Below are 55,863 nucleotides of genomic sequence, written 5' to 3' on the forward strand. Positions count from 1 at the left end.
CACGTTTCCGCGCAGCGTGGAATCCATCTTCTTAATCAGCCACGCTGCATCCACCGTTTCCGCGCCAAGCTGCGCGATCTTTTCCGCCGCCTCTGAGGCCCGTAGCGCCCGGGATTCAGTATTGATCGCCAGCGCCGCGGCGGGTGCGGTAAACGGGGTATGAAACGCCACGCACACTTTTTTTCCGCCAAGCGCCAGGCTGACCCCGGCATCGTTCGCCCCCGTAAAGTCATCCGCAACGACGACCACCTCTCTGTACAGGTTGTTCTCTTTCATCCCCACTCCGGGTTCATTCGTCCTGCTAATGATTATATTCAATCATGATTGATTATATGTGAGCAAGATCAAGTTAATCAGTTTGTGAATAAATTATAAATTTAGCCACACAATGACCATTCACCCTCTGATTTGAGCGAAATCAATCAAGCGTGGCAGGACAGGAGAACCATGTGGTAACGATCAACAGCACCATCATCAGCGGCGCAGGCGCCATTCCCGCCCTCAGGCCGCTGCTTGGCGATAAGCAACGCCTTTTACTGGTCACAGACCATAATATTGCGCGCCTGGAGGCGGCAAAGCAGATTGAAGCGATGCTTGAGGAGAACCACCGCAGCGTGACGATCGTCGACGGCGTACCGCCGGAGCCTTCGCATCATGACGTTAGCCAGCTGCTGAGCGGGTTAACCGGGGGATCGTTCGACCTCGTCATCGGCCTCGGCGGCGGCAGCGTACTGGACGTTGCCAAGCTGCTTTCTGTGCTTTGTCATCCGCACTCTCCGGGGCTGGAGGCGCTGCTGGCGGGCACTAAACCTGCGGTGCGCATCCCCTCCTTGCTGATTCCGGCCACGGCTGGAACCGGATCGGAGGCGACGCCGAACGCAATCCTCGCCATACCGGAGCAAAACACGAAGGTCGGAATTATCTCCCCGGTGCTGCTGCCCGATTACGTCGCCCTGTTCCCGGAGCTGACCACCAGCATGCCGGCGCATATCGCCTCGTCGACGGGCATAGACGCGCTGTGTCATCTGATTGAGTGCTTCACCTCTACGGTGGCGAACCCGGTGAGCGACAACGCCGCGCTGATCGGCCTGCACAAGCTGCTGAACCATATCGAAACCGCCTGCGCGGCGCCGGGAAATCTGCTGGCAAAGCTGGAGATGCTGTGGGCCTCGTATTACGGCGGGGTGGCCATTGCCCATGCCGGCACGCACCTGGTGCATGCGCTTTCCTATCCTCTCGGCGGGAAATATCACCTGCCGCACGGCGTGGCTAACGCCATTCTGCTGGCACCCTGCATGCGCGTGGTTCGCCCCCATTCGGTGGCGAAGTTTGCCCGGGTCTGGGATCTCGTTCCCGGTGCGGATACCGGACTGTCGGATGAGGACAAATCCCACGCGCTGGTGGATTACTTCGCCGCGCTGGTACGCAGGCTCGACCTGCCGGATAACCTGGAGACGCTCGGGGTACCGCGGGAGGATATCGCCTCCCTCAGCGACGCTGCCATCAACGTGAAGCGCTTAATGAATAACGCCCCTTGTCAGGTAGATCGCGACGAGGTGCAGGCCATTTACCGGACCCTGTTTCCCCAACATTGACTTCGAAGGAGTGAAAAATGCGTAACAAGATAAAGGGCGTGCTGACGGCCATCGTCACCCCCTTTGACGCTGACGGCGATCTTAATCTGCCGGGATTAAAACGGCAGATCGCGCGCCAGCTGGATGCCGGTAACGGTATCTTTTGCGGCGGTACCAACGGCGAGTTTTTCGTGCTGAATGAAGAAGAGAAAGTCGCCGTGACCCGCACCTGCGTCGACGCCGTTGCGGGACGCGCGCCGGTTGTGGCCCATATTGGCGAAATCTCTACCCGCGAGACCATTCGGCTCGGGAAACGGATTGCCTCCCTCGGCGTCGATGCCGTGTCGGTTATCACCCCTTACTTCGTGCCGCTGAAGCAGGACGAGCTGGTGGACCATTACACGGCTATCGCCGACGCGCTGAGCGTACCGATCTTTCTCTACAACATCCCGGCGCGCACCGGAAACACCATTGAACCTGAAACCGCCCGGACGCTTGCCGCACACCCCAACGTCATCGGCATCAAAGACAGTGCCGGAAGCCACGAAAGCCTGAGCGGATTTCTGAATGCCGTGAAAGACGTCGACGGATTCGACGTGCTGAACGGGCCTGACTCGCTGATCCATCAGGGGTTTGTAGAGGGCTGCTCCGCCTGTATTTCCGGGCTGGCGAACGTGGCCCCTGAGGCCATTAACGCCATCTGGTCGCGCTTCAGCGCGGGTGATATCGAGGGATCCCGCCTGGCACAGGAGCAAGTGACCCGCCTTCGCACCGGTTTGTACAGCGTCGCCTTCTCGCCCGCGGCGGTTAAGAAAGCGCTTCAGGTTATGGGAGAGGATGTCGGTGAGAGCCGCTACGCCGTGGCGTTTAACGAACAACAGCTTAATCAGATACGCCGGCTGGTGACAACGTCACTTAACTAACCGGCTAACGTTTCGTCAATAAGAATACCGGGTGCCGCAGGTGCCCAGGATTCACTCGCCCTGAAGAGAGGCAAAGATGAATAATTTTACCGCTGAAGATACCCTCATTATCGTCGGGATTGTGATTGCCTACATCCTGTTCACCACCTGGCTCACCTTCCGGATCCGCAGTAAAAACTCCGGAGACTTTATGGAAGGCTCCCGCGCGATGCCGGCGTTTATCGTCGGGATCCTGCTGATGTCCGAATATATCGGCGCAAAATCCACTATCGGTACGGCACAGGCGGCGTTCGAAGACGGGTTTGCCGCCTCCTGGTCGGTAATTGGGGCGGCTATAGGCTTTCCGCTATTTGGCCTGCTGCTCGTTAAGCGCATCTATAACACCGGGAAAATCACCATCTCGGGTGCCATTGCCGAAAAGTACGGTAACAGCACCAAAAACATTATCTCCATCATCATGATTTACGCCCTGCTGCTGGTTAACGTGGGGAACTACGTTAGCGGCGCAGCGGCTATCTCCACCGTGCTGAAGGTTAACCTGCCCGTGGCGGCGTTTATTACCGCTATCGTCAGTACCTTCTATTTTGCCTTTGGGGGCATGAAGGGAGTGGCCTGGGTGACCGTGCTGCACAGCGCTCTGAAGTACTTTGGCATTCTGGCTATCATGGGCTTTGCCCTGTCGAAAACCGGCGGCTTCACGCCCATGATCGAAAACATGCCGGACTTCTACTGGACGTGGGATGGCAATATTGGCGCGTCGACCATCTTCGCCTGGCTTATCGGCACCATCGGTTCAATCTTCTGCACGCAGTTTGTGATCCAGGCTATCTCATCCACCAAAGATGTTAATACGGCCAGGCGCTCCACCTGGGTCGCCTTCTTCTTCTGCCTGCCAATCGCGCTGGCGATTGCGGTTATCGGCGTGGCGGCAAAATACCTGCACCCCGAGATCGACAGCCTGTATGCGATGCCAGTCTTCCTTCAGGACATGAATCCGTGGCTCGCCGGTCTGGTAACTACCTCCCTTGTGGCCTCTATCTTCGTCAGCGTCAGTACCGTTGCGCTGGCCATTGCCTCTCTGGTGGTGAAAGACTTCTACGTGCCGATGCGCCACCCCACGCCCGAACAGGAGTTTAAGGCCACGCGCTGGATCTCCCTGCTGATTGGCTTCCTGCCGCTGATCTTCGTTCTGCTGGTGCCGGAAGTGCTTAAGCTCTCATTCTTCACCCGAGCGATACGTCTGTCGATTTCCGTTGTGGCCGTTATCGCCTTTTACGGCCCGTTCTTCCGCAGCGCCCGCGGCGCTAACGCCGGCCTGATTGGCGCCTGCGTGGTGACGTCGGTCTGGTATCTGCTGGGCGATCCGTTTGGCATTAACAATATGTATATCGCCCTGCTGACCCCGGCGGTCATTATGGTGATTGAACGTCTTATTCCGGGAAAAGCGAACGATAAAGCGCCCGCCCCCGTGCAAAATAATGGAGTCTGATATGTCTGTAACCGTAACCCGCGACGGCATCGTCCGATCGCTGCCACAGGATGTTCGTATGGAGACGGCCATGCTGCCTTCCTCGTGCCCACAAAACCATGCGGCAAACCTGCTGCCGCTGCCGGATGGGTCGCTGATGTGCGTCTGGTTCGGCGGCACCCAGGAGGGCATCGCAGATATCTCCGTGTGGGGAGCGCGGCTGGCGCCGCGCAGCGAGCGGTGGAGCGATGCGGTAAAACTCTCGGACGACCCGACTCGCTCCGAGCAAAACCCCGTCCTGTTCCTCGCGCCGGATAACGTGCTGTGGCTGCTGTGGACCGCTCAGATTTCCGGCAATCAGGACACGGCTATCGTGCGCTATCGCCGGTCAACGGATCTGGGCCAAACCTGGGGCGACATCGCTACCCTGCTCGACAAGCCGGGCACCTTTATCCGCCAGCCGATCGTGGTACTGGACAACGGGAACTGGCTGTTACCGGTGTTTTACTGCCGCACGCGGCCGGGAGAAAAATGGGTCGGGAATGATGACGTCAGCGCGGTGAAAATCTCTGAGGACCGGGGGAAAACCTGGCGCGACGTTGAGGTACCGGGAAGCCTGGGCTGCGTGCACATGAACATCACCCCGCTGCGCAACGGTACGCTGGTCGCCCTGTTCCGCAGCCGGTGGGCGGACAATATCTATTACAGCCAGTCGACCGACAGCGGCGAAAGCTGGTCGGTACCGGAGCCAACGACGCTGCCGAATAACAATTCATCGATTCAGGTGACGACCCTTGCCAGCGGTGAACTGGCGCTGGTGTTTAATCACATGAGCGCCGCCGGGGCGCTGGAGCGTCGGGCATCGTTGTACGATGAAATCGACGACGGTGATGGACGCAAAGAGCCCGAGGCGACGGGCGGGCGCACGGCGTTCTGGGGCGCGCCGCGCGCGCCGATGACGGTAGCCCTCTCCCCGGACGGCGGCAGAAGCTGGCCGTGGCAGCGTAATCTGGACGAGGGCGACGGCTACTGTATGACCAATAACTCGCTGGAAAAACTGAACCGTGAATATTCCTATCCGAGCATCAAACAGGGCCCGGATGGAGCGTTGCATATTGCCTACACCTTTTTCCGTCAGGCCATTAAGTACGTCCGGGTTACCCCGGAGTGGGTTAAGGAGACAGCATGATTATCGGCCATCTTAGCGCCCTGCCGCTGGCAGGGCTTCCGCCCGTGCTGCATGCCCTGCTGTCCCGTCCGGACTGCTCGCTACAGGCGCTGACGGCGCGGGATGACGGACGCTGGCAGCCGCAGGACGCCGCGTGGTTTTGCCATATCGGGCCCGCGCAAACGCAGCCGCGGGCCGGGAGGCACACGGAGTACCATCGTCAGTGGGCTGATATTCAGATTGTGCTGGCAGGCGAAGAGCGTATATACGCCGGGACTCTCCCCGTCGGGCAGCCGGGTGATGAAGAGCGAAAGCCGGATCTTTTCATCGCTGGGTCGGCTGAGCACGGCGCGGCGATCCGCCTCGGCGCGGGCGACTTTGCGGTTTTTTATCCCGGGGAGCCGCACCAGGCGCTGTGCGCCGTGACGGTGCCAGAGACCGTTCGTAAAGCGGTATTCAAAGTTCCGCGCGCGATGCTGGAGGGGTGATATGCGTCATGCCGTAGTTACCGGAGCCAGCTCCGGCATTGGGGAAGCCATCGTGAAACGGCTGCTGGCGGAAGGATGGCGGGTGACCGGATTAAGCCGGCGATCCGTCGCGCTGGACGCGCCTCATTTCACCAGCCTGAGCGTTGATATCAGCAAGCCCGATCGGCTTATTGCGGCATTACAGCCTCTCGCCCCGCCTCAGGCGGTGATCCACGCCGCGGGGATGATGGCGGCTGCGCCGCTTGGGCAGCTGGACAGCGACACCGGCTGCGCGCTCTGGCGGCTGAACGTACAGGCCTGTGAAGTGCTGTTTAACCATTTTGCCCCCGGCATGTCGTCCGGCGGTCGGTTTGTGGCGATCGGCAGCAGAACCTCGCGCGGTGCGGCGGGACGTTCCCAGTACGTTGCCACCAAAGCGGCGCTGGTGGGGACGATCAGAAGCTGGGCGGCGGAGCTGGCCCCGCGCGGCATCACCGCCAACGTGGTCGCCCCGGGAGCCACCGAAACGCCGATGCTCACGGCGCCCGGGCGGGAAACATCACCGGCAAAATGCCCCCCGATTGGCAGGCTTATCGCGCCCGGAGAAGTTGCCGGGCTGGTGAACTTTCTGCTGAGCGACGAGGCCGCCGCCATCACCGGACAGGAGATAGCGATCTGCGGCGGCGCTTCGCTGAGCTAGCGCAGGAAGATCCGCCCCTTCATATACAGCGTGGCCTGGCCGCCAATCAGCACGCGGTCGCCCTTCAGCTCGCAGCGCAGATCCCCGCCACGGGAGGAGACCTGGCGGGCCAACATCTGCGTTTTGCCAAGCTTTTCGCTCCAGTACGGGATCAGCATGCTGTGGGTTGATCCCGTTACCGGATCTTCCGGCACCCCTTCGCCCGGGCAGAAGAAGCGGCTAACGAAATCATAGTCGTCCCCCTTGGCCGTCACGCAGACCATTTTGCCCAGCGGAAGCATCGCCGGGATATCCGGCGTAAGGGACTCAACCTGCTGCTGGCTTTCAAGCACCACCATGTAATCGCGCCCTGCACGCACCTCTTTTGCCCCGCTAATGCCCAGCGCGCTGAACAGCGCCGCCGGTGGACGATCAACAACGTCGGCTGACCACGCCGGGAAATTCAGCGTCAGCCAGTCGCCGCTGCGTTTTACCGTCAGCTCACCGACAAAGCGCGTGGTAAACACGATCTCCGTGTGCGGATAATCCAGGTATTCGAATATCACATGGGAGGCCGCCAGGGTGGCATGTCCGCAGAGGTTTATCTCATCCTGCGTGGTAAACCAGCGCAGCTCAAAGCCCTCGTCCGTGCGCACGAAGAACGCCGTTTCCGACTGATTGTGCTGCTTTGCCATCTTCAGCAGCGTCTCATCCGGAAGCCACGCTTCCAGCGGGCAGACAGCCGCCGCATTGCCGCCGAACGCCCTGTCGCTAAAGGCGTCTACCAGATAAAAGTCAATTTCCTGCATCGTCTTACCTCTCTTATTCGTTTTCAGCGCAGAAATACGGTGCCTTTCAGATACAGCGTCGCCTGTCCGCCCATCAGCACCCGGTCGCCCCTGAGCGTGCAGCGTACGTCTCCCCCACGGGCGGAAACCTGACGCGCAAACAGCTCCGTTTTACCGAGCCTCTCGCTCCAGTAGGGTATAAGCATGGTGTGCGCGGAGCCGGTAACGGGATCTTCCGGTACGGCAACGCCCGGCGAGAAGAAGCGGCTGACAAAGTCATATTCCCCCTCGCACCGCGCGGTGACGGCCACCTTATGTTCGCCCGGGATCATGGCCGAGAAATCCGGCGTAACGGCTTCAACCTGCTCGCGGTTTTCCAGAACCAGCACCCAGGCCCGCCCTTTCCGGGCATCGACGCAGCGGCTGATGCCGAGCGCGGAGAGCATCTCCGGCGGCGGCGTCTGCGCCCGCGTCGGGCAGGCCGGGAAATCCAGCGTCATCCAGTCGCCCTCACGGCTGACGGTGAGGCACCCGGAGGCGGTATCAAAATGAATGCGTGAGTCCGGGTAATCCAGCTCGTTAAACAGTACGTACGCCGCGGCAAGCGTCGCGTGCCCGCAGAGATTGACCTCGGCGAGCGTGGTAAACCAGCGCAGCTCAATTCCCCCTTTCGTGCATACGAAAAACGCGGTTTCCGACTGGTTATGCTGCTGCGCCATTTGCAGCAGGGTCTCGTCCGGCAGCCACGCGTCAAGCGGACAGACCGCCGCCGGGTTGCCGCCAAAGGAGGACTCGCTGAAGGCATCCACCAGATAAAAATCAATCTCCTGCATTGTCCTGCCGCCTGTTTTTGCTGTGTATCCTTTATCTTCAGGTAAAACAGCCGCCTTCGCTACCGCTGCATGAAGGTAAATTTTGTGATTTGCATCACATAACGGTTGAGTTTTCGCCGTTTAAGGCCTTAAGATCGTCTCCTCATCTTTCAGGCAACGAATCCCAGATATCCCTATGACAACACACACGGTTTCCCGCAGGGTCGCGTGGCTGCGCGTGGTCACGCTCGCCATCGCGGCGTTCATTTTCAACACCACGGAATTTGTTCCGGTTGGGCTGCTGTCCGACATTGCAGCCAGCTTCAACATGGAAACGGCGCAGGTGGGCATTATGTTAACCATCTACGCCTGGGTAGTGGCGCTGATGTCTCTGCCGTTTATGCTGCTGACCAGCCAGATGGAACGGCGCAGGCTGCTGATTGGGCTGTTTGTGGTGTTTATTGCCAGCCACGTGCTGTCGTTTATGGCCTGGAACTTTACGGTGCTGGTTATTAGCCGCGTGGGCATTGCGTTTGCCCATGCCATTTTCTGGTCAATCACCGCGTCGCTCGCCATTCGTCTGGCCCCGGCGGGGAAACGCGCCCAGGCGCTGAGCCTGATCGCCACCGGCACGGCGCTGGCGATGGTGCTGGGCCTGCCGATAGGACGCATCGTGGGGCAATATTTCGGCTGGCGCACCACCTTCTTTGCCATCGGCATGGGGGCGCTGGTTACGCTGGTGTGCCTCATTAAGCTGCTGCCCGCGCTGCCGAGCGAACACTCCGGCTCGCTGAAAAGCCTGCCGCTGCTGGTTCGTCGCCCGGCCCTGATGAGCATCTATCTGCTGACCGTCATCGTGGTGACCGCCCATTACACGGCTTACAGCTATATCGAACCGTTCGTACAGGTTGTGGCGGGCTTTAGCGCGAATTTCGCCACCGTTCTCCTGCTGCTGCTGGGCGGCGCGGGCATTATCGGCAGCATCCTGTTTGGCAAGCTCGGCAACCAGCACGCTTCTGCCCTGGTGAGCAGCGCGATTGGCCTGCTGCTGGCGTGTCTGCTGCTGCTGATGCCTGCGGCAGGCAGCGAAAGTCATCTGGCGATCCTCTGCCTGTTCTGGGGCGTGGCGATCATGATTATCGGGCTGGGGATGCAGGTGAAGGTGCTGGCGCTGGCGCCGGACGCAACGGACGTGGCGATGTCGCTGTTCTCGGGAATTTTTAATCTGGGAATTGGTGCCGGTGCGCTGGTGGGGAATCAGATCAGCCTGCACGTGTCGATGTCGGCCATTGGCTACCTTGGCGCCATCCCGGCGCTGGTTGCGCTCGTCTGGTCGGTGCTTATCTTCCGTAAATGGCCGGTCGCGATGGAAGAACAGACCGGCCACGGTTAAGTTTGACGTGCCGGGTGGCGGCTTCGCCTTACCCGGCAACAGCATCAGTGATAGGTCTTAATAATCTCCAGCACGCCGTTAATAATAAACTGCACGCCCATACACACCAGCAGGAAGCCCATCAGGCGGGAGATGGCCTCAATACCGCCCTTGCCTACCCAGCGCATAATGGCCCCGGAGCTGCGCAGCGATCCCCAGACGATAACCGCGATCAGCGCGAAAATGATCGGCGGCGCAACGGTGATAACCCAGTCCGGGAAGGTGGAGCCGTCGCGCACCGTTGAGGCGGAGCTGATGATCATCGCAATCGTCCCCGGGCCAGCCGTGCTCGGCATGGCTAACGGCACAAAGGCGATGTTGGCGCTCGGCTCGCTTTCAAGCTCCTCGGATTTACTCTTAGCTTCCGGCGATTCATGCGCTTTTTGCGCCGGGAACAGCATCCGGAAACCTATAAAGGCCACAATCAGCCCACCCGCTATCCGCAACCCGGGGATGGAAATACCAAAGGTATTCATGACCAGCTGCCCGGCGTAATAGGCCACCATCATGATGGCAAAAACGTACACGGCCGCCATCCTCGACTGCCGGTTGCGCTCCGCGCTGTTCATGTTCCCCGCCAGGCCCAGAAAGAGCGCCACCGTGGTTAACGGGTTTGCCAGCGGCAGCAATACCACCAGCCCAAGACCAATTGCTTTAATCAAATCCAACATAATGCATCGCTGCCCTTATCCTTAATCAACTCCGCAATTATAGGGGGAAAACCTCGTCCTGAGCTATTCGCACGACGTAACCATTGTTTTCCCGCGCAACCAATAACCAGAGGCTATATGTATGATTTAAAAGCGCACAGAAAAAGTTCCTGAAGCGTTTTAGCAATTCGTGGCATCGGGCAATCCATTCAGTTGACTTATACTTGCCTGAGCAATAATATCTGCCGTGACTAAACTACTTGCCAGGGCAACCATTGTGAAAAGCACCAGTGATCTCTTTAACGACATAATCCCACTGGGTCGTCTTATTCATATGGTCAATCAGAAAAAAGATCGCCTGCTCAATGACTACCTGTCACCGCTGGATATCACCGCAACACAGTTCAAAGTGCTGTGTTCCATTCGCTGCGAAGTGTGTATCACGCCGGTTGAGCTGAAAAAGGTGCTCTCTGTGGATCTGGGTGCGTTAACCCGCATGCTGGATCGGCTCGTCTGCAAAGGATGGGTCGAACGAAGCCCTAACCCGAATGACAAACGCGGCGTGCTGGTGAAACTGACCAGCGACGGCGCGGCCATGTGTGAGCAATGTCATCAGCTAGTAGGACAAACACTGCACCAGGAACTGACAAAAAACTTAACGGCAGATGAAGTGGCAACGCTTGAGCTTTTACTCAAGAAAATACTGCCGTAAACAAAAAAAAGAGGTATGACGATGTCCAGACGCAATACTGACGCTATCACCATTCATAGCATTTTGGACTGGATCGAAGATAACCTGGAATCCCCGCTCTCCCTTGAAAAGGTGTCCGAGCGTTCAGGTTACTCAAAATGGCACCTGCAACGGATGTTCAAAAAAGAGACCGGTCATTCATTAGGTCAATATATTCGCAGCCGCAAGCTGACGGAAATTGCCCAGAAACTGAAAGAGAGCAATGAGCCGATCCTTTATCTGGCGGAACGTTATGGCTTTGAATCGCAGCAAACCCTGACGCGTACGTTCAAGAACTACTTCGACGTGCCGCCTCATAAGTACCGTATTACCAGCATGCCGGGTGAATCCCGTTATCTGTATCCGCTAAAACATTGCAGTTAATTTTCGCCTGTAAAGACGTAACCGAGGAAATCATGAAATTCATCGCCTCCGCCGCCCTCACCCTGCTGGTGCTGGTCTCCGGCCAGAGCTTCGCGGAGCAAACCCCCAGCGCGGCGCAGCAAAATAATCGTGACACGCTGATTATGCCGTCCGCACAAGGCCAGTCACCCTATGACTTTAACCACATGGGCGCTGGCAGCGACAAATCCGACGAACTGGGCGTGCCGTATTACAACCACGACCTGTGATTCGTTTTTGCCCCGCCGATGCGGGGCTTTTTTTTGCCTTAGCCCCGCACCCGCGAAGCCCGACGCACCCGCAGACCAAAAACGTTGATATACAGCCCGGCCATAATCAGCCCCGCACCCGCCAGCTGCAGCCCGCTGAGCGCTTCATCCAGCAAAAGCGCGGCGCTGGCAAGCCCGACTACCGGTACCAGCAGCGATAACGGCGCCACGCGCCAGGTTTCATAGCGGCCAAGCAGCGCCCCCCAGATGCCGTAGCCGATGATGGAGGCGACAAACGCCAGATAGACCAGCGATAAAATGGTCGTCAGGTCTATTTCCAGCAGGCTTTTCAGCATCGTCTCTGGCCCGTCCAGGATAAACGACGCGGCCATAAACGGCACAATCGGGATGAGCGCGCTCCAGACCACCAGCGACATCACCCCCGGGCGCGCCTCGTGCTGCATGATCAGCTTGTTGAAGATATTGCCGCACGCCCAGCTCAGCCCCGCCGCCAGGGTCAGCATAAAGCCCAGCAGGGCCACGTGCTGGCCGTTAAGGCTGGCCTCAATCAGCACCAGCACGCCAAACACCGCCAGGCTTATGCCTGCCAGCTGCTTACCCTGCAGCCGTTCGCCAAAGACAAACGCGCCGAGGATGATGGTAAAAAACGCCTGCGCCTGGAGCACCAGCGAGGCCAGGCCCGCAGGCATGCCGAATTTAATGGCGCAGAAAAGGAACGCAAACTGACCAAAGCTGATGGTGAGGCCGTAACCCAGCAGAAGCCTGAGCGGGATTTTCGGGCGGGCAACGAACAGCAGCGCCGGAAACGCCACCAGCAGAAAGCGCAGGCCGGCAAGCATCAGCGGCGGCATATTGTGCAACCCCATTTTGATGACCACAAAATTGAGTCCCCACACCACCACAACCAGCAACGCCAACAGCCCGTCTTTGCGCGTCATCTTCCGCCCCTGAATTATTAAATTTTTGTAAACACTTCAAGGTAACAGAAAAAATAGCGCAGCGAAAAGACGTTAATTCTGGTACCGGCAAGAAGCACTCGCGGATAAATTGGGTGCTATACAAGCTCCCGATCCCGTGATAATCCTGTCAGAACACAACAATAAAAGCATAAGCATTTGTCGGGCAGGAAAATGAAACCATCAATCAGGCGCTCAACCGCAGCGCTGCTGGCATCGTCATTGTTATTAACAATTGGCCGCGGGGCAACGCTGCCCTTTATGACCATTTACCTCACGCGCGTGTACGGCATGAGCGTGGAGAATATTGGCTATGCCCTCACCGTGGCGTTGACCATTGGCGTGGTGTTCAGCCTGGGATTTGGCATCCTGGCGGACAGGTTCGACAAAAAGCGCTACATGCTGATCGCCATCATGGCCTTTATCGCCGGGTTTGTGGCTATTCCGCTGGTGAATAACGTCACGCTGGTGGTGCTGTTCTTTGCCCTGATTAACTGCGCCTATTCCGTGTTCTCTACGGTGCTGAAGGCGTGGTTTGCAGACGTGCTGACGTCGGGCGAAAAGGCGCGCGTATTCTCGCTCAACTACAGCTTCCTGAATATCGGCTGGACCATCGGGCCGCCGGTTGGCACCCTGCTGGTGATGTACAGCCTACAGCTGCCGTTCTGGCTGGCGGCGTTTTGCGCTGCGCTGCCGCTCGGGTTTATCCATTTCTTCGTGCAGAAAAGCGTGGCGTCAGACAGCGTTGAGGAAAAGGCGCCGTGGCAGCCGTCGGTGCTGCTGAAAGACCGGGCGCTGCTCTGGTATACCCTCTCCGGCCTGCTGGCCTCCTACGTCGGCGGTTCCTTCGCCAGCTGTATTTCGCAGTATGTTCTGGCCGCGCACGCGGACGGCGATTTTGCCGAAAAGGTGGTGGCGGTGGTGCTGCCCGTCAACGCAGCGGTGGTGGTGACCCTGCAATACGCGCTTGGGCGCAGGATCACCGCCAGCAACATTCGTCCGTTAATGACTGTCGCAACGCTCTTTTTTATCCTCGGGCTGGGCGGGTTTATGCTCTCCGGGGAGAATCTGATCTACTGGGGGATCGCCGCGGCTATCTTTACGCTGGGTGAAGTTATCTACGCGCCGGGCGAATACATGCTGATCGACAATATCGCCCCGCCGGGCATGAAGGCGAGCTACTTCTCCGCGCAGGCGCTGGGCTGGCTGGGCGCGGCGGCGAACCCGATGATCACCGGGATTATCCTCACCCGTCTGCCGCACTGGTCGCTGTTTGTCATAATGATGGCCGCCATTATCGCGGCGTGGCTGATGATTTTGCGCGGGATGCGCGTCAGGGCGTGGTGCGAAGCGCCCAGGGTCGCGTAGCCACGGCAGGCCGGGTAAGGCGTAGCCGCTACCCGGCACTCGCGGTTAGTGGTGTAACATCTCCTCCACCACCTGCTCTTTGTACATCTCGTTCGGGTAGTAGGTCGGCCAGTTATCCATCTCTTTCAGCAGCGCCTCGTGAGAGGTATTGCCCATAAAGATATGGAAGTGTGAAGAGGGTTTCGGCCCGATGGTATGGTCGCTGAACTGCACGAACTTCGGGGCCTGGCTCGCGTTATCCTTGCACTCAAACAGGTAGCGCACGCCTTTTTTGCCGGAGGCGTAGGTCAGTATTTTGTAGCCGCTGTAGTCGTAGCGGCAGCTGCTCACCGTGCTGCCCCTATGAAACTCCATCACGTTGTTTTCAATGCCGATGGAGTCCACGTCCGTGGCGTAGCCCGTGCGGTAGTAGGCTTTTATCTCATCAGCGGACTTCTCGCCCTTCCGGGCTTTCTTTTTGAAAACCGGATCCAGCGAGCCGTCGAGCAGGAACGGATAAACCGACTGCCAGGTCCCGTCCCAGTCAGACAGCTTTCTGTCCCTGACGTCTTTATCCTCAAAGACGCCGTTTGCCGCCTTCTGTTCCGCCTCGGTCATCTGATGACCGTGCGAGTGGGCAAAAAGCGAGCCGCTGACCAGCAGCGTTCCCAGAGCCAGCGCAATTTTTCCAGCATGTGCAGCCAAAGCAAAACCCTCATTCCGTGTTATTAGAATGAGAATGTTATAGTATAACATTTCAGATCGCAACCAGTCCGCGCACGCCCTCCTGCGCCATATTTTCCCCGCGCCCGTGCTGGACGATACTGCCGCGCGACATCACCAGATAGCTGTCGGCCAGCTCCGCGGCAAAATCGTAAAACTGCTCGACCAGCAGGATCGCCATATCTCCCCGGCTGGCGAGGCTGCGGATCACCTGCCCAATCTCCTTAATCACCGATGGCTGAATGCCTTCGGTGGGTTCATCCAGAATCAGCAGCCGCGGGCGGCTTGCCAGCGCGCGCCCAATCGCCAGCTGCTGCTGCTGGCCGCCGGAAAGATCGCCGCCGCGACGGTGCTTCATCTCCTTCAGCACCGGGAAAAGCTGCCAGATCTCCTCCGGTACGCCTTTCGCGTTACGCGCGGAAAAGCGCGACAGCCCCATCAGCAGGTTTTCCTCAACGGTCAGACGCGGGAAAATCTCGCGCCCCTGCGGAACATACGCCACGCCGGACTGCACCCGCTGGTGCGGCTTACTGTGGGTGATGGTTTGCCCCTGCCAGACCACCTCCCCGGTTTTCACCGGGATCAGCCCCATCAGACACTTCAGCAGCGTGGTTTTACCCACCCCGTTGCGCCCCAGCAGACAGGTGATTTCCCCGGTCACGGCCTCAAAGCTTACCCCGCGCAGAATATGGCTTCCGCCGTAGTACTGATTCAGTTCGTTAACCTGCAACATGACCTCTCCTTAGCGTCCCAGATAGACGTCAATCACCTGCTCGTTGGCCTGCACCTCGCGAAGCGAACCTTCCGCCAGCACGCGTCCCTGATGCAGCACCGTGACGCGATCGGCGATGGTTTCGACAAACCCCATATCGTGCTCAACCACCATCAGGGAATGCCTGCCTGCCAGGGTACGGAACAGCTCGGCGGTGTATTCCGTTTCCGCATCGGTCATCCCCGCGGCGGGCTCGTCCAGCAGCAGCAGATGCGGATCCTGCACCAGCAGCATGCCGATCTCCAGAAACTGCTTCTGCCCGTGGGAAAGCAGCCCGGCGCGACGGTCGCGCTCGCTGCCAAGCCGCAGCAATACCAGCATCTCGTCAATGCGGTCGCGCTGCTCGCCGCTGAGGGTGGCCCGCAGGCTCGCCCAGACGGACCTGTCGGCCTTCATGGCGATTTCAAGATTTTCCCATACCGTCAGCGCCTCAAAGACGGTCGGTTTTTGAAACTTACGGCCAATTCCCCGGCGGGCAATGGCCGCTGGCTCAAGCGCGGTCAGGTCAACAGACTGATCGTAAATGGCTTTTCCGCTTTTTGGCCGCGTTTTGCCGGTAATCACGTCCATCAGCGTGGTTTTGCCCGCGCCGTTAGGCCCAATCACGCAGCGTAGCTCGCCCACGCCGATGTTCAGCGAGAGGTCGGTCAGCGCCTGAAAGCCGTCGAAGCTGACGCTGATGGCCTCGAGCTGCAATACCGGATCGGTCTGCTCGCGGTAACGATCCCCGGGTAGCTGACGGGTAAAAAGCCCTTCTGAAGGCTGCATTATTTCTCCCCCTTACGAAACAGGCCGTATACGCCGCGCGGCAAGAACAGCGTGACGGCGATGAAAATCAGCCCCAGAAACAGCTGCCAGTACTCCGGCATCGCCACGGTGAAAACGCTCTTCGCGCCGTTAACCAGCGCCGCGCCAATCACCGGGCCCACCAGCGTGCCGCGCCCGCCCAGCGCCACCCAGATGGCCGCTTCAATCGAGTTCGTTGGCGACATCTCTCCCGGGTTGATAATGCCCACCTGCGGAACGTACAGCGCCCCCGCCAGGCCGCACAGCACGGCAGAGAGCGTCCATACCAGCAGCCTGAACCCGCGCGGATCGTAGCCGCAAAAGGTCAGACGGTTTTCCGCATCGCGCACCGCGGTCAAAATCCGGCCAAATTTGCTCTTCGCCAGCGCATAGCCTGTGCCCAGCGCCAGCATCAGCAGCAATACCGTCGCGAGGAACAGCGCGATCCGCGTGGTGGTCGCCGTAACGGAAAACCCGAGCAGCGTGGTAAAGCCGGTAAAGCCGTTGTTGCCGCCAAAGCCGGTTTCGTTGCGAAAGAACAGCAGCATGCCCGCATAGGTCAGCGCCTGGGTCATGATGGAGAAATAGACCCCTTTGATCTTCGAGCGGAAGGCAAACCAGCCGAAGACCAGCGCCAGCAGGCCGGGGACCGTCACGATCAGGACCAGCGCCCAGGCAAAATGCTGCGTTCCCCACCAGAACCAGGGCAGCTCGCTCCAGGAGAGAAACGACATAAACGCGGGCAGGCCGTCCCCTGCCGCCTGGCGCATCAGGTACATCCCCATCGCATAGCCGCCCAGCGCGAAAAATAAGCCGTGCCCCAGCGAGAGCATCCCGGCATAGCCCCACACCAGGTCGAGAGCCACGGCAACCACCGCGTAGCAGAGGATCTTGCCGATGAGGGTCAGCATCCACGTGGAGATCGCTAGCGGATGCGCGGCGGGCAGCAGCGCGAGAAACGGCAGCACCAGCAGCGCCGCTGCCAGCAGGCTGCCGACAATTTGGGTGGTACGCGGCGCGCGGCGCGCCAGCGTTAAGGTCAGCGGCTGGCTCATCAGTCTGTCACCCTCCCTTTAAGCGCGAATAACCCCTGCGGACGTTTCTGGATAAACAGAATAATCGCCACCAGAATCACGATTTTGCCCAGCACCGCGCCCATCTGCGGCTCAAGAATTTTATTGAAGATCCCAAGGCCAAAGGCCGCCGCCACGCTACCGGCCAGCTGGCCGACGCCGCCCAGCACCACCACCAGGAACGAATCGATGATGTACCCCTGGCCCAGCTCCGGCCCCACGTTCCCCAGCTGGGATAACGCCACGCCGCCCAGCCCGGCAATGCCGGAGCCAAGGCCAAAGGCCAGCATATCCACATGCCCGGTCGGCACGCCGCAGCATGCCGCCATGCTGCGGTTTTGCGTCACGGCCCGCACGTTGAGGCCAAGACGCGTTTTGTTCAGAATCAGCCAGGTGAAGAACAGCACCAGCAGCACAAAGCCGAGCACCACGATGCGGTTCCACGGCAGCGTCAGGTTGGCAAAAACCTGCACGCCGCCGGAAAGCCAGGCCGGGTTTGCCACCTCGAGGTTTTGTGCGCCAAAGGTCATGCGCACCAGCTGGATGAGCATCAGGCTGATCCCCCAGGTGGCGAGCAGGGTTTCCAGCGGGCGGCCATACAGGTGGCGGATCACCGTGCGCTCCAGCACCATCCCGATACCGGCCGTCAGGCAAAACGCCACCGGCAGCGCCACCAGCGGATACATCGCCAGATAATGAGGCATCCACTGCGCCATCAGCTGCTGCACCATCCAGGTGGCATACGCCCCGAGCATCAGCATCTCGCCGTGCGCCATGTTGATCACGCCCAGCAGGCCATAGGTGATGGCAAGCCCGAGCGCCGCCAGCAGCAGCACCGACCCCAACGACAGGCCCATAAACGCCTGCCCCAGCAGCTCGCCCCACATCAGGCGGTGCTGAATACGCTCCAGGCTCCCTGCAGCCGCGGCGCGCACCCGCGCATCCGGCTCGGCTTGCGCCTGGGTAAACGGCGCCAGCGCGGCCTGCACGTCCGGATCGTCGGACTCGCCCAGCAGCTCAACCGCCCTCAGCCGCGTTTCAGCCTGCGGACTCGCCAGCTGGAGATTCGCCAGCGCCAGCCTTAGCGACTGCCGGGTAATTTCGTCCGTTTCGCTGCTGGCCCGCCGTTGCAGAAAATCGAGCATGTCCGGCTGCGCGCCGCGCTGGAGCTGCCTCGCGGCGGCGCGCCTTTCCGTGACGCTGTCACTCACAAGCTGATGCGTCGCCAGCGCCGTAGCGGCTAACGATCGCAGCCGGTTGGTCAGGCGCACGGCTTTGGTGGTCCCTTCGGCGGTTTGTGATGCCCCAAGCCCTGTCAGCTCGCCGTCGATGCGCGCAAAGGCATGCTTTCGGCTGTCGGTGAACAGGTTCTCTTTTTGCAGCGCCGCAAGCAGCGGCAAACGGGCAGGTTCCGGCGCGGTTGCCCACCGGGCGAGCATAGCGGCCTGCTGGCTGCGGTTTGCGGCAACGAAATCATCGGCATCCGTTGCCGCAGCCATCCCTGGCAGCAGTCCGGCAAGCCACACTATCGCTATCATCATGCGCATCGCGTTCATGGCATTTCTCCCTGGCGCACCGGCTTAGTTGCTGGCGGTTTTCATCGGCTGGTCTGGCTTTTTATCATTCCCGGCGATGAAGGGGCTCCAGGGCTGAGCGCGTACCGGCTGTTCGGTCTGCCAGACGACGTTAAACTGGCCGTTGCCTTCGATTTCGCCAATCATCACCGGCTTGTGCAGGTGGTGGTTGGTGGCATCCATGGTCAGCGTGAAGCCGGACGGCGCGCTGAACGTCTGGCCCGCCATGGCAGCACGCACCTTGTCCACGTCGGTTGTTCCAGCTTTTTCAACCGCCTGCGCCCACATGTGAAGCCCTACGTAGGTCGCTTCCATCGGATCGTTAGTGACGACGGTATCGGCATTCGGCAGCTTATGGGCTTTCGCGTAGGCCCTGAAGGCCGCCACGAAGGTCTGGTTGGTCGGGTTGTCCACGGACTCAAAGTAGTTCCACGCCGCCAGGTTACCCACCAGCGGTTTGGTATCAATGCCGCGCAGCTCCTCCTCGCCCACCGAGAAGGCCACCACCGGCACGTCCGTCGCCTTCAGCCCCTGGTTGGCCAGCTCCTTATAGAACGGCACGTTGGAATCGCCGTTGATGGTGGAAACCACCGCCGTTTTCCCGCCCGCGGAGAATTTCTTGATGCTGGCCACGATGGTCTGGTAGTCGCTGTGGCCGAACGGGGTGTAGACCTCTTCAATGTCCTTATCCTCCACGCCCTTCGAGTGCAGGAAGGCGCGCAGGATCTTATTGGTGGTGCGCGGATAAACGTAGTCCGTCCCCAGCAGGTAGAAGCGTTTCGCGCCGCCGCCGTCTTCGCTCATCAGGTACTCCACCGCCGGGATCGCCTGCTGGTTAGGCGCCGCGCCGGTGTAGAAGACGTTAGGTGACATCTCTTCACCTTCGTACTGCACCGGATAAAACAGCAGCCCGTTCAGCTCCTCAAACACCGGCAGAACCGACTTACGCGACACGGACGTCCAGCAGCCAAGCACCACGGCGACCTTATCCTGGCTCAAAAGCTGGCGGGCTTTCTCGGCAAACAGCGGCCAGTTAGACGCCGGGTCAACCACCACCGGCTCCAGCTTTTTCCCGAGCAGGCCGCCCTTAGCGTTGATTTCGTCGATGGTCATCAGGGCGACATCCTTCAGGGGCGTTTCTGAAATGGCCATCGTGCCGGACAGGGAGTGCATAATCCCGACTTTAATGGTCTCTGCGGCCCGTACGCCAAAACTCATTCCCATGGCGACGACGGACGCGGACAAGGCGAAAGCTTTTATAAAGGTACGACGGTGCATATTTTCACTCCTGAAAAGAAAGCTGTGCGAAGACGTCCGTTACCGCATGGACGCAGAAAAAAGTAACGTCAGCTTCAGGAGAGCAAAAAGAGTGCCAGGTTGCAGAGGCCGGATTTTACGGAGAGCGCAGAGAAGAGATGTGGGGAACGACTCAGAATGGAACAGCGCTGCACCGGAATAATGCAGCGCCGTGAACGGCGTTACCAGACGTCGCTGGCGATTTGCGTAACCAGGCGAACTTTATCCCACTGCTGGGCTTCGCTCAGGCTGTTACCTTCCTCCGTGGAGGCAAAACCGCACTGCGGGCTGAGGCAAATCTGCTCTTTCGCCACGTACCGCGCGGCCTCTTCCAGGCGCGCCTTCACCCCTTCCGGGTTCTCCAGCTCACCGTGCTTGGTGGTGATCAGCCCCAGAACCACCTGCTGTTTACCCGGGCGCACAAAGCGCAGCGGCGCGAAATCTCCGCTGCGGTCGTTGTCGTACTCCAGGAAGAAGGCATCAACGTTAACCGTGCCGAACAGCACTTCCGCCACCGGCTCGTAGCCGCCCTCAGAAATCCAGGTGGAGCGGAAGTTGCCGCGGCAGACGTGCAGCCCGACGATGAGGTCGTCCGGCTTGCCTTCCAGCGCTTTGTTCAGCACGCGGGCGTAGGTTTTTGCCAGCTCGTCCGCATCGTCGCCCCGCTCGCGGATCTGACGTCGCTGCTCTTCCGAGCACAGGTAGGCCCAGACGGTATCATCCAGCTGCAGGTAGCGGCAGCCCGCGTCGTAAAACGCGCGGATGGCGTCGCGCCAGGTGGTTGCCAGATCGTCAAAATAGACGTTCAGATCCGGGTAGACCGTGGCATCGATGTCCTTGCGGCCGCCGCGGAAGTGCAGCACGCTCGGGCTTGGAATGGTCATCTTCGGCTGCGCGTCACCGCTGATGCTCTTCAGGTAGCGGAAGTCTTCCAGCATAGGGTGATCGCCGAAGCCCAGCTTGCCCGTGACGCGCACGCCGTGAGCTTTAGTCTGAACCCCGTTAAACTGGATCCCCTGCTGCGAATCGTAACGCTCCACGCCCTGCAGCCCGTCAAAAAAGTCAAAGTGCCACCAGGCGCGGCGGAACTCCCCGTCGGTCACCACGTGCAGGCCGCAGGCGCACTGCTGCTCGACGACCTGGCGAATAGCCTCGTCCTCGACGGCGCGAAGCTGGCCGGCATCAATTTCACCGCTGGCAAACTTCAGTCGTGCCTGCTTGATGGTGTCCGGGCGTAAAAAACTGCCGACTACATCGGCGCGGTACGGGGCGTGGTGTCGCTGCATGGAAATCTCCTCTGTCTGCCGGCGTTAATTGCCAACAGTGATAATTCATCTCTTGAAGTTTTAGACTTCTGGATGTCTAAACGTCCTAAAAAGATGTCATACCGGCACCCTGCCGACAAACGAGAAAATTTCATCTGTGTTGAAAAAAATTCACGATCGCTGCGCGGGCGATGAGGATCCTGCAAACGCGAACCGCTCGTCCTCCCAGCCGGTAATGCCCCCGAGCATAATCTTGACCGGCAGGCCGAGGCGCGCAAGCTTCAGCGCCGCCCTGTCCGCCCCGTTGCAGTGCGGCCCGGCACAGTACACGACAAACAGCGTTCCCTCCGGCCACGCCTTCATCCGCCCGGCGTCGATCTGGCTCCACGGCAAATGCAGCGCGCCGGGCAGATGGCGCCTGGCAAACTGCCCGGTCGTTCCGACGACGTGGAGCAGAACAAAGTCCTGTTCACCGCTGGACAGGGCGTGATGCACGTCGGCGCAGTCCGTCTCAACGCTCAGACGGCGCAGAAAATGTCCTGCGGCTTCCTGCGGCTCTGCCGCCGGAAATTCAGTAACGTAGCTCATGAATCTTCCTCATTTGTGGCGTTTGTGTTAACACTACTCTATTCGTAAATTCAGCCCGTGAATGCGCCCGCCTATGCCAGAAAACAGCAAAAAGATGACAAACTTAAGACACGCGCGCCCGCGCGCGGTGGTGCTGGCGTACGACGGTTTATGTACCTTCGAGTTTGGCGTGGCGGTAGAAATCTTCGGCCTGCCGCGCCCGGAGATGGGCGACGCGTGGTATCGGTTCGCTGTAGCGGGCGTGGATGAAGGTGAACTTCGGGCAACCGGCGGGATCCGTATGCTTGCCGATGGCGATCTGCGTTTGCTGGAGACGGCAGATTTAATTGTCGTGCCCGGCTGGCGCGGCATGGACGAGCCTGTGCCCGAGGCGCTCCGCCAGGCGTTGCGCGAGGCGCACGGCCGCGGCTGTCGGCTGCTCTCCATCTGCTCTGGCGTGTTTGTTCTGGCGGCCTCGGGCCTGCTGAACGGGCGGAAGGCCACCACCCACTGGCGCTACACGGAGGCGCTTAAAACACGCTATCCCGCCATCACCGTGGTGGAGGATGTGCTGTATCAGGACGAGGGCGATATTCTGACCTCCGCGGGCAGCGCAGCCGGAATCGACCTGTGCCTGCACGTGGTGCGCCGGGACTATGGCATCGAGGCGGCAAACCGCGTGGCGCGCAGGCTGGTGATCCCGCCCCATCGGGACGGCTCGCAAACCCAGCAGCTCAGCCGACCGGTGGCGCAGCTGCGCGAAAGCCAGCGGCTGGGCCAGCTGTTTGATTATCTGCATCAGCATCTGGCCGTTGGGCATACCGTCGAGTCCCTGTCCCGGCGCGTGGGCATGAGCCAGCGCACCTTTTTGCGCCGTTTTCAGGATGCCACCGGCACAACGCCCGCGCGCTGGCTGTTGAACGCCCGGCTGCAGCGCGCGCGAGATTTTCTGGAAAATAGCCGGCTCGGCATCGACGCCATTGCTGAACAAACGGGTTTTGGCCAGGGCGCCACGCTGCGTCACCATTTCCGCCAGCAATACGCCCTTTCTCCGGCGCAATATCGTAAGCAGTTTTTACAGCCGACCCGATAACAGGGCAAAAAAAAACCGCCATATTCTGGCGGTAAATGCTTGCATGGATAGATTTGTATTTTGGTATCTACGCACCGGTATTCCATACCGGATGTGGATCGCCTGTAATCTACCACGCTGAGTTTCAACAAAGCATAAACGGACCGATTAACCCGCTTTGGTATTAATTTGCAGATAACGCATCAGCCCCTGCTCTGCGCTCTGGCGGGCATCGTCATTAATGGCTTCGAGATAAAACGCGCGTGAGACACCGTACGGCGCCTGCTCGGATGGATAAACCGCGAACTGGAAGGTCTTACCCCTCGCCTTATTGATGCAGCCCAGCTCCCAGCGGCCTTCACCAACCTGCGTGCTATTACATTCGACGCGTCCGTAATCGCTGGTTAAATACGAACCTACACGGCTTTTTGCTGACTGAATATATTCAGGTTCATCGTTTGAATAGAGGCTGGCGGCAGCACCCACTGCAACCACTACGCCCAGAAGTGATAGCACAATTATTTTTTTCATTTATTAGATCCGATCCTTAGCCAGAAAAATCTTATTGTAAATGATTTCTCATTAAATCTAGCTTCTCTTTTGATACCAGAAATGGGAGTTTACAACGGCAATATTGCTTTTAAGATTAATCTTAAACCGGTTTTATTACAGCCACACTTTTTGACAGCCCGTTTTCTCAAATTTGAAAATCCGAATAATTACTTGATGAAATTATCTTTACGATGGCCGAATCGTATTTTCGGGAGATGGGGGATGTTCAAAAAAGGGTTGGCCATGGCAATGGTGATCTGCGCCCTGTTCTCGGGGCAGCTGATGGCCGGGCATAAAGGGCATGAATTTTTGTACGTGAAAAGCGCCGACCATCAGCTTCGTCACGAAGCCGACAGCGACGAGTTACGCAGCGCGGCAGAAGAGTCTGCGGAGGGTCTGCGCGAACGCCATTCCTGGCTGAAGTCGCGCAAACCGGACACCCACTTTCCGGGCTAGCTGCCTTTACGCTTCGGCAGGGTTTTCAGCAAATCATCCGGGCTCACGGACGCCACGATGCTGCCCGGCGGCGGCATTTTGAAGATGTGGTTCTTCATCTTACCGATAACGTGCATTTCGCACGGGCGGCAGTCGAACTTCAGCGTCAGCACCTCATCGCCGTTCACCAGCTGCATCGGCGTCGCTTTCCAGCTTTTAATATTGCCTTTCGCCTGCTTCGGACAGAGGTTAAAGGCAAAACGCAGGCAGTGCTTGGTGATCATCACCGGCACATCGCCCTTCTCTTCATGGGCCTCATAGGCGGCATCGATCAGCTGGACTCCGTGACGGTGATAAAACGCGCGCGCCTTGTGGTTGTAAACGTTCGCCAGGAAGGATAAATGCGTATCCGGATAGACCGGCGCGGGCACCGCTTCGGCCTTACGCGTGCCGCGAGCATAGTTTGCCAGGCGCGCTTCATCCAGCATCTCAGCGGTTTCACGGCGGAACTGGTTCAGCAGGCTGTTCGGTACAAACAGCGCGTCCGGCAGATTAACCTCAACGTTACGCGCGTAGTAGATGGTCTGGCCGAGCTTCGCCACGCCGTCCTTCAGGTTGTTAATCGCCTTTTCCGCGTTGTTCGCCACCTCGAACATGCCGTCCAGGGTGTGCGTCACGCTGATGCCGTCTTCACAGGTCATGGTCAGGATCAGCTGCTCTTCCCAGCCCCCCAGCGCAATATCTACCGCAATGCGGCGCTCGCTGGACGTTTTCAGCAGCGCCTGCTGCCAGTTGTGATCCAGATTACGGTTGAGGGCCGCATTCGGGCGGGCCTTATAGAGATCGGCAGGCATTTCGTTCGGCCATACGCGGTAGCGGTTCTCGCCGGTTTTCTCCACCGTATTGGCGCGGAAGCCGACCACTTCACGCTTGATCATCACGTTCAGGCCATCGCCGTTGGCCAGCGGTTCCGTGACCTCAACGTCCAGATGATCTTTTGCGACTTTCAGCACTTCCCCTACCGGCAGACCGATAAATTTCGGTGAATCAAAGGCGCCAATGTCCCCCTTGCGCGCGTTGACGAAGTAATCCGTGCTGCCGCGGTGGAAGGTTTTATCCGTAGACGGAACGAAGAAATGCTCGGTACGTCCGGCGGACGCCCGCGCCAGGTCACCGCGATCCTCAATGATGGCATCCAGCATCTGACGATAGTGCGCGGTGATGTTTTTCACGTAGCTCATGTCCTTGTAGCGCCCTTCAATCTTGAAGGAGCGCACCCCGGCATCGATCAGCGCGCCGAGGTTAGCCGTCTGATCGTTGTCCTTCATGGAGAGCAGGTGCTTTTCGAACGCCACCACCCGGCCCCGATCGTCTTTAAGTGTATACGGCAGGCGGCAGGCCTGGGAGCAGTCGCCGCGGTTGGCGCTGCGGCCCGTCTGGGCGTGAGAGATATTGCACTGCCCGGAATAGGCCACGCACAGCGCGCCGTGGATGAAAAATTCGATGGTGGCGTCGGTGGCCTGATGGATATCGCGGATCTGATTCAGGTTCAGCTCGCGCGCCAGAACGATCTGGGTAAACCCGACGTCCGCGAGAAACTTCGCCTTCTCAACGGTGCGGATATCGCACTGGGTGCTGGCATGCAGCTCGATGGGCGGGATATCCAGCTCCAGAACGCCCATATCCTGAACGATCAGGGCGTCGACGCCGGTCTGGTAGAGATCGGCGATCAGACGCTGCGCAGGCTCCAGCTCATCATCATGAAGTATGGTGTTCAGGGTTACGAACACCTTCGCCCCAAAGCGGTGGGCGAACGGTACCAGCTCGGCAATATCGCGCAGGCTGTTGCTGGCGTTATGGCGGGCACCGAAGCCCGGGCCGCCAATGTAGACGGCATCCGCACCGTGAAGAATGGCTTCACGGGCAATGGCGGCGTCGCGGGCCGGGCTTAACAGTTCAAGATGATGGGAGTGCAGGCGCATACGTCGTCGTTATCCGTTATGGTCAAAATGGCGGCTATTGTAGTCAGAAGTCTGTGTCAGTGAAACCGTTTTGCGACGCTTTAGCGGGGATAATGGATCAGAGAGTGAAAATGAACCGTCCGGGCGCTGCTGTTGCGGTACGCGTGCGGTTTATCACCGGCAAAACGCACGCCGGAATCGGCGTGAATCGTGCGCCAGATACCGTCGATTTGCATCTCCAGCTCGCCGCTAATCACCACGACGTGCTCAATCACCCCGGCCTCGTGCGGGGCGGACTCGCTCAGCGCGCCCGGCGACAGGGTGATGGAGAAATGGTCGAACCGGAGCTGGTCATCCCAGGGGAACAGCGGCTTCACCACCATCGCCTGCTGCTGCGGATCGAACACCGCCTGCGGATCGCTCTCGGGGGTGATAAACGCCGAAAAGGGCACGTTCAGCCCGGTGGCGATTTTCCACAGCGTGGAGACCGTCGGGCTGGACTCGTTGCGCTCGATTTGCCCGAGCATCGCTTTCGACACGCCGGTCTCGTCGGCCAGCTTAGACAGGCTCCAGCCCCGCGCCTGTCGCAGCGCTTTCAGCGTGGTGGCAAGGTGTTGAGTAATATCCATGGTTCCTCCCGTTGCGGGAAAGCATACCACTTGTACGCTATAACGCACAGTGATACCTTACTGCGGACGTTATAACGCACAGCGGGGTTTCCATGCGATCGACAACTCATCTTTTTCCTGCCGTCCTTGCCGGTTTTGTCGCCGTCCTGGTGGGCTACGCCAGCTCGGCCGCCATTATCTGGCAGGCCGCCGCCGCGGCCGGCGCCAGCGCGCAGCAAATCGCCGGGTGGATGACCGCCCTGGGGCTGGGCATGGGGATCAGCACCCTGGCGCTGTCCTGGTGGTACAAGGCCCCGGTGCTTACCGCCTGGTCGACGCCCGGCGCGGCGCTGCTCGCCACCAGCCTGCACGGCATCACCCTGGCTGAAACCATCGGCGTCTTTATTTTTGCCAATGCGCTTATTCTGCTGTGCGGCGTAACCGGCCTGTTCGCCAGGCTGATGAAGCTGATCCCGCACTCCCTTGCCGCCGCTATGCTGGCCGGGGTGCTGCTGCAGTTTGGCCTTAAGGCATTCAGCAACCTTGAGGATAACTGGGTTCTTTGCGGCACTATGCTGGCGGCCTGGCTGGTGGCCAAAGCAGTGGCTCCCCGGTACGCCATCGTCGCCACGCTGCTGGCAGGCGTCGTCGCGGCATGGATGGGAGGTGACGTTGTCACTAACAGGCTGACGCTGTCCGTGGTGATGCCGGAATTTATTGCCCCGTCGTTCACGCTCTCCAGCCTGATCGGCGTCGGGCTGCCCTTCTTTCTGGTGACGATGGCGTCGCAGAACGCGCCCGGCTTCGCCACCATGCAGGCGTCGGGCTATCCGCTGGCGGCCTCACCGCTGATGATTGCGACCGGCGGGCTGGCGCTGCTGCTATCCCCCTTCGGCGTCTATTCCATCTGCATCGCCGCTATCACTGCCGCCATCTGCCAGAGCCCGGACGCCCATCCTGATGCCGGTAAACGCTGGCTGGCGGCGGCTGCCGCAGGCGGGTTTTATCTGCTGGCGGGGGTGTTCGGCGGTTCGATTTCCGGGCTGATGGCCGCCCTGCCGCCGGGCTGGATCCAGACGCTGGCCGGGCTGGCCCTGCTCGGCACCATCAGCGGCAGTTTGTACCAGGCGCTGAATCACGAGGCGGAACGCGACGCGGCGATCGTCACCTTCCTGATGACCGCCAGCGGGGTGACGATCCTGGGAATTGGTTCCGCCTTCTGGGGGCTGGTGCTGGGCGGGATCTGTTACGCGGTCTTCTCACGCCTTCGCCGCGCGTAGCTGCGAGGGCGTTACCCCCGTCATGCTGCGAAAGCGGTTACTGAAGTGGCTGGCGGAGCTAAACCCGCAGGCCAGCGCGATGTCGGTGAGCGGCGTGGTGGTGTGCTGCACCAGCGCTTTGGCTTTCTCCATGCGCCGCTGCATGACGTACTGATGCGGCGCCAGCCCCATCGACTGGCGGAACATCCTGGCAAAGTGATACTCGCTGAGCGCCGCCTGCCCGGCCAGCTCAGCCAGCGTCAGGGGCTGCGCAAGATTTTCTTCGATAAACGCCAGCACGTTGCGCAGCACAAACGGCGACAGCCCTCCGGTAACCGCCGGCAGCTTCCACTGCACGCTGGAGTAGTGCTGAACCAGGTGCGTCAGCAATAAGGTCGAGGCGGTGCTCAGGGTGAGCTGATTGGCGTTCTGCTGCCAGTCGCAGCCAAGCAGGAACTGGCGATACAGCGCGGTAATTTTCGGATCGCTGCCAAAGATCTTTTCATCCAGCGTCAGCGACAGCGGGCGTTTATCCCAGATTTTCTCTCCCACGTCCCGCAGGTGCGCGTCGGTACAGTAGAGATGGACGAACGACAGGTCGTCACGAATATCCCATGTGGATTCACTCTCTTCAGGCATCAGGCAAAAACGATCCGGGCCGCCGCCGTTTTTCCAGCCGCCCGGCGTTTTTTGATAGCTTTCATAGCCGTCCGCCACGTACAGGCTGAGGGTGTGGTGGTTGCTTTTAACGGTGATCGTGTCGTGCTTGTTGTACCAGGCCGCCAGTTGAATGCCAGAGTTGAGCGCGACGGTTTCCCGCAGCACCGCATTTTGCTGGCGTAACGTTTCAAAGGTGTCGTAAACGAGAGACATGGCCGTAAACAGGTGATTAATCAGATCGTCAGTCTAAGAAGTGTTGCAGCCTGTTACCAGCGTTCGGACGAGAAAAAAGCGCAAGAATTTGCAAGTCCGGCGCAAGCCGGTGAAAGCCGCGCGCCCTCTTCTTCGCCACACTGGCATTTTCGCGGTATGAGAAGAGAGAAACCATGAACGCATTACTCTACGGGCTGGTCGTCGTGATTTGGGGCACGACCTGGATCGCCATATTCCTGCAGCAGGGGCCGGTGGCGGCACCGGTATCCATTTTCTGGCGCTTCGCCGTGGCCTGCGCCACGATGATGATCGTCTTAATCGCCCTACGCCGCCTGCGCAGGCTGGCGCTGAGGGATCACCTCTACTGTATGCTCCAGGGCTGCTGCGTGTTCTGCTTTAACTTCTGGTGTTTTTACGCCGCCGCGGCGCATATCAATACCGGGCTGGAATCGGTGATTTTCTCGATGGCGGTGCTCTATAACTCCATCAACAGCTTTATTTTCTTCGGGCAGCGCCCTCCGGCTCGCTTCTGGACGGCGGCCGCGCTGGGGCTTATCGGGATCGTCACCCTGTTCTGGAACGATCTGCTCGTCAGCGGCTGGAGCGCGTCGTTGCTCACCGGCATCGGCCTTTCCGCCCTCGGCACCTACGGCTTCTCGCTGGGGAACATGATCAGCATGCGCCATCAGCGAAACGGGCTCGAAACCATGACCACCAACGCCTGGGCGATGCTCTACGGGACGGCGATCATGGGCGTCATCGCCCTCGCCAGAGGCGACAGTTTCATGCCGGAATGGACGGTGAGCTATATGGGCGCACTGCTTTACCTGGCCCTGTTCGGATCGGTGATTGCGTTCGGGGCCTACTTCACGCTGGTTGGCCGCATTGGCCCCGGCAAAGCCGCCTACAGCACCCTGCTTTTCCCGCTGGTGGCGCTGTCGATTTCGACGGTGTACGAGGGTTACGAGTGGCACCTCAACGGCATCGTGGGCCTGCTGCTGATACTGGGAGGGAATATGGTGATGTTTACTAAGCCGGAAACCTGGTTCAGACGCCTGCGGACGGCATAAAAAAATGGCCTGCGTGATGCAGGCCATTCTCGTTATTTCGCTGTCTGATGCACGTCAAACATGGTGGCGTCCGTCGCCATGTCATCCACAACCTGCTTCAGCGTGGCAAAGGTCATAGGTGAATTTTCGTTATTCAGCTCTTTACCTTCCCCTTTACGAACCACCTTTACCACCGGTTTATTGGTCGCCGCGTCAATCAGTTCACCTTCGAAGAACAGGTGGGTATCCATGGTGCGGTGGCCGGTTGCCATCTGCGTACCTGCTACCACCAGCGCGACGGGCACCACTTCATAGAACTGGAGGCCTTCCTTCTGCGAACTCACGCCGGTGATGGCGCCGCGGAAAATCAGGCTACGTTTACCCGGCGTTGTGACGACAGGCTTACGGGTACCAATCGCCGTTTTCAGCTTCGTGTTGGTATAATTTAGCAGTTCATCAAGGGTTCTTTCCCCAATCTGGGTAGTCGGTTTAGGCGTAGGGTAATACGTAATCGGCGTCCAGATAATGCTGTCGTAATTGGCTTCGTTATACGAAGGGTCAACCCAGCGTAACGTCGGTTTACCCGTTGCAGACGTTGTCTGCTGCAAGCCTGAATAGTCTTTTAAAAAGCCGGAGTACTGTTCGGGAGCGGCGACCTTAGATGAACAGCCAGCCAGCGCTAACAGACCAGAAAGCACTGCAACTTTAAAAAGAGTGTGAGTACGCATGATAGTATTCCAGGTTATCTGCAAGTATGCACTTGAAGTTATAGCAAAAAAGGGAGATAGCCGTTGTAGCAAAAAATGACGAAGACAGCACAAATCGTAAAAAAGTAGCCCGGACAGAAGCCGGGCCGTGACCGTTACTCTTTAATGTCTACCTGCCAGAAAAGGTGCTTGCCGAAGGGGTCGATTTCATAGCCGCTCACCTCTTTACGCACTGGCTCAAAAATGGTCGAGTGGGCAATCATCACCGCAGGCATCTGGTCGTGCATCATCTGCTGCGCCTGTTTGTACAGCACCACCCGTTCATCTCTATCGGTTATCGATTTTGCTTTCGCAATCAGGTCATCGAAGGGCTTGTAACACCATTTGGCTGAATTCGATCCGCCGTTGGCTGAGGTGCAGGTAAAGAGCGGCCCGAAGAAATTATCAGGATCGCCCGTGGCGGTTGTCCAGCCCATCAGCGCGGCCTGATGTTCCCCTCCCTTCACGCGCTTCAGGTATTCGCCCCATTCGTAGGTGACGATTTTGGTCTGCACGCCAATGCTCGCCCAGTCCGCCTGTATCATCTCCGCCATCCGCTTCGCGTTCGGGTTATACGGCCTTTGCACCGGCATTGCCCACAGGTCAACGCTCACGCCGTTAGCAAAACCGGCGTCCTTCAGCAGGGCTTTGGCTTTTTCTGGATCGTAGTCGTAGTCTTTCAGCTCGCCGTCGGCGCTCCAGACGCCCGGCGGCAGCAGGTTCTTCGCCGCCGTGCCGGTGCCGTGGAAAACCGCGTCAATTATTGCGGGTTTGTTAATTGCCATCGCCAGCGCCTGGCGCACCTTTACGTTATCCAGCGGCGGCTTTTGCGTATTGAACGCCAGGAAACCGGTATTCAGCCCGGCCTTGCTCATCAGATTGATGTCTTTGTTGGCCTTCATGCGCGGCAGGTCCGCCGGATTGGGGAACGGCATAACCTGACATTCGTTTTTCTCAACCTTCGCAAAACGCACCGAGGCGTCCGGGGTAATAGTAAACACCAGACGATCCAGCTTCGATTTCCCCTGCCAGTAGTCCGGGAAGGCGGTAAAGAGAATGCGTGAGTCCTTCTGGTATTGCGCAAGCTTAAACGGACCGGTACCAATGGGCTGCATATCGACCTTTTCCGGCGTGCCCGCCTTAAGCATGGCGTCGGCATATTCCGCCGAAAGAATTGAGGCAAAATACCACGCCAGGTCGGCGACAAACGGCGCTTCCGGGTGCGCGAGGGTAAAGCGCACGGTGCGGTCGTCAATTTTATCGATGGCGACGATCAGGCTGCCAAACTCCAGGCTTTCGAAGTTGGAGTAACTGCCGTTAGAGACGTTATGGTAAGGATGATTTACATCCTTCTGGCGCATAAACGAGAAAATCACGTCGTCGGCGTTGAAGTCGCGCGTCGGCGTGAACGCTTTGTTGCTGTGGAACTTCACCCCTTTACGCAGGTGGAAGGTGTAAACCTTGCCATCGTCGCTCACCTCCCAGCTTTCGGCCAGGCTCGGCACCAGCTCGGTGGTGCCGGGTTTAAAATCGACCAGACGGTTATACACCGGCACGGCGCTGGCATCCACGCTGGTTCCCGAGGTATACAGCTGTGGATTGAAGTTTTCCGGCGATCCTTCGGAGCAGTACACCAGCGTTTTTGCCGCGACGGTGGAACTGGCCGTCAGCGCAGCAAGCGCCAGCGCTATCATTGTGAATGTGCTTTTCATCATTTATTCCTGTCTTTTTAATTCGACGGCTAATTACTTCTTTTGCCATTCCATAAATAACATTAAAGTGATAGCGCAAACACATGAAAAATAAATACAGAAGGAATCACTATGGCCTCCGAACTCTCCAGACAATTAACCCAACGTTTTTTTCGCTATCTCGCCATTACCAGCCAGAGCGACCCGAAAGTAAAAACGCTGCCCTCCACGCCGGGCCAGCATGAGATGGCGCGGGAACTGGCGAACGAGCTGGAAAAGCTGGGCTTAGACGATATTGTGATTGATGAGTTCGCCACCGTAACCGCCGTTAAAAAAGGGAATATCCCCGGCGCGCCGCGGATAGGTTTTATTACCCATATCGACACGGTAGACGTCGGTTTATCACCGGATATTCATCCACAAATATTAACGTTTACGGGCGATGATCTCTGCCTGAATAAAGAGAAAGGGATCTGGCTGCGCGTAAAAGAACACCCGGAAATTCTGGCTTATCCCAATGAGGAGATTATTTTCAGCGACGGAACCAGCGTATTAGGCGCAGATAATAAAGCGGCGGTGACCGTGGTGATGACGGTGCTGGAAAACCTGACCGCAGAGCATAAGCATGGCGATATTGTGGTGGCGTTTGTGCCCGACGAGGAGATTGGCCTGTGCGGCGCCAAAGCGCTGGATCTGAAACGCTTCGACGTGGATTTTGCCTGGACCATCGACTGCTGCGAGCTGGGGGAGATCGTTTACGAGAACTTCAACGCGGCGGCGGCTGAAATTCGCTTTACCGGCGTAACGGCCCACCCCATGTCTGCCAAAGGGGTGCTGGTGAATCCGCTTCTGATGGCTACAGATTACATTAGCCATTTCGATCGTCGGCAGACCCCGGAATGCACCGAGGGCCGCGAGGGGTACGTCTGGTTTAACGGCATTCAGGCCGGACAAAACGAGGCGATCCTGAAGGCCAACATCCGCGATTTTGATAAAGACGGTTTTGCCGCCCGCAAGCAGCAGATCGCCGACGTGGCGGCGCAGATTGCCGCACGATACCCCACGGCAGGCGTGGAGTATCGCATCGAGGACACCTACAGCAATATCAGCAATGCCATTGGGGAAGACCGCCGCGCCATCGACTTGATGTTCGAGGCGATGGCGTCGCTCGGGATCGCGCCTAAGCCGACCCCCATGCGCGGCGGCACCGATGGCGCAGCCCTGTCGGCCAAAGGCTTGCTCACCCCGAACTTCTTCACCGGTGCCCATAACTTCCACTCGAAGTTTGAGTTTTTACCGCTGTCGTCGTTCGAGGCGTCCTATCGCACTGCCCTGCAACTCTGCCTGCTGGCGGCGCGTTAGGCGGGCTTGCGCGCCAGCATAGTGGCGAAGCGCAGCTTGATACGGTTGCCGTTGGCGTCGGTGCGGTGAAGCTCACCCACCTCTTCGTTGTACCTGAGCAACTCCCAGCCTTCGTAGTAGTGGCTCAGTTCACCGGTTTTGAACGCAAACGGGAAGCCAACGGTGCAGGGATAATCTTCCGCATCCATCGCGGCAACAATCAGGTTGTAGCCGCCCGGCTTAGTGCAGCGCTGCATGTTGGCGATCAGGCCAGGGATGGTTTTCGCCTCAAGGAACATCAGCACAACGGTGGAAAGGATAAAATCGTATTCGCCCTCAAAGCTCAGGCTGTTCAGATCCCTGATAGCCGTTTGCAGGTTCGCGATCCCCTCCGCCGCCCTGATGCGCTCGATGTTATCGATGCTCATCGGGTTTTTATCCCACGCCGTTACGTCATAACCGTTCGCGGCCAGGTACAGGCTGTTGCGCCCATTACCGCAACCCAGATCGAGCGTTTTACCCGGCTTAACGATTTCCGCGCTGTAAAGCACCTCCGAGTGCGTGCGGGTCAGACCATACTTCTCGGTAAAGTAGTTTTCATCGACAGTCATTATTTTTCCTCAGGTTGCATAAGCAGTGCTTTATCAGCGCGCACCAGAAGTTTGCCCTGCATCAGCAAGATAAATGTACGGACCAGCAGCATCGCGATGATGCAGTTGGTGAAAATAAACAGCGGAACGGCAATGGCATGGAAGAACCCCGACGGGCTGCTCTGCCCCAGATGTAAGCCGGTGGTCGCCAGCACCGACACGCCGAACGAGAAGCTCCAGAACGAGGCGTTAAACGGCTGCGACAGGTACCACGGCATCAGACGCAGCATAAACAGCAGCTGCAGCAGGCCATACCCGAACAGCATTTTCGCAAAGGTATCCGCTTCGCCGCCGTTAACGCTAAGCCAGGCGCTACAGGCCACCAGCGCGGGCGCAAGCTGGATCCCGAGGGAAGTACGAAGCGCAGCGGGCAGTTCTCCTGCGCTGCGCAGGCGCTGCAGGATGACCGGCTCCAGGCTCAGCCACGAAAACACCCCGGCACCGAGAAATACCAGCCCCGCATCATGAAAACCCAGCGCGCCGCAGGCCATCGCGCTGATAAAATTGTTCGCCACGGTCGGCAGATACAATCCGGGCGTGGTGGCCTCCTGAGGATGCTTTCCGCGCCACAGACCGGCGCTTTGCCAGGCGGCATACGAAAGCTGGATCGCCACCCCCATGCCAAACAGCCCCAGAGACACCGGGCGGTACCAGGGTACAAAGCCGATGGCCACCAGCATCGTTGTGGCGGGAAACAGGCTGACAAAACTGCTCATCACCGGATGGCGCATCTCCGCCAGCACGCTCTTCGGAAACCGTACCGCGCGGGCGATAAACGCTACGCTCAAGAGGAACCAGATCGTCACCGCCAGCGCGACCAGGATCTCCCCCGGCCACCGCGTAACCGGCCAGAGGGTACTGGCGTAACGCCAGGCGAACCCCATGCCAATAGTGCCCAGCACCATACCGAAATAGCCTGCGGGTAAGTTAAGAACGCGTTGGTTTTCATTATGCATTTTTTTTAAACTTTAAAATGTATTTGAAATGCCATTTTAAGAGGTTTCGTTCAAAGACGCCAGCATTTCGAAAAGCCAAAAGTTTGCTACGTTTAGTGAAGGGCTTCTCAGGGATACTACTATGACAAAATACCGGCTCAGCGACGACACCCGGCTCTGGCACTGGCTGGACGGTGCGACGCCGCGCACCACCACCCTCAGGCAGATCGTTGCGGTGTGCGATTTTAGCGATGTTGCCAGCGGGACAAAAGGCGGATGGGTCGAAGACGAGCGCGCGCTCGCGCAGGACGGCGCGTGCTGGATTTATGATGAAAACAGCGTGGCGTTCGCCGGTGCCCTAATAACCGGTAACGCCCGCCTCACCCGGCCCTGCACCATCAGCCACCGCGCGCAGGTTGGCGGCAACAGCTGGCTGGATGCCGCAGAGGTGAGCCACGGCGCGGTGATAGGTGACAACGTCACTATTCAGCAGTCTACGGTCCGCGGCGAGTGCCATATCGCTGGCGACGCGCGGGTACTGCATAACAGCACGATCGTCGCAGCCAAAGGGCTAACCCCGGACCATGACCAGATCCTCAAAATTTACGACAGGGCCACGGTCAGCCAGTCGCGGATTGTGCATCAGGCGCAAATCTACGGCGATGCCATGGTGACGCACGCCTTCGTTGAGCACCGTGCGGAGGTGTTCGATCGCGCCATTCTTGAAGGCAACGAGATAAATAACGTCTGGGTCTGCGACTGCGCCAAAGTGTACGGCAACGCCCGCCTGCTGGCTGGCCTGGACGACGATGCTATCCCCACCGTGCGCTACAGTTCACAAATAGCGGAAAACGCCCTCGTAGAAGGCAACTGCGTCATTAAGCACCACGTGTTAATTGGCGGCGAGGCGCGGCTACGGGGCGGCCCGATCCTGATTGACGACAGGGTCGTGATCCAGGGGCGCGCGCGCATCGTCGGCGATGTGCTGATCGAGCATCAGGTGGAGATAACAGACGATGCGGTTATCGAAGCGTTTGAGGGCGAGAGCATTCACGTTCGGGGAGTAAAGACAATCAACGGCAGCGCGCGGATCACCCGAACGCCCCTGCTGGGGGCGCTATAGGGGAAAAATTCTGGCGTAGAGGTTTACGTCATCGTAGCGGCCGTTCAGCAATTCGGCCTCCCGCAGGCACCCTTCCAGCGCAAAACCGTTGCGCTGGGCCACGCGGTTACTGCTCAGGTTATCCACCCGGCACTTGATGACAAAGCGGCGGATTTCGCCGCGCCCGACGTAATAGCGCATAAACGCCCGTAGCGCCTGAGAGAGAATGCCCTTCCCCTGTTGCCCTTCGTCGAGCCAGTAGCCGATGTACCCGGCTTTGTTCGCAGGCTCAATCGCATTGAACGACAGCACGCCGGCCAGCTCGTCTTTGAAGAAAATCAGGAACATTTTGGCGTAGCCGCGCTGGTGCAGCATCTGGTTGCTCTGCACGTTGCGGCGGGTATCTTCTTCGGAGCCCACGTGCTGCGCCCAGTCGAAGGCGGTTTGCAGCCAGATTTTATTTTTGACAACGAGGCCGTGCAGGTCGGCGGTATACCGCTCTTCGACGGCGCGAAGCTCGATATCCTGGTTCACGGGGATAATTTCTGAAGACATAGGCCTCTCACTTGCCGGGTAAGCGTGGCGCCACCCGGCACGGTTTCACAAAGCTAGCGCATGATCCGGTCGTCAACGTAGTTACGCTTGTCCGGCGCTGGCGGGAAGTACTGATACAGCCAGGTTTCGCTGATGGCGTCGCCCTGACAGCGCAGGAACAGTCGCATATCTACCGGCTCGGTAGCGTCAGAGGTTGGATACCAGTCAAACAGAATGCGATACCCGTCGAACGGCTCGACGTAGAGGATCTCCACCTGCTTCGCTTCACCGCTGGAAAGGGTAATCACCGGCTCAATGCCCTTCGGCGCGGCGGCCTTCAGATCGCCACCGACGAAATCAATGGCAAAGCGACGCGCCCACACTTTCGGGTAGTGCTCGCCCGGCGCCCAGCCTTCGGGGAAGCCGCCCATGCCGGTGCGGGTCGCGTAGACGTTAGCCAGCGGCGAGCGCACCGGAGGCTGCGCGCTCCAGGTAAGACGGTATTTGTAGTTGAGCTCATCGCCCGCTTCTACCGCTTTTTCCGGCTGCCAGAAGCAGACCACGTTATCCAGCGTTTCACCGGTGGTCGGGATCTCCATCAGCGCGATGGAGCCTTTGCCCCAGCTATTGCGCGGCTCCACCCACAGGCTCGGGCGCTTGTTGTACCAGCCCATCACGTCCTGATAGTGGGAGAAGTCGCGATCAAGCTGCAGCAGGCCAAAGCCTTTCGGGTTTTTATCCTGGAAGGCGTTGAACTGCAGTTTTTGCGGGTTGTTCAGCGGACGGCAGATCCACTCGCCGTTGCCGCGCCACATCGCCAGACGATCCGAGTCATGGATCTGCGGATGGATGGTGTCACACATGCGGCGTTCGTTGTTGCCGCAGCTAAACATGCTGGTCATCGGCGCGATGCCGAGCTGCTTGATGTCTTTGCGCGCGTAAAGATGGTTTTCCACGTCCATGATCACCTGGCTCTTCTCGCAGTGGATCACGAACTTATAGGCACCGGTAATGCTCGGGCTGTCCAGCAGCGCGTAAACGGTAAAGGTCGTATCCCCCGGCTTGACGGTTTCAAACCAGAAGGAGGTGAAGTCCGGGAACTCTTCCGGCGTGTCGGTAAAGGTGTCTACCGCCAGACCGCGCGCGGAAAGGCCGTACTGGTAGGTATCATCTACCGCGCGGAAGTAGCTTGCGCCCAGGAACGAAACGATGTCGCGCCGCGCCAGCTCGGGCGCTTTAAAGACGCGGAATCCGGCAAACCCGAGATCGCTCTGCCCTTCAAGCTGTTTAGTGTCCACGCCCGTATCGCCGTAGCTGAACAGCTCGGGACGGAAATGGATCTCACGCGCCTGTGAGGTGCTTTGATCCAGCGAGAACATGCGCACGCGGCGACGAAACCCCATCCCCATATGGAAGAACTGGGCGTCCAGCTGACGGCCTTCAATATTATTCCACAGGGACTGCTTCTCATCGTAACGGATGGCGTTGTACGCCTGCGGCGTCATGGTCGCCAGCGTTTCCGGCAGCGGACGCGGCGCACCGCCCCACGGGGTTTTCGCCAGATCGTGCGCCATGGATTGCAGGACGGTGAAGTCAAAGCGATGGCTCTGACCGTCCGCAATGTCGGAATCAGCAGCATACGCCGCCTGGGAAAACAGAGAAGCAAGGCCAGAAGTGCCGCTCAGGGCAGCCATTGCCAGGGAACCTTTGAGAAAACGTCTGCGATTCATGCCTGAGAAAACGTCCTTATGGTCGTGTGAGTGCGTTTCGCGCGCGGCGAAATGACGGCAAGAAAGAACGCACAGCCTAAACAAAAACGGTTAAGAATCCAATTGTTGGCGGGTGATTATCTGAACAAACTGAGAAATATTTTCTGTCGACCAGAACGGCCTGAAAGTGGTGTAAAAAACAGTAAATACGCAAAATCATTCATGCTGGATCCAAGGCGACAAGCCGATGGATCATCAGAAGCTTACTTTAGTAAGTGACTGGGGTGAGCAGACGAAGGCAGCGCAGAGGCAGCATGAAGGATGAAGCGTATTAAAAGTGTCCCGGCTGGACATCGACAGCCGGGACAAACGAGGCGGTTATTTTACGCTGACATCGATACCCGGAAAGTACTTATCAGCCAGTTTAGCGATCGTGCCGTCGGCACGTACTTTATCAATTGCGGCGTCAAGCTGCTTTTTGGTGGCCTCATCCCCCTTACGCAGCCCAAAGCCGATACCACTGCCGAGGATGGTGTCGTCCGACACCGGTTTGCCGATAAAGCCAAACCCTTTACCCTGCGGCTTGCTGAGGAAACCTGCCTGCCCGGCCGCGGACATCACCAGCGAGGCATCGATGCGGCCATTCAGCAGATCGCCCCACGCCATGTTCTGATCTTTATAAGACACCACGGTGACACCGTGCTTTTCCCAATGCTCTTTGGCGTACGTTTCCTGAATCGAACCCTGGAGAACGCCGATGGTTTTGCCCTTCAGACCTTCCGGCGTGGCCTCTACCGCCGAGCCGGCTTTGCCTACCAGCTGGGAGGGAATGCGGTAGATTGGCTGGGTGAAATCAATACTCTTGCGGCGCTGCTCGGTGATGTTCATCGCCGAGTTGATGGCGTCGAACTTTTTCGCCACCAGGCCCGGGATCAGCGCATCAAACGAGGTTTCCACCCAGCTGCACTTCAGCGCGGCGGCTTTACAGATGGCGTTTCCCAGCTCTACGTCAAACCCTTCCAGCTCGCCTGAGGCATTGCGGCTTTCAAACGGCGGATATTCCGCCTCCAGCCCGTAACGCAGCTCGGTGGCCGCGAAGGACGAAAACGAACACAGCAGTCCCATGCCGATAACTAACGCGCGTAATTTCATCTCAAACTCCTCAGATCCTGATGGGATAGGCTCAACGTGGTGTAACCCGGCACAGGGCCCTGGCACCAGCCCGTAACGTCGCCTCATCTTTCGCAAAAGAGAGACGAATCAACTTATTGTCCGTGCCGTCGGCGTAAAACGCCGACAGCGGAATCGTGGCAACGCCGCACTCGACGATCAGCCGTTGCACCATGTCGCTGTCCCGCTCGCTGCTGAAGGCGCTGTAATCCGCCAGCAGGAAGAACGATCCTTTGCTGGGCAGCAGCGTAAAGGGAGAGTCGGCCAGTAAACTTTGCAGCAGATCGCGTTTGCGCTGATAAAACGCCGCCAGCGACAGCCAGGTTTGCGGATCGGTCATGTGCTCTGCAAAGGCGTGCTGCATTGGCGTATCGGCAGAGAACATCAAAAACTGATGGACTTTGCATATCTCATCCATCAGCGCCGCGGGTGCCACACAATAGCCCACCCGCCAGCCGGTCACGTGATAGGTTTTTCCGAAAGAAGAAATAATGACGCTGCGCTCCGCCAGCTGCGGGTGCGTAGCCATCCCGTGGTGCGGAACGTCGTCAAAAACGACGTGCTCATACACTTCGTCAGACAAAATGATGATGTCGGTATTGCGCGTAAGCGCCGCGAGCTGGTGCAGGTCCTGTGCAGAGAACACCTGTCCGCTCGGGTTATGCGGCGTATTAACGACGATCATCCGCGTCCGCGGGGTGATCGCCGCGCGAACCTCATCCCAGTTCACGGCAAAATCCGGCACCGTAAGCTTAATGGCGACGGGCGTCGCCCCCTGCAGCCGGACAATCGGCGCGTAGCTGTCAAAGGACGGTTCGAAATAGATCACCTCATCGCCCGGATGAACCAGCCCGCTGATGGCCGAATAGAGCCCTTCGCTGGCGCTGGCGGTCACCAGCACCTCACTGGAGGGGTCATAGCGCGTGCCGTAAAGCGCGGCAATTTTATCCGCGATACGCTCCCTGAGCGGTTGCAGACCGGTCATGGAGGCGTACTGGTTATGCCCGGCCTCCATGGCGCGGGTCACGCCGGCGATAAGCTTAGGGTCGCAGGAAAAATTCGGCGCGCCCTGAGAAAGGTTGATGGCGTTATGCTGGGCAGAAAGCTGGCCGATAACGGTAAAAATGGTGGTCCCCACATCTGGCAGTTTGGAACGTGTCTGCACCGGCGTTTGTAAACTCATCCTCTGTCCCTTCTCATGGTTAATGCATAACTATTCAAACAACAACTGCGCTGTCGGGACAACCGAATTGTTGTCATAATAGCCATGACTAAAACGCATAGCTAAGGTGGGGTATGTCGCGTCGTTCGTTTCCGCTCAATGCCGTAGAGGCTTTCCTGGTGACCGCGCGTCACCTGAACCTGACCCACGCCGCGAAGGAGCTTTGCCTTACGCAGGGGGCGGTAAGCCGTAAAATCGCAGCGCTGGAGGGCTGGTTTGGGTTCCCGCTTTTTGAACGCCATGCGCGCGGCCTGCGCCTCTCCTCCCAGGGAAGCGCCCTGCTGCCGGAGCTACAGTCCGCGTTTGAGCAGCTGCTGAACGTGGCCGAGCAGGCTCGGGCGCACCAGACCGTCATTCGCCTGAAGGCCCCAACCTGCGCCATGCGCTGGCTGGTTCCTCGCCTGCTGAAGGTGGAGCGCGAGCAGCCGGACCTGCAAATTGCGCTTACCACCACCAACGATCATAACGTCAACTTCAAAACCGAATCCTACGATGCGGCGATTGTGTTTGGCACGCACATGAGCGCGGGCGATCTGCTGTTCGAGGAGGCGTTGACCCCGGTAATGAGCCCGCTGCGGGCCGGTTCGGCGCTGGAAACGCTCACCTTTCTTCACCCGACGCGTGACAAAACGGACTGGTCGCTGTGGCTGGCGAAACAGCCGCGCCCGGCGCAAGCCATGCTTAAAAATCAACACTTCGATACCATGGATCTGGCTATTACGGCCGCCATTCAGGGGTTGGGCGTCGCCATTGCGGATGAAACGCTGGTGGAAGAGGACGTGCGCGCCGGGCGGCTGATGCGGCCTTACGATACGAGCATCAGGACCGGCGCGAGCTACCGGCTGGTATTGCGTGAAGCACCCGGCCCGGAGAACGGGCTGGATGCGTTTCGTGACTGTCTGATCAGTCGAGGCTGACGTGGTGTTTCACCACCCGCCTGAAGAGGCTCATGCGGGCGCGCATAAAGCGGTTTTCAAGCCTGAACCCTGCATGTTTATTCACGCCGATGCGTAACAGTACATCCCGCCCCTTGCGGCAGGCCGGCCAGCGCGTCGGTCCTGCCAGGCTGTCACGTTTCCCCGCGTCCCGCGCGAAGCTCACCCAGTAGTCCGCCACCTGAGCGGCGAAGGCCAGATCGCGTTCGTTCACGTACTGTCGCGAGGGCTCAACCTGCCCGAGGGTGTCGAACACGTAAGGCACCTCGTTGCCGTGCCAGGCGCCGTTAACGTACGTCGCGTGTTCCGCTTCGGCCACATAATCAAACCAGTAGCGCCAGCACAGGCCCCCCGCCCGCTGCTGCGCCTGCATCACCACGTATCCCATGGTGGTAAAGGCCATATCGCGGCACACCTGCCTGCCCAACTCCTCGTCGCCCCTCACGCCCGGATAGAGCAGCTTTATCAGCCCGAGGCCAAAGCGCCGCTCGCGGCGGAGCTTCTGGATTTGCCCGGCCAGATCGACGCCAAACACCGACATCACGCTGGCTTCGTCGCTGTTCGACCCCACCATCACCGGGACCGGGTGCTGACGGGCCGCGAAGAAGACGTCGAGCATGGCTTCCGGCAGCACGCAGTCACCCACGATGGGCGCGGGGGCGATATTCAGCGGCGCGGTAAGCGGCCAGAACGCCTCAGGAGGGATCGCGCGAAGCTGCTCTGCGGTGGCGTTTTCAAAGCCGAAATGGGCGGCAATGGCTTCGCCTTTTCGCATCGCCTGCTCACGCGGCGTGTCCGGCAGGGTATACCCGCTTTGCACAATGGCCTTATGGAACAGCCCTTCCGCCAGCGGAGAAGCCAGCAGCGACAGCACGCTGCGCGCGCCGGCGGACTCGCCGAACAGGGTGATGTTGTCGGGGTCGCCGCCGAACGCGGCGATGTTATCCCGCACCCACCTCAGGGCTTCGATCTGATCGAGTAGGGCAAAATTATGCACCACGTGCTCCTCTTCCCCCTCCAGCGCCGGATGGGCAAAAAAGCCGAGGTGTCCGAGTCGGTAGTTGATGGTCACAACCACCGCGCCGCGCCTCGCCAGCGCCCTGCCGTTATAGGGAGGAAGCCCGCCCGCGCCGAGGGTAAACCCGCCGCCGTGCAGCCAGACCATCACCGGCAGCGGAGCGGTGCGCGACGCGGGCGACCAGACGTTGAGATACAGGCAGTCTTCAGAGAACTGGCCGGGATCGCCGCCGCCCAGCTCCTGGCATCCTTCGCTGCTCTGCCAGCTGGAGGAGGAGAACGACGTCGCCTGGCGCATGCCGTCCCAGCACGGAGCGGGTCGCGGGGAGCGCCAGCGCCACGGGCCAACCGGCGGTGCCGCATACGGAATGCCGCACCACGCGTGGGTATCGTCTTCAGTAAAACCAATCAGTGCGCCCAGGCGCGTTTCAACTACAGGGGCGGAGGGATTTTCCATATCAACCTTCTTTTTCCAACACACCCCAGCAGAGTAACGTTTTCAGAGCAAACCGCAACGCTGTTTACTGCGCTGTTCCGCCTCCTGGTAAAGCGAAAACTCGTCATACACCGCACAGCCCAGCGCCGCTTCGAAGGCGTTGCGGCTGGCATTACCGTGGCTGCGCGCCTGCGTTTCGTTGCCGAGATTCGACTGGAATATCCCCGCCGCGCTGACCGGCAGAAAATCCTCATAGGTGATAGGCTGCGCCACGACCCAGCCGCGCTCGATCAGCGGCTGCGGATCGTCACCTGCACGAAACGCGTGGCGATGCGCCTCGCCTGTCGGGGTCAGACGATAGCGGAAGTAGGCCAGCCCCTGGCGGCGCAGGAACATTTCGCTGTCCGGGAAGGCGCTGAATACCTCGCGCAGGTGAAGCTGATGGGCCAGGTTGTCTTTGCCGGTCCCCGCCTGATTCAACAGGCTATCGTACAGCTCGCGGCCTTTCGGCGTTAGCGCCACGCCGCGCTGCTCAATTTCACCGAAACGCGCGGTATGGGTTCCCTTATGTTCACCCGCAAAAAGCACCGGCTCTTCCAGCGCCTTAAAGCTGGTCTGGCGCAGGAGGATCGGCACCTCGCGACGCGGCGGCCCTTCAATCAGAATTTTCGGCTCAATACCGTATTTCGGCATCAGCTCCTGCACCCGGTCGATATCCAGCGTGCGCGGCGTGAGATGGTTAATATGGCAACCCGGGAAGCAGACCACGTCGGCGATCAGGCGGTGTTCGTTGCTCAGCGCCAGGTAGGTTTCCCTGTCGACCGTCGCGTGGCGGTGCCAGCGGAAGGTTTCCAGCGCCTCCTGCACAAATTCCCGCGCCTGCGCCCCGGTAAAGTGTCCCTGCGCGTCATGCAGGTCGAGCAGCTCAAGGCAGCGCGGCGTAAAGATGTTGCGGCGGGAGAGGATCTCCGCCGCCCTTTCGCGCAGCTCAGCGTTCCCGATTAACTCCAGGCGCAGCAGCGAAGTGAAAATGCGAAACGGATTGCGGCACAGCGCGGCATCCTCAACCGGACGAAACGCCGTCGAGTGGACGGGAACGCCTGCCTGGGAGAGATCGTAATAGCTGACCGGGTACATGCCCATAATGGCGAAGATCCGGCGCAGGGTGGAAAGCTCCTGCGCGGTGCCGACGCGGATCGCACCGTGACGTTCAACATTCAGGCGCGCCAGCTCGTCCGCATTTGCCAGTTGTTCATGTAAAAGTGGGTTATTTTCCAGAACCGCCAGGTTAACGTCCGCCACCAGTTCCAGCAGCGTGCCGTACTGCGGAACTTCCTGCTGGTACATCGCCGACATAGCCTGCGAAAAGTGTTCCCGAATATCATCAGCCGTGATGGTGTTCGCCATGATGTCATGCCTCCAGTGAATACTACCTGGAGTGTAGAGAAGCCCGTTCCTTTCGTCGGGAAGAATTTACGAATTGTGATCCAGACAGACGAGTGGTCAAAGCATGGGCATTTTCGAAAAACGGTTGTAACTCAAATAGATCAAATGTTAAAAATATTTTGCTATCAGGTTATCAAATTCAAACATCTTAACTTGTCACCTGCGTCGCTCTGTTTTTAACATCGCCTATGGAAAAAAATGCTCTTTTCAGTCAGCGCATACGCTTGCGCCATTTGCATACTTTTGTAGCCGTCGCTCAACAGGGAACGCTGGGGCGAGCGGCTGAAACCCTTAACCTCAGCCAGCCCGCGCTTTCAAAAACGCTGAACGAACTGGAACAGCTTACCGGAACCCGGCTGTTCGATCGCGGTCGCCTGGGCGCGCAGCTTACGCTTATGGGCGAACAGTTTCTGACGCATGCCGTTAAGGTTCTGGATGCCCTCAACACCGCCGGTCAGGCGCTGAACCGCAAAGAAGAGCCTGCCAGCGACATCGTGCGCGTGGGGGCACTTCCCACCGCGGCGCTGGGCATTCTTCCCGCCGCGATTGGCCAGTTCCACAGGCAGCAAAAGCACGCCACGCTTCAGGTGGCGACCATGAATAACACCATGCTGCTGGCTGGGCTGAAGTCGGGCGAGCTGGATCTGGGTATCGGCCGGATGTCCGACCCGGAGCTGATGAGCGGCCTTAACTACGAGCTGCTGTTCCTGGAATCACTGAAGCTGGTGGTGCGTCCAAACCATCCGCTGCTGCAGGATACCGTGACCCTGAGCCGCGTCATGGAGTGGCCGGTGGTGGTCTCACCCAAGGGGACCGTTCCGCGCCAGAATGCGGAAGCGCTGCTGCAAATGCAGGGCTGCACGCTTCCTTCAGGGTGTATTGAAACGCTTTCGGCGTCGCTGTCGCGCCAGCTCACGGTAGATTATGACTACGTGTGGTTTGTGCCGTCCGGCGCGGTGAAGGACGATCTGCGTCGCGGCGTGCTTACGGCGCTGCCGGTCACGTCGCCCGGAGCGGGAGAACCGATCGGGATCCTGACGCGGGTAGACGCCCCGCTTTCCGACGGCGCTCAAACGCTGCTAAGCGCCATTCGAAAATCAATGCCTCTCTGACGCGATGCTCAGAACCCGCCGCGAAGGCGGGTTTTTTTGACCTAAAACGTTTCCCAGTTATCCCCTGAAACGGCAGCCGCCGGAGCCAGCGGCGCGGTTTTTACCGCCGGGGCAGCGGTCGCGGGCCGTCCTGCGCGCGAGCCGGCGAGACGAAATGCCCCGACGGCTTCGGTCAGACGTGCGCCCTGCTCTTCAAGCGATGCCGCCGCCGCGGAGGCTTCCTCCACCAGCGAGGCGTTCTGCTGCGTCACTTTATCCATCTCGGAAATCGCCTGGCTCACCTGAACAATGCCGCGGCTCTGCTCGTCGGACGCCGCCGCAATCTCCAGCATGATATCGGTGACGCGCTTAACCGCCTCCACGATCTCATTCATGGTATTGCCCGCGGCAACCACCTCGCCGGATCCCTGATCGATAAGCGACACCGATTCACTAATCAGGCTTTCAATCTCCTTCGCGGCGTTCGCGCTGCGGCTGGCCAGCGTACGGACTTCGCTCGCCACCACCGCAAAGCCGCGCCCCTGCTCGCCCGCACGCGCCGCTTCTACCGCCGCGTTGAGCGCCAGAATATTGGTCTGGAAAGCGATGCTGTTAATCACGGCGGTAATTTCAGAGATCTTCTTCGAGCTGGTGGAGATGTTGCCCATGGTTTTCACCACGCCGGAGACCATCTGTCCCCCGCGGCTGGCCTTACCGGAGGCATCTTCCGCGAGTTTGCTCGCATGGTGCGCGTTATCGGCGTTCTGCTTCACCGTCGCGGTGAGCTGTTCCATGCTGGCGGCCGTCTGTTCGATGGCCGCCGCCTGCTGCTCGGTGCGGGAAGAGAGATCGGTATTTCCGGCAGAAATCTCGCTGGTACCCCGGTAGATCTCCTCCGCCCCCTGCCGCACGGTGCTCACGGTGCTGACCAGCGCGTGCTGCATGGTTTGCAGATCGTGCGTCAGGCGGCCGATTTCGCTGCGCCCGGTCGGTTCGTCCGGCAGGGTTAAATCACCCTTCGCGATATTCCCGATGCGCGTCGCGGCTCGCTGCAGCGGGTTAATCACCGTGCGGCGCAGCACCACAAAGGTAATCACCGCCAGCGCCAGCGACAGCCCAAAGGCGCCGAACATGAAGATCAGACCTAACCGGGTGCGGGTGTGTGCCTGCGCCGTCAGGGCGTTTGCGCGGTCGGTGCGAATTTTTATCGCCTTCAGCAACACCGCGTTATAGGCATCGTCCAGCGGGCGCGCGGTTTCGTTCTCATGGTTGATGATGGCTTCAAACATGCCGTTTTTGGCGTATTTAAGCATCGGCTGCATGCCGGCAATGTAGGCGTCGTAGCGGGCTTTCAGATCGCCATCCAGCGCTTCATCCGCCGGAGTGCGAACGGTGCGCTTCATATAGGCGGCAAATCCATCCTGCGATTGCTTCAGGCGGGTTTCGGCCTCGGCGATGTTTTGCTTCATCGCCTCCATTTCCGCAATACGGCTCGCCGCCCCGGCGTGGATCATGTTGATGCGGGCGGTGCGTAAATGGTTAGAGCTGTTCGATAGGCCGGTACGCACCTGGATTTCTGCCGTGACGTCCTGCTGATCGTTGTCGGCCTGAAGCAGGAAATAGCCCGCCAGGCCCGAGCTCAATGCAAACAGGAGAATAATGCCACCGAGAATGGAGGAAAACAGCGGAACCAGCCGGATGTGATGCAGAAAGCTCAGCCTGTGCTGCGCCTGCATTGATGTTGTGTTGTCCATGACCGTCGACTCTCTTATAGGTAAGATGCGTAAAAACACGCCTGTAAAATAGTCATCGGCACGGCCGGGGATTAGATTACGCCTAAAAGCGCCAGACAGGTCACACTTTAGAGAAGTTCAGGGAAGAAAGGCCAGCGGCAAAAACCGCTGGCAGAATAATTAGTTGTCGCCGAAGTGAATAACGGTACGAATGGATTTACCTTCGTGCATCAGATCGAACGCTTCGTTGATCCGATCCAGCGGCAGGCGGTGGGTGATAAACGGATCGAGCTGAATTTTGCCCGCCATGGCATCTTCAACCATTCCCGGCAGCTGCGTACGGCCCTTCACGCCGCCAAATGCCGAGCCGCGCCAGACGCGCCCCGTCACCAGCTGGAACGGACGGGTTTTGATCTCCTGACCAGCCCCGGCCACGCCGATGATAATGCTCTCGCCCCAGCCCTTATGGCAGCACTCCAGCGCCGAGCGCATCACGTTGACGTTGCCGATACATTCAAAGCTGAAGTCCACGCCGCCGTCGGTCAGCTCAACAATCACCTCCTGAACCGGCCTGTCGTAGTCTTTCGGGTTAACAAAGTCGGTCGCGCCCATTTCACCCGCCAGCCTGAACTTCTCCGGGTTGGTATCAACGGCAATGATACGGCCCGCCTTCGCCTGTACCGCGCCCTGGATAACCGCCAGGCCGATGCCGCCGAGGCCGAACACCGCCACGGTGTCGCCCTCTTTTACCTTCGCCGTGTTATGCACCGCGCCGATACCGGTAGTCACACCGCAGCCGAGCAGGCAGACTTTATCCAGCGGCGCCTGCGGGTTGACTTTCGCCAGCGAGATCTCCGCGCAGACCGTATATTCGCTGAAGGTGCTGGTGCCCATGTAGTGATAGATTGGCTCACCGTTGTAGGAGAAACGGGTGGTGCCGTCCGGCATCAGGCCTTTGCCCTGGGTGGCGCGTACGGCTTGACAGAGGTTGGTTTTGCCGGATTTACAGAACTTACACTCGCCGCACTCCGCGGTGTACAGCGGGATCACGTGGTCGCCGGGCTTAAGGCTGGTCACGCCTTCACCCACTTCCACCACCACGCCGCCCCCTTCGTGCCCGAGCACCGCCGGGAATACCCCTTCCGGATCCTCGCCGGACAGTGTAAACGCATCGGTATGGCAGACGCCCGTATGGGTGATCTTGATCAGCACTTCGCCTTTTTTTGGCGGCGCCACATCAATTTCAACAATCTTCAACGGCTGGCCTGGGCCAAACGCGACAGCTGCGCGAGATTTCATAATGTCTTTCCCCTGTTGTGTGGTGTGTGGGTTTATTTTAGATAAGAGCGCAGCAAATGGCCGACTTCTGCCATACGCGCGGCCCGCTGATCCGGGGTTGTCTCTCCCGCTACCAGCTCATCTTTGAGGTGAATTTCGACCATCTCCCCCATCAGGCCATTCGCCGCACCGCGTACGGCCGCGATCTGCTGGAGGATAGCCAGGCAGGGCTCGCCCGATTCCAGGGCGCGTTCGAGGGCATCGACCTGGCCCCGAATACGGCGCACTCGCGTGAGGATACGTTTTTTGTCTTCAGGTGAATGTGGCATATGCCCTCCTTATACTATAGGGGGGTATTGTATATCTTAAAGCAACTTTATGTAAACATTAAGTTTTATATGGTTATCAGTCACTTACTCGGTATACACAAAAGGCACTATCGGACATAAAAGGACTTTTTACTGCCCCTATATTGCCCCCAAAGCGTATTTTGCCCCCAAATTTGCCCCCAAAATTCACGCTTTTGCGTAGCTCCTTCCAGTTTCGAAAACCTCCGCTTTACGCATCTCAAGCTGATCAGCATAATCACCCCGAATCCGTTTGTAAGACTTAACCAGCGCGCGCTACTTTTTCTCCCTGCCCTATACTTTCAGTCTGACTGACTGGAGGTTTCTATGTGTGGACGTTTTGCACAAGCCCAAACCCGTGAAGAATATCTTGCTTACTTGGCCGATGAAGCCGATCGCGACATCGCATACGACCCGGAACCAATTGGCCGGTACAACGTCGCGCCTGGCACCAAAGTTCTGCTGTTGAGCGAACGCGACGAACAACTGCACCTCGATCCGGTGTTCTGGGCTATGCCCCCGGGTGGTGGGATAAGCCGCCATTAATTAACGCGCGCGTCGAGACCGCGGCCACCAGCCGAATGTTTAAGCCTCTCTGGCAGCATGGCCGGGCGATCTGTTTTGCGGATGGCTGGTTCGAATGGAAAAAAGAAGGCGACAAGAAACAGCCCTACTTCATTCACCGCGCCGACGGACAACCAATATTCATGGCAGCGATCGGCAGCACGCCATTTGAGCGCGGCGATGATGCAGAAGGCTTCCTGATAGTTACGTCTGCAGCTGACAAAGGCCTGGTCGATATTCACGACCGTCGGCCACTTGTTTTGTCGCCAGAAGCCGCCCGGGAGTGGATGCACCAAGATATAGGCGGGAAAGAAGCTGAGGAGATAGCCGCAGACGGTACTGTGCCAGCTGACAAGTTTATCTGGCACGCCGTGACGCGCGCCGTGGGTAATGTGAAGAACCAGGGGCCGGAGCTAATCGAGGCGTTACAATGAAAAGTAAAAGAGACCAGACGCGTCTGCAATGAGCGAGGAGCAGCCATTCATCTGGTATAAAAGACAATGTCGCTTAAGTCATCGATGCTACACATTTAACCACAGTCATCCGCGTAAGTACTTTTATTCATGGTAAGACGTTTCACTTCAACACCCCCCACTCTTTCAATAACCAGTTCATCAATGAAGCTTCGTCGTTAAAAGATTTATATGTACTGCCCTTTTTGCCTCCACGTGGGCCAAAGGTCGCGATACTTACTGAAAATCCGTCGTTATTTTCCGATTTACATATCCACATATGTAAGGTGTCGCCGTAGTCATAGCAATAATGTGCATCACCATACTTGCTGGTCTGGCTGGGTTCTTGGTAGTTCCAACGCCCTTTAAACTGCTCATTCTGCGCAGCCAACTCATCTGACAGGCGCCTCGTGGCCTTTGCTTTCGGATGGTTAGCTAGATCCGCCGTGCCGCTCTTCATTTTGCGGATCTGATCAGCAATAGATCCCTCTGATGAGAAAGATGCTTCCTGCTGCGTCTCTGCGGCCTTTTGTCCCGCAGCAATACCATTTTCGGACAACGACAACTCGAGAGCTGCAATTTTCTCGCCGCGTGCCTTATGGGCGCGTACAACGGTGTTATAACGGTCTATCATGCCGTTGTAATCTGCTTTGAGAATGGAAAGCTCACGACGCAACTCAGCAACCAAAACGCTGCTGGCGGAGTCGCTCTTAATTTGCAATAAGCTGGCCGGGTTTATGCACTGCTCCTGCATCGCAGCAGCAAGCATTTTTAATGCTTGCGCGGCCTCATTGGCACTGGAGTTGTTAAACGCCAATTGCATGAACTTATTCAGTTTAGTATCCATGGACTATCTACTTTGCATCCAAATAGTGGAGTAGGTGATATTGTGCTGATAACCGCCTATCCAAGTTTCAGCGCCTAGTTCCATATCGTTATAAACCTTGTCTTTTGCTTTATAGCTCTGATATGAATTAACAGCGGTATAATCCGCGACCTCGCTTCCTTTCACAATGATCACCTTAACCAGAAAGTCCACGACACCAGTATAAGTCCCTACAAAACCACCAACTCTTTAACACTTTATTCACTATAAAAAATAACTTTAGATTAAATTACATTGAGAAAATTAAAGGGTCAATATAAATGGTGCTGCGATGATGCGTATTTACATTTGATCAATGGCACTCATAGTGAATCGTCACGCTGATTGAAACAGCTGTAACTGTCGAACGCATAATGTATTCATTAGTGTCCGCTGCTGGCACAAAGCGGACCAAGACATCAGGAATACTTATCGGACTCTTAGCAGATCTGTATATCTCGTCGTATATCGAGGCGACAGCATTTCTCGCTTCATCTGCCACTGTTGCTGAATGCCCTGCCCGGCAAAGTAGAGCGTTCCTCTGCCGTCTCTGGAATTGAGTTGATCAAGAACCTCCATCAGTTTATCACTACCGGGCCGCGGCGCGTTTTCATCGAACAAGTTGAGCTGGGCTACCCCCTGACTGAAGAAATCACCCATCATAATTCCAGCTTTCTGGTACCGATGGCCATCCTTCCAGATTTTGTCCAAGCATTTTACCGCGGCGTTTATTATGTCGCGAGAATCCTGAGTGGGGATAAGAAGCTTAATGGACGCACTGTTACCGTAATACGGCTCGTTAAGCGCGAATGGAGAGGTTTTCACGAATGCAGAGATAAAGCGGCAATACTGATGCTCACCACGAAGTTTTTCAGCACCGCGGGCAGCATAGGTGCAGATGGCCTGACGCATCTGTTCATACTCGGTAACGCGTTCGCCAAAAGACCGGCTGCATACGATTTCCTGCTTTGCTGGCGCAAACTCTTCCAGCTCAAGACAAGGCTCGCCGCGCAACTCCCGAACGGTTCGCTCCAGCACGACATTGAAGTGTTTGCGAATAATCCATGTGCTTTGTTCTGAGAGGTCCAGAGCCGTTTTAATGCCCATGGCGTTAAGCTTCTTACTGATGCGGCTGCCAACGCCCCATACGTCCTCAATGGGTACCAGGGCAAGGAGTCGGCGCTGGCGATCGATGTTCGATAAATCAACTACTCCGCCGGTCTGGCGCTGCCATTTCTTGGCGGCATGGTTGGCCAGCTTAGCGAGTGTTTTGGTCTGCGCAATGCCAACCCCAACCGTCAAGTGTGTACGCTTAAGAACCGTCGCGCGGATCTCTTTGCCAAACTCCGTCAGGTCCCGGCAGTTTCGCACTCCGGTCAGATCACAAAAAGCTTCATCGATACTGTAAATTTCGACGCGGGGGCTCATTTCCTCAAGCGTCGTCATTACCCGGTTCGACATGTCGGCGTAAAGCTCATAGTTGCTGCTGAAGCAAACAACGCCAGCGCGCCGGAAAAGTTCCTTTTGCTTGAAGAATGGCTCCCCCATAGTAATTCCGACCGCTTTTGCTTCTGCGCTGCGTGCGATTACACAGCCATCATTATTTGAGAGAACGACAACCGGCCGCCCTCTCAGGTCCGGCCTGAATACAGTCTCGCATGATGCATAGAACGAATTCACATCACAGAGAGCAAACATATTCAGCTCGCAGATTTAACGATGAAAGTCACGACGCCGAAAACGTCGAGCGTGTCCTCGCTGCCGACAATTATCGGTGAGTACGCGCTATTCATTGGAATGAGCTGGACGGTCGGGCGTAGCTGCAGGCGCTTAACTGTAAACTCCCCTTCTACCGCGGCGATAACGATATCACCATGCGCAGCATTCCGAGAGCTGTCCACCACAAGCAGATCGCCGTCGCTGATCCCTGCCTCAATCATCGAGTCGCCTGCAGCCTTGACGAAATACGTCGAGCTTGGGTGGGACACTAGTAACTCATTGAGATCGATACGTTGTTCAACGTAGTCAGCAGCTGGGCTCGGGAAACCACACTGTACTAAGTCGCTGAAAAGCGGAAGAGCGATAATTTCTCGCAGTTCTGCTGGCCTGGTGAATTCCATTGCATGCGCCTCAAGCACTGTTTTTATATACAGTAGTTTTTGCGAGCGAACAGATCAAGCCGATACATTTTTATTTGATTGTTATTTCGCCGCTTCGTTTATAACATCGCGCCGCTGTAGGAAATTTTGATTTGTAAATTTTTGCAGTTGGAAAGCAAAAATCCGGGTGCCTGCCGACATCAGCCAGGCCCCGTAAGAAATGAGGAAAATCCTTGAAAATACGCACCATTTCCGTGGTGGGTAGTTACTTTATAGATACCAGCCTTAAGGTTGTCACGGAAATATTTGTGATTGATTTCTCAATACTTTAACGCAAACTACCCCGTTGAAGGTTCACTTAAATTATCTTGTTCCTCCACTTAATGTATATGACTTTTCCTAGCTAAACCTCTCATTAACCTTTCATTTAGAATGGTTATGCTTCCATACAATTTCACTTAGGCACGGAAAGCCCAGGGAGGGTAGCCATGGAAGCTGATATGACGTTGTGCGCTGCAGTTCTTCAGTTACTTTGTGATGGATTTGGAAAGGATGACCCAGTATCAAGACGTGAAGCCTGCCTGGCATTGTGTGAATCACTGGAGAGCTATGACAGAGTTATGGAAAGGCTGGCTGCTCAGTTTCTGCTGGATATAGTTTACATTCCTAATCGTTCTACCGGGAGAGAGATGCTATTCCCCGTGCTTCACTATGGAACGCTAAAACTTGTCAGGGCAAAGAGTGCCGGGCATGTGCTAAGCGCTAATCTTGCACCTATGCGTCGCCAATAATTTCTCGCTGATTTTTTGTCTAAGCTAACTGTGCAAGCCGTTTTTACTTTAGACGCCTTGTTTTTTCCCCCTGGAATTGACAAGAAAAAGATCCAGAAAGGATCCTTAGCTATCATTTTATCGCCTGAACTGCGACAGCCGCCGCCTTTAACGCCTCTACAGTGCCCTCCAACTCCTCCACCTTGCTTATTAGCGCCTTGAATCCTTCCACATATAGCGCAGAGAGAGCTGAATAGTTCACGCTTAACGGATCCTCAATTGGATTTCCCTGCTTGTCGTAGACTTCACCACCAGCCTTTATGACTGCTTCTGGCAAAACCTCCGCAACCTCCTGCGCGTAAAGTCCAGCACTGCGCGCGGTGATTTCTGGCGTAACATTCATGGAATATGCGATTCCATTAAGCATTTTCAGCTTCGTAAGTGGATCATTTATCTGATTTGCGTAGAATTTTGCTCTAGCATCTGATGTCTGGTTCATCGTTACGCAGGTAAACTTGCCATCAGCTCCGAATGTGAAGCTATAGCCATTTGCACCACCATTATCGTTATTATCAGGTCTTAGGCGAATTGAGCCATCTTTGCCAGCATAGATAACCCCGCGAGATGAATTCCCTCCCGCACCGTAAAACCACACGTGGGCGTTCTGTGTATCGCTGGAAGCCCATACGTTTGATGATGTTACGGCTCTTAATGAGCCACCGGCGTTAATGGTGCCTGAGGCAGTTATGCTGTTCTGGCAGGTGATAGGATTACGGAACTCAAAACTGTCACCGATAAAAGTGTATTTTCCAGCATAGAAAGTGAAATCCCCTTTCCCCATCCCTCCATGAGAATTGCCACCGCACAGGATGCGAGCATCATAATCATTAGTTCCTAGATAATGGAAATCAATATAGCTTGCAGATGATGGTTTTTTTTCACCAACCTCGATACTTCCAAATCCTGCCGTCGCTGTATCACCTAGTTTACTTAAAAGATACACCCATGACGGCCCTGTATATGATGAACCATCAGGACGAGTTATTGTTACATTACCGTTTTCAGTTAATAACTTCTGCCAGTTATTTTCATTATTCAATGATAACCGTATGGCCTCAGCCACCTGGTCAGAAAGCGCGGACGCGACAGAGTTTTGAGCGCGGCGCGGAATTAATGTCCATGCGATACCGTTAATTGTAGGACCGGTAAATTTACGCAATAGCGTAATGCTTGTATCACTGCTTACCTTATCAACAGGTAACGTGTAAGGAACTGTCCCGACTTCGACGTAGATGAAATCACCGGGTGTTACCTCTGTAAGGAATTTGGAACCCACGCCAGTTAATGCCGTTGAGTTATTCACTAAATTAATAGTGCCGTTAGCCATTGTCTTACCCCATAAAAAATCCCGCTCACTGGCGGGATATAGAGAATTAATAATTACAGTTGGGTGAATGAACCAGAACCGCGCATGATTAACATCGACGGCGATTTTATTGCAACGCCCCCACCGTCTGATTTTGCAGAGATTGAACAATCCACAATTCTTGCTGACGTTCTGGCAGAAAAAATAATGGCGGCGCAATCCGTCGTACTGTAGGCGGAAACACCTTCATTCCCTAACTGAATTACAAACTGTTTTGATACGCCGCCTATAGTAACTGTGACCTGTCCTACACCGGCTTTAGATGGCTTATATGAATCAATCATACACATGACTAATATCTGCTTATCTAATGCTGTTGTGGCGCTGTCTGTGTATCTGAAAGAACGAGTTACAGCTGCAGCGCCAGAAGTCATTCCAGTATCAGCAAATACATAACCATTAGCAACATCGCCTATGAATGACTTGGCTTCTATAACCCCTGAGAATTGACCGTTTGTTGCATATACTGTCCCTCTGAACGTTGCGTTATTAAACTCAGCCTCGCCATTTTTACCGATGTACCATCCGCTAATTCCTTTCACATAATTAAGTGAGTATATCTCGTTGCCAATTTTGGCATTGGTAATGGTCCCGTTACCAATGAATGCTTCCTTCAGAATGGCCTGACCATTCACAACAGCAAAAACAAGCTCGTATTTTCCTGGTGTACTTCCTGTATAGATACCGAAAGTATCAGCCGCAAAAATAACGGTCGATTTATAGCCACCACCTGATTGCGGTTCGATCCCAAAGGCCATGCCACAGTTATACTTCACGCCGTTCTTGTCGACACCAAGATTCAGGGTGTAGAAC

General features: G+C 57.6%; 55 protein-coding genes and 1 pseudogene (2 of these 56 cut by a window edge). 21 read left to right on the top strand and 35 right to left on the bottom strand.

Annotated features, from left to right (window positions below):
* Positions 1-276 carry the beginning of a D-threonate kinase gene (gene dtnK / locus OWK27_RS00515; RefSeq protein ID WP_267589529.1) on the bottom strand. Its footprint begins 942 nt before the window's first position, so the window shows 276 of its 1,218 coding nt (coding positions 1-276); its start codon is at positions 274-276; its stop codon lies off the left edge, out of view.
* A 173-nt stretch (positions 277-449) separates the two neighbouring features.
* Between dtnK and OWK27_RS00520 the strand changes: the two genes are divergently transcribed.
* From OWK27_RS00520 to OWK27_RS00545, 6 genes are all read left to right on the top strand, one after another.
* Entirely contained in the window at positions 450-1,595 is a 1,146-nt protein-coding gene (locus OWK27_RS00520) for an iron-containing alcohol dehydrogenase (RefSeq protein ID WP_267589530.1), read from the top strand.
* A gap of 17 nt (positions 1,596-1,612) precedes the next feature.
* Positions 1,613-2,497, top strand: coding sequence for a dihydrodipicolinate synthase family protein (locus OWK27_RS00525; protein WP_267589531.1), 885 nt, complete (start codon positions 1,613-1,615; stop codon positions 2,495-2,497).
* Positions 2,498-2,573: 76 nt separating this feature from the next.
* Complete coding sequence (locus OWK27_RS00530) at positions 2,574-3,986, top strand: sodium:solute symporter family protein (RefSeq protein WP_267589532.1); 1,413 nt, start codon at positions 2,574-2,576, stop codon at positions 3,984-3,986.
* 1 nt (position 3,987) lies between these two features.
* On the top strand, positions 3,988-5,154 hold the full coding sequence (locus OWK27_RS00535; RefSeq protein WP_267589533.1) for a sialidase family protein: 1,167 nt from the start codon (positions 3,988-3,990) through the stop codon (positions 5,152-5,154).
* Positions 5,151-5,621, top strand: coding sequence for a YhcH/YjgK/YiaL family protein (locus OWK27_RS00540; RefSeq protein ID WP_267589534.1), 471 nt, complete (start codon positions 5,151-5,153; stop codon positions 5,619-5,621). The genes OWK27_RS00535 and OWK27_RS00540 overlap by 4 nt, the downstream gene beginning before the upstream one ends.
* Position 5,622: 1 nt before the next feature.
* Positions 5,623-6,300, top strand: a complete 678-nt coding sequence (locus OWK27_RS00545) for an SDR family NAD(P)-dependent oxidoreductase (RefSeq protein ID WP_193355108.1) — start codon at positions 5,623-5,625, stop codon at positions 6,298-6,300.
* Here OWK27_RS00545 and OWK27_RS00550 read toward each other — a convergent pair.
* Entirely contained in the window at positions 6,297-7,088 is a 792-nt protein-coding gene (locus tag OWK27_RS00550) for a PhzF family phenazine biosynthesis protein (RefSeq protein WP_267589535.1), read from the bottom strand. The two genes, OWK27_RS00545 and OWK27_RS00550, sit on opposite strands and share 4 nt — an antisense overlap.
* A gap of 23 nt (positions 7,089-7,111) precedes the next feature.
* Positions 7,112-7,900 carry a PhzF family phenazine biosynthesis protein gene (locus OWK27_RS00555; protein WP_267589536.1) on the bottom strand — a complete coding sequence of 263 codons (789 nt, stop codon included), beginning with the start codon at positions 7,898-7,900 and terminating at the stop codon, positions 7,112-7,114.
* Between the two features lie 175 nt (positions 7,901-8,075).
* On the opposite strand from OWK27_RS00555, the gene OWK27_RS00560 reads away from it, so the two are divergent.
* Positions 8,076-9,272, top strand: a complete 1,197-nt coding sequence (locus tag OWK27_RS00560) for a sugar transporter (protein ID WP_267589537.1) — start codon at positions 8,076-8,078, stop codon at positions 9,270-9,272.
* Positions 9,273-9,316: 44 nt separating this feature from the next.
* Here OWK27_RS00560 and OWK27_RS00565 read toward each other — a convergent pair whose 3' ends face one another.
* Positions 9,317-9,982: a MarC family NAAT transporter gene (locus OWK27_RS00565; RefSeq protein WP_267589538.1), complete on the bottom strand. Its 666-nt coding sequence runs from the start codon at positions 9,980-9,982 to the stop codon at positions 9,317-9,319.
* A gap of 256 nt (positions 9,983-10,238) precedes the next feature.
* Here OWK27_RS00565 and marR point away from each other — a divergent pair, with 256 nt between their 5' ends.
* The 3 genes from marR to marB are packed head-to-tail and all read left to right on the top strand — an operon-like array spanning position 10,239 to position 11,323.
* The gene (marR, locus tag OWK27_RS00570; RefSeq protein WP_003857182.1) at positions 10,239-10,673 is read left to right on the top strand and encodes a multiple antibiotic resistance transcriptional regulator MarR; all 435 of its coding nucleotides are present in this window, start codon (positions 10,239-10,241) and stop codon (positions 10,671-10,673) included.
* A gap of 21 nt (positions 10,674-10,694) precedes the next feature.
* Positions 10,695-11,075: an MDR efflux pump AcrAB transcriptional activator MarA gene (gene marA, locus OWK27_RS00575; protein ID WP_001303241.1), complete on the top strand. Its 381-nt coding sequence runs from the start codon at positions 10,695-10,697 to the stop codon at positions 11,073-11,075.
* A gap of 32 nt (positions 11,076-11,107) precedes the next feature.
* A complete protein-coding gene (gene marB / locus OWK27_RS00580; protein WP_148419524.1) occupies positions 11,108-11,323 on the top strand; it encodes a multiple antibiotic resistance protein MarB in 216 nt (71 codons plus the stop codon).
* 38 nt (positions 11,324-11,361) lie between these two features.
* Here marB and eamA read toward each other — a convergent pair whose 3' ends face one another.
* On the bottom strand, positions 11,362-12,261 hold the full coding sequence (gene eamA / locus OWK27_RS00585) for an O-acetylserine/cysteine exporter (protein ID WP_267589539.1): 900 nt from the start codon (positions 12,259-12,261) through the stop codon (positions 11,362-11,364).
* A gap of 192 nt (positions 12,262-12,453) precedes the next feature.
* Between eamA and ydeE the strand changes: the two genes are divergently transcribed.
* Positions 12,454-13,647, top strand: coding sequence for an efflux MFS transporter YdeE (gene ydeE, locus OWK27_RS00590; protein WP_267589540.1), 1,194 nt, complete (start codon positions 12,454-12,456; stop codon positions 13,645-13,647).
* Positions 13,648-13,692: 45 nt separating this feature from the next.
* Here ydeE and zinT read toward each other — a convergent pair whose 3' ends face one another.
* From zinT to OWK27_RS00630, 8 genes are all read right to left on the bottom strand, one after another.
* A complete protein-coding gene (zinT, locus tag OWK27_RS00595; RefSeq protein ID WP_148419521.1) occupies positions 13,693-14,331 on the bottom strand; it encodes a metal-binding protein ZinT in 639 nt (212 codons plus the stop codon).
* Between the two features lie 52 nt (positions 14,332-14,383).
* Positions 14,384-15,082 carry an urea ABC transporter ATP-binding subunit UrtE gene (gene urtE, locus OWK27_RS00600; protein WP_242172813.1) on the bottom strand — a complete coding sequence of 233 codons (699 nt, stop codon included), beginning with the start codon at positions 15,080-15,082 and terminating at the stop codon, positions 14,384-14,386.
* 9 nt (positions 15,083-15,091) lie between these two features.
* The gene (urtD, locus tag OWK27_RS00605) at positions 15,092-15,889 is read right to left on the bottom strand and encodes an urea ABC transporter ATP-binding protein UrtD (RefSeq protein ID WP_193355100.1); all 798 of its coding nucleotides are present in this window, start codon (positions 15,887-15,889) and stop codon (positions 15,092-15,094) included.
* Complete coding sequence (gene urtC / locus OWK27_RS00610) at positions 15,889-16,962, bottom strand: urea ABC transporter permease subunit UrtC (protein ID WP_193355099.1); 1,074 nt, start codon at positions 16,960-16,962, stop codon at positions 15,889-15,891. Before urtC ends, urtD begins: the two co-directional genes overlap by 1 nt.
* A complete protein-coding gene (urtB, locus tag OWK27_RS00615; protein WP_267589541.1) occupies positions 16,962-18,536 on the bottom strand; it encodes an urea ABC transporter permease subunit UrtB in 1,575 nt (524 codons plus the stop codon). Before urtB ends, urtC begins: the two co-directional genes overlap by 1 nt.
* Positions 18,537-18,560: 24 nt before the next feature.
* Positions 18,561-19,832 carry an urea ABC transporter substrate-binding protein gene (gene urtA, locus OWK27_RS00620; protein WP_267589542.1) on the bottom strand — a complete coding sequence of 424 codons (1,272 nt, stop codon included), beginning with the start codon at positions 19,830-19,832 and terminating at the stop codon, positions 18,561-18,563.
* Between the two features lie 200 nt (positions 19,833-20,032).
* On the bottom strand, positions 20,033-21,136 hold the full coding sequence (locus OWK27_RS00625) for a cobalamin-independent methionine synthase II family protein (protein ID WP_267589543.1): 1,104 nt from the start codon (positions 21,134-21,136) through the stop codon (positions 20,033-20,035).
* Positions 21,137-21,286: 150 nt separating this feature from the next.
* Entirely contained in the window at positions 21,287-21,703 is a 417-nt protein-coding gene (locus OWK27_RS00630) for a rhodanese-like domain-containing protein (protein WP_148419514.1), read from the bottom strand.
* Between the two features lie 73 nt (positions 21,704-21,776).
* On the opposite strand from OWK27_RS00630, the gene ftrA reads away from it, so the two are divergent.
* Positions 21,777-22,775, top strand: a complete 999-nt coding sequence (gene ftrA / locus OWK27_RS00635; RefSeq protein WP_252003691.1) for a transcriptional regulator FtrA — start codon at positions 21,777-21,779, stop codon at positions 22,773-22,775.
* 147 nt (positions 22,776-22,922) lie between these two features.
* Here ftrA and OWK27_RS00640 read toward each other — a convergent pair whose 3' ends face one another.
* Positions 22,923-23,285, bottom strand: coding sequence for a hypothetical protein (locus OWK27_RS00640; RefSeq protein ID WP_148419512.1), 363 nt, complete (start codon positions 23,283-23,285; stop codon positions 22,923-22,925).
* Positions 23,286-23,528: 243 nt separating this feature from the next.
* Here OWK27_RS00640 and OWK27_RS00645 point away from each other — a divergent pair, with 243 nt between their 5' ends.
* A complete protein-coding gene (locus tag OWK27_RS00645; protein WP_148419511.1) occupies positions 23,529-23,762 on the top strand; it encodes a DUF2554 family protein in 234 nt (77 codons plus the stop codon).
* On the opposite strand, the gene OWK27_RS00650 is transcribed toward OWK27_RS00645, so the two are convergent.
* Positions 23,759-25,723 (bottom strand): peptidase U32 family protein, encoded by a 1,965-nt coding sequence (locus OWK27_RS00650; protein WP_148419510.1) that lies wholly within the window; start codon positions 25,721-25,723, stop codon positions 23,759-23,761. The two genes, OWK27_RS00645 and OWK27_RS00650, sit on opposite strands and share 4 nt — an antisense overlap.
* Positions 25,724-25,803: 80 nt before the next feature.
* On the bottom strand, positions 25,804-26,331 hold the full coding sequence (locus OWK27_RS00655) for a helix-turn-helix domain-containing protein (RefSeq protein WP_267589544.1): 528 nt from the start codon (positions 26,329-26,331) through the stop codon (positions 25,804-25,806).
* A 92-nt stretch (positions 26,332-26,423) separates the two neighbouring features.
* Here OWK27_RS00655 and OWK27_RS00660 point away from each other — a divergent pair, with 92 nt between their 5' ends.
* Positions 26,424-27,590 carry a benzoate/H(+) symporter BenE family transporter gene (locus OWK27_RS00660; RefSeq protein ID WP_267589545.1) on the top strand — a complete coding sequence of 389 codons (1,167 nt, stop codon included), beginning with the start codon at positions 26,424-26,426 and terminating at the stop codon, positions 27,588-27,590.
* Here OWK27_RS00660 and OWK27_RS00665 read toward each other — a convergent pair.
* On the bottom strand, positions 27,570-28,442 hold the full coding sequence (locus OWK27_RS00665; RefSeq protein ID WP_148419507.1) for a helix-turn-helix domain-containing protein: 873 nt from the start codon (positions 28,440-28,442) through the stop codon (positions 27,570-27,572). The two genes, OWK27_RS00660 and OWK27_RS00665, sit on opposite strands and share 21 nt — an antisense overlap.
* Before the next feature lie 173 nt (positions 28,443-28,615).
* On the opposite strand from OWK27_RS00665, the gene OWK27_RS00670 reads away from it, so the two are divergent.
* Entirely contained in the window at positions 28,616-29,512 is an 897-nt protein-coding gene (locus tag OWK27_RS00670) for a DMT family transporter (protein WP_267589546.1), read from the top strand.
* Positions 29,513-29,544: 32 nt separating this feature from the next.
* Here the strand turns inward: OWK27_RS00670 and OWK27_RS00675 are convergent, their stop codons facing one another.
* Both OWK27_RS00675 and OWK27_RS00680 read right to left on the bottom strand, forming a co-directional pair.
* The gene (locus OWK27_RS00675; protein ID WP_176610354.1) at positions 29,545-30,219 is read right to left on the bottom strand and encodes a DUF3313 domain-containing protein; all 675 of its coding nucleotides are present in this window, start codon (positions 30,217-30,219) and stop codon (positions 29,545-29,547) included.
* A gap of 134 nt (positions 30,220-30,353) precedes the next feature.
* The gene (locus tag OWK27_RS00680; RefSeq protein ID WP_148419561.1) at positions 30,354-31,949 is read right to left on the bottom strand and encodes an ABC transporter substrate-binding protein; all 1,596 of its coding nucleotides are present in this window, start codon (positions 31,947-31,949) and stop codon (positions 30,354-30,356) included.
* Between the two features lie 111 nt (positions 31,950-32,060).
* On the opposite strand from OWK27_RS00680, the gene pepT reads away from it, so the two are divergent.
* Positions 32,061-33,290, top strand: coding sequence for a peptidase T (gene pepT / locus OWK27_RS00685; protein WP_242172839.1), 1,230 nt, complete (start codon positions 32,061-32,063; stop codon positions 33,288-33,290).
* Here pepT and tehB read toward each other — a convergent pair.
* Together tehB and tehA are read right to left on the bottom strand one after the other, a co-directional pair.
* Positions 33,287-33,880 carry a tellurite resistance methyltransferase TehB gene (gene tehB / locus OWK27_RS00690; protein WP_267589547.1) on the bottom strand — a complete coding sequence of 198 codons (594 nt, stop codon included), beginning with the start codon at positions 33,878-33,880 and terminating at the stop codon, positions 33,287-33,289. The two genes, pepT and tehB, sit on opposite strands and share 4 nt — an antisense overlap.
* A complete protein-coding gene (tehA, locus tag OWK27_RS00695) occupies positions 33,880-34,875 on the bottom strand; it encodes a dicarboxylate transporter/tellurite-resistance protein TehA (protein ID WP_267589548.1) in 996 nt (331 codons plus the stop codon). Before tehA ends, tehB begins: the two co-directional genes overlap by 1 nt.
* A 121-nt stretch (positions 34,876-34,996) precedes the next feature.
* Here tehA and ydcK point away from each other — a divergent pair, with 121 nt between their 5' ends.
* Complete coding sequence (gene ydcK / locus OWK27_RS00700; RefSeq protein ID WP_267589549.1) at positions 34,997-35,977, top strand: YdcK family protein; 981 nt, start codon at positions 34,997-34,999, stop codon at positions 35,975-35,977.
* Here the strand turns inward: ydcK and rimL are convergent.
* From rimL to OWK27_RS00720, 4 genes are all read right to left on the bottom strand, one after another.
* The gene (gene rimL / locus OWK27_RS00705; RefSeq protein ID WP_267589550.1) at positions 35,972-36,511 is read right to left on the bottom strand and encodes a 50S ribosomal protein L7/L12-serine acetyltransferase; all 540 of its coding nucleotides are present in this window, start codon (positions 36,509-36,511) and stop codon (positions 35,972-35,974) included. The genes ydcK and rimL overlap by 6 nt on opposite strands.
* A 53-nt stretch (positions 36,512-36,564) precedes the next feature.
* Positions 36,565-38,220: a glucan biosynthesis protein D gene (locus OWK27_RS00710; RefSeq protein WP_148419499.1), complete on the bottom strand. Its 1,656-nt coding sequence runs from the start codon at positions 38,218-38,220 to the stop codon at positions 36,565-36,567.
* A gap of 357 nt (positions 38,221-38,577) precedes the next feature.
* Positions 38,578-39,351: an ABC transporter substrate-binding protein gene (locus tag OWK27_RS00715; protein ID WP_176610362.1), complete on the bottom strand. Its 774-nt coding sequence runs from the start codon at positions 39,349-39,351 to the stop codon at positions 38,578-38,580.
* A 31-nt stretch (positions 39,352-39,382) separates the two neighbouring features.
* The gene (locus OWK27_RS00720; RefSeq protein ID WP_267589551.1) at positions 39,383-40,552 is read right to left on the bottom strand and encodes a pyridoxal phosphate-dependent aminotransferase; all 1,170 of its coding nucleotides are present in this window, start codon (positions 40,550-40,552) and stop codon (positions 39,383-39,385) included.
* A 113-nt stretch (positions 40,553-40,665) separates the two neighbouring features.
* On the opposite strand from OWK27_RS00720, the gene OWK27_RS00725 reads away from it, so the two are divergent.
* Positions 40,666-41,508 (top strand): LysR family transcriptional regulator, encoded by an 843-nt coding sequence (locus OWK27_RS00725; protein ID WP_148419495.1) that lies wholly within the window; start codon positions 40,666-40,668, stop codon positions 41,506-41,508.
* On the opposite strand, the gene OWK27_RS00730 is transcribed toward OWK27_RS00725, so the two are convergent.
* Together OWK27_RS00730 and OWK27_RS00735 are read right to left on the bottom strand one after the other, a co-directional pair.
* Complete coding sequence (locus tag OWK27_RS00730) at positions 41,495-43,000, bottom strand: carboxylesterase/lipase family protein (RefSeq protein WP_267589552.1); 1,506 nt, start codon at positions 42,998-43,000, stop codon at positions 41,495-41,497. The genes OWK27_RS00725 and OWK27_RS00730 overlap by 14 nt on opposite strands.
* Positions 43,001-43,042: 42 nt before the next feature.
* Positions 43,043-44,386 (bottom strand): VOC family protein, encoded by a 1,344-nt coding sequence (locus tag OWK27_RS00735; RefSeq protein ID WP_267589553.1) that lies wholly within the window; start codon positions 44,384-44,386, stop codon positions 43,043-43,045.
* Positions 44,387-44,613: 227 nt separating this feature from the next.
* Here OWK27_RS00735 and OWK27_RS00740 point away from each other — a divergent pair, with 227 nt between their 5' ends.
* Positions 44,614-45,537, top strand: a complete 924-nt coding sequence (locus tag OWK27_RS00740) for a LysR substrate-binding domain-containing protein (RefSeq protein ID WP_148419492.1) — start codon at positions 44,614-44,616, stop codon at positions 45,535-45,537.
* A gap of 41 nt (positions 45,538-45,578) precedes the next feature.
* On the opposite strand, the gene OWK27_RS00745 is transcribed toward OWK27_RS00740, so the two are convergent.
* The 3 genes from OWK27_RS00745 to OWK27_RS00755 form a co-directional block, all read right to left on the bottom strand.
* Positions 45,579-47,270, bottom strand: coding sequence for a methyl-accepting chemotaxis protein (locus OWK27_RS00745; RefSeq protein WP_267589554.1), 1,692 nt, complete (start codon positions 47,268-47,270; stop codon positions 45,579-45,581).
* Positions 47,271-47,429: 159 nt separating this feature from the next.
* The gene (locus OWK27_RS00750) at positions 47,430-48,548 is read right to left on the bottom strand and encodes an S-(hydroxymethyl)glutathione dehydrogenase/class III alcohol dehydrogenase (RefSeq protein ID WP_148419490.1); all 1,119 of its coding nucleotides are present in this window, start codon (positions 48,546-48,548) and stop codon (positions 47,430-47,432) included.
* Between the two features lie 32 nt (positions 48,549-48,580).
* Positions 48,581-48,856: a metal/formaldehyde-sensitive transcriptional repressor gene (locus tag OWK27_RS00755; protein ID WP_176610369.1), complete on the bottom strand. Its 276-nt coding sequence runs from the start codon at positions 48,854-48,856 to the stop codon at positions 48,581-48,583.
* 345 nt (positions 48,857-49,201) lie between these two features.
* Here OWK27_RS00755 and OWK27_RS00760 point away from each other — a divergent pair.
* Positions 49,202-49,872 (top strand): annotated as a pseudogene (locus OWK27_RS00760) (SOS response-associated peptidase family protein).
* 142 nt (positions 49,873-50,014) lie between these two features.
* On the opposite strand, the gene OWK27_RS00765 reads toward OWK27_RS00760, so the two are convergent.
* The 3 genes from OWK27_RS00765 to OWK27_RS00775 all read right to left on the bottom strand — a co-directional run bounded on the left by OWK27_RS00765 (position 50,015) and on the right by OWK27_RS00775 (position 52,875).
* Complete coding sequence (locus tag OWK27_RS00765) at positions 50,015-50,737, bottom strand: hypothetical protein (RefSeq protein WP_267589555.1); 723 nt, start codon at positions 50,735-50,737, stop codon at positions 50,015-50,017.
* Positions 50,738-51,184: 447 nt separating this feature from the next.
* The gene (locus OWK27_RS00770) at positions 51,185-52,453 is read right to left on the bottom strand and encodes a Y-family DNA polymerase (RefSeq protein ID WP_267589556.1); all 1,269 of its coding nucleotides are present in this window, start codon (positions 52,451-52,453) and stop codon (positions 51,185-51,187) included.
* A gap of 2 nt (positions 52,454-52,455) precedes the next feature.
* Positions 52,456-52,875, bottom strand: coding sequence for a translesion error-prone DNA polymerase V autoproteolytic subunit (locus tag OWK27_RS00775; RefSeq protein ID WP_267589557.1), 420 nt, complete (start codon positions 52,873-52,875; stop codon positions 52,456-52,458).
* Positions 52,876-53,342: 467 nt separating this feature from the next.
* Here OWK27_RS00775 and OWK27_RS00780 point away from each other — a divergent pair, with 467 nt between their 5' ends.
* Complete coding sequence (locus OWK27_RS00780) at positions 53,343-53,645, top strand: hypothetical protein (protein ID WP_267589558.1); 303 nt, start codon at positions 53,343-53,345, stop codon at positions 53,643-53,645.
* Positions 53,646-53,757: 112 nt separating this feature from the next.
* Here OWK27_RS00780 and OWK27_RS00785 read toward each other — a convergent pair whose 3' ends face one another.
* Positions 53,758-55,011, bottom strand: a complete 1,254-nt coding sequence (locus OWK27_RS00785) for a tail fiber domain-containing protein (protein ID WP_267589559.1) — start codon at positions 55,009-55,011, stop codon at positions 53,758-53,760.
* 53 nt (positions 55,012-55,064) lie between these two features.
* On the bottom strand, positions 55,065-55,863 hold the 3' end of the coding sequence (locus OWK27_RS00790) for a host specificity protein J (protein ID WP_267589560.1). 2,876 nt of this gene lie beyond the right edge of the window; only the last 799 of its 3,675 coding nucleotides appear in the window; its start codon lies beyond the right edge, outside the window — the gene reads right to left on this strand; the stop codon is at positions 55,065-55,067.

This window comes from Enterobacter cloacae complex sp. 2022EL-00788, from assembly GCF_026627565.1.
Classification (GTDB): Bacteria; Pseudomonadota; Gammaproteobacteria; order Enterobacterales; family Enterobacteriaceae; genus Enterobacter; species Enterobacter pasteurii.

What these genes read in the sequence shown, in the direction of transcription:
- OWK27_RS00525 (WP_267589531.1), top strand. Translation starts at nt 1,613, where the DNA reads ATGCGTAACAAGATAAAGGGCGTGCTGACGGCCATCGTCACCCCCTTT.
- OWK27_RS00530 (WP_267589532.1), top strand. Translation starts at nt 2,574, where the DNA reads ATGAATAATTTTACCGCTGAAGATACCCTCATTATCGTCGGGATTGTG.
- OWK27_RS00535 (WP_267589533.1), top strand. Translation starts at nt 3,988, where the DNA reads ATGTCTGTAACCGTAACCCGCGACGGCATCGTCCGATCGCTGCCACAG.
- OWK27_RS00540 (WP_267589534.1), top strand. Translation starts at nt 5,151, where the DNA reads ATGATTATCGGCCATCTTAGCGCCCTGCCGCTGGCAGGGCTTCCGCCC.
- OWK27_RS00545 (WP_193355108.1), top strand. Translation starts at nt 5,623, where the DNA reads ATGCGTCATGCCGTAGTTACCGGAGCCAGCTCCGGCATTGGGGAAGCC.
- OWK27_RS00550 (WP_267589535.1), bottom strand. Translation starts at nt 7,088, where the DNA reads ATGCAGGAAATTGACTTTTATCTGGTAGACGCCTTTAGCGACAGGGCG.
- OWK27_RS00555 (WP_267589536.1), bottom strand. Translation starts at nt 7,900, where the DNA reads ATGCAGGAGATTGATTTTTATCTGGTGGATGCCTTCAGCGAGTCCTCC.
- OWK27_RS00560 (WP_267589537.1), top strand. Translation starts at nt 8,076, where the DNA reads ATGACAACACACACGGTTTCCCGCAGGGTCGCGTGGCTGCGCGTGGTC.
- OWK27_RS00565 (WP_267589538.1), bottom strand. Translation starts at nt 9,982, where the DNA reads ATGTTGGATTTGATTAAAGCAATTGGTCTTGGGCTGGTGGTATTGCTG.
- marA (WP_001303241.1), top strand. Translation starts at nt 10,695, where the DNA reads ATGTCCAGACGCAATACTGACGCTATCACCATTCATAGCATTTTGGAC.
- marB (WP_148419524.1), top strand. Translation starts at nt 11,108, where the DNA reads ATGAAATTCATCGCCTCCGCCGCCCTCACCCTGCTGGTGCTGGTCTCC.
- eamA (WP_267589539.1), bottom strand. Translation starts at nt 12,261, where the DNA reads ATGACGCGCAAAGACGGGCTGTTGGCGTTGCTGGTTGTGGTGGTGTGG.
- ydeE (WP_267589540.1), top strand. Translation starts at nt 12,454, where the DNA reads ATGAAACCATCAATCAGGCGCTCAACCGCAGCGCTGCTGGCATCGTCA.
- urtE (WP_242172813.1), bottom strand. Translation starts at nt 15,082, where the DNA reads ATGTTGCAGGTTAACGAACTGAATCAGTACTACGGCGGAAGCCATATT.
- urtD (WP_193355100.1), bottom strand. Translation starts at nt 15,889, where the DNA reads ATGCAGCCTTCAGAAGGGCTTTTTACCCGTCAGCTACCCGGGGATCGT.
- urtC (WP_193355099.1), bottom strand. Translation starts at nt 16,962, where the DNA reads ATGAGCCAGCCGCTGACCTTAACGCTGGCGCGCCGCGCGCCGCGTACC.
- urtB (WP_267589541.1), bottom strand. Translation starts at nt 18,536, where the DNA reads ATGAACGCGATGCGCATGATGATAGCGATAGTGTGGCTTGCCGGACTG.
- urtA (WP_267589542.1), bottom strand. Translation starts at nt 19,832, where the DNA reads ATGCACCGTCGTACCTTTATAAAAGCTTTCGCCTTGTCCGCGTCCGTC.
- OWK27_RS00625 (WP_267589543.1), bottom strand. Translation starts at nt 21,136, where the DNA reads ATGCAGCGACACCACGCCCCGTACCGCGCCGATGTAGTCGGCAGTTTT.
- OWK27_RS00630 (WP_148419514.1), bottom strand. Translation starts at nt 21,703, where the DNA reads ATGAGCTACGTTACTGAATTTCCGGCGGCAGAGCCGCAGGAAGCCGCA.
- ftrA (WP_252003691.1), top strand. Translation starts at nt 21,777, where the DNA reads ATGCCAGAAAACAGCAAAAAGATGACAAACTTAAGACACGCGCGCCCG.
- OWK27_RS00640 (WP_148419512.1), bottom strand. Translation starts at nt 23,285, where the DNA reads ATGAAAAAAATAATTGTGCTATCACTTCTGGGCGTAGTGGTTGCAGTG.
- OWK27_RS00645 (WP_148419511.1), top strand. Translation starts at nt 23,529, where the DNA reads ATGTTCAAAAAAGGGTTGGCCATGGCAATGGTGATCTGCGCCCTGTTC.
- OWK27_RS00650 (WP_148419510.1), bottom strand. Translation starts at nt 25,723, where the DNA reads ATGCGCCTGCACTCCCATCATCTTGAACTGTTAAGCCCGGCCCGCGAC.
- OWK27_RS00655 (WP_267589544.1), bottom strand. Translation starts at nt 26,331, where the DNA reads ATGGATATTACTCAACACCTTGCCACCACGCTGAAAGCGCTGCGACAG.
- OWK27_RS00660 (WP_267589545.1), top strand. Translation starts at nt 26,424, where the DNA reads ATGCGATCGACAACTCATCTTTTTCCTGCCGTCCTTGCCGGTTTTGTC.
- OWK27_RS00665 (WP_148419507.1), bottom strand. Translation starts at nt 28,442, where the DNA reads ATGTCTCTCGTTTACGACACCTTTGAAACGTTACGCCAGCAAAATGCG.
- OWK27_RS00670 (WP_267589546.1), top strand. Translation starts at nt 28,616, where the DNA reads ATGAACGCATTACTCTACGGGCTGGTCGTCGTGATTTGGGGCACGACC.
- OWK27_RS00675 (WP_176610354.1), bottom strand. Translation starts at nt 30,219, where the DNA reads ATGCGTACTCACACTCTTTTTAAAGTTGCAGTGCTTTCTGGTCTGTTA.
- OWK27_RS00680 (WP_148419561.1), bottom strand. Translation starts at nt 31,949, where the DNA reads ATGAAAAGCACATTCACAATGATAGCGCTGGCGCTTGCTGCGCTGACG.
- pepT (WP_242172839.1), top strand. Translation starts at nt 32,061, where the DNA reads ATGGCCTCCGAACTCTCCAGACAATTAACCCAACGTTTTTTTCGCTAT.
- tehB (WP_267589547.1), bottom strand. Translation starts at nt 33,880, where the DNA reads ATGACTGTCGATGAAAACTACTTTACCGAGAAGTATGGTCTGACCCGC.
- tehA (WP_267589548.1), bottom strand. Translation starts at nt 34,875, where the DNA reads ATGCATAATGAAAACCAACGCGTTCTTAACTTACCCGCAGGCTATTTC.
- ydcK (WP_267589549.1), top strand. Translation starts at nt 34,997, where the DNA reads ATGACAAAATACCGGCTCAGCGACGACACCCGGCTCTGGCACTGGCTG.
- rimL (WP_267589550.1), bottom strand. Translation starts at nt 36,511, where the DNA reads ATGTCTTCAGAAATTATCCCCGTGAACCAGGATATCGAGCTTCGCGCC.
- OWK27_RS00710 (WP_148419499.1), bottom strand. Translation starts at nt 38,220, where the DNA reads ATGAATCGCAGACGTTTTCTCAAAGGTTCCCTGGCAATGGCTGCCCTG.
- OWK27_RS00715 (WP_176610362.1), bottom strand. Translation starts at nt 39,351, where the DNA reads ATGAAATTACGCGCGTTAGTTATCGGCATGGGACTGCTGTGTTCGTTT.
- OWK27_RS00720 (WP_267589551.1), bottom strand. Translation starts at nt 40,552, where the DNA reads ATGAGTTTACAAACGCCGGTGCAGACACGTTCCAAACTGCCAGATGTG.
- OWK27_RS00725 (WP_148419495.1), top strand. Translation starts at nt 40,666, where the DNA reads ATGTCGCGTCGTTCGTTTCCGCTCAATGCCGTAGAGGCTTTCCTGGTG.
- OWK27_RS00730 (WP_267589552.1), bottom strand. Translation starts at nt 43,000, where the DNA reads ATGGAAAATCCCTCCGCCCCTGTAGTTGAAACGCGCCTGGGCGCACTG.
- OWK27_RS00735 (WP_267589553.1), bottom strand. Translation starts at nt 44,386, where the DNA reads ATGGCGAACACCATCACGGCTGATGATATTCGGGAACACTTTTCGCAG.
- OWK27_RS00740 (WP_148419492.1), top strand. Translation starts at nt 44,614, where the DNA reads ATGGAAAAAAATGCTCTTTTCAGTCAGCGCATACGCTTGCGCCATTTG.
- OWK27_RS00745 (WP_267589554.1), bottom strand. Translation starts at nt 47,270, where the DNA reads ATGGACAACACAACATCAATGCAGGCGCAGCACAGGCTGAGCTTTCTG.
- OWK27_RS00750 (WP_148419490.1), bottom strand. Translation starts at nt 48,548, where the DNA reads ATGAAATCTCGCGCAGCTGTCGCGTTTGGCCCAGGCCAGCCGTTGAAG.
- OWK27_RS00755 (WP_176610369.1), bottom strand. Translation starts at nt 48,856, where the DNA reads ATGCCACATTCACCTGAAGACAAAAAACGTATCCTCACGCGAGTGCGC.
- OWK27_RS00765 (WP_267589555.1), bottom strand. Translation starts at nt 50,737, where the DNA reads ATGGATACTAAACTGAATAAGTTCATGCAATTGGCGTTTAACAACTCC.
- OWK27_RS00770 (WP_267589556.1), bottom strand. Translation starts at nt 52,453, where the DNA reads ATGTTTGCTCTCTGTGATGTGAATTCGTTCTATGCATCATGCGAGACT.
- OWK27_RS00775 (WP_267589557.1), bottom strand. Translation starts at nt 52,875, where the DNA reads ATGGAATTCACCAGGCCAGCAGAACTGCGAGAAATTATCGCTCTTCCG.
- OWK27_RS00780 (WP_267589558.1), top strand. Translation starts at nt 53,343, where the DNA reads ATGGAAGCTGATATGACGTTGTGCGCTGCAGTTCTTCAGTTACTTTGT.
- OWK27_RS00785 (WP_267589559.1), bottom strand. Translation starts at nt 55,011, where the DNA reads ATGGCTAACGGCACTATTAATTTAGTGAATAACTCAACGGCATTAACT.